Here is a 57,671-nt window from a genome sequence, read left to right as displayed (position 1 = left end):
TTCGGCTCGATGCTGTTCTTCGTGGTCATCGGCCTGGTCCTGGCCCTGCAATCGCTGTGGCTGGGCACCGACAAAGCGGTACTCAGCGGTTTCGTGCTGGTGTTGTTGTACATGAAGGGGCCGCTGGAATACCTGGTCATGACGTTGCCGGTGATCAGCCGCGCCAACATCGCCTTCAAGCGCATTGCCGAACTGGCCGAGCAGTTTTCCTCGCCGGAGCCGCACCTGCTGCTCAACGACAAGAGCGTGCCCAAGCCGACGATCCAGCAGCTTGAATTGCGTGACGTGCATTATGCCTTCCCGGCGGTCGCCGGCAGCCAGGCCTTTGCCCTCGGACCGGTCAACCTGTCCATCGCCCAAGGCGACATCGTGTTCATCGTTGGCGAGAACGGCGGCGGCAAGACCACGCTGATCAAATTGCTGCTGGGCCTCTATGCGCCCCAGGGAGGCGAAATCCTCCTGGACGGCAAGCCGGTATCGGCGGCGGGACGTGACGATTATCGCCAGCTGTTCACCACGATCTTTGCCGACTACTACCTGTTCGATGAACTGGTGCAGGGCGACCAGCAGGTACCCGGGGACGCCAACCGCTACCTCGATCGCCTGGAGATCGGCCATAAGGTCTGCATTCGCGACGGTGCGTTCAGCACCACCGATCTCTCCACCGGCCAGCGCAAACGCTTGGCGCTGCTTAACGCCTGGCTGGAAGAACGCCCGGTGCTGGTCTTCGACGAATGGGCCGCCGACCAGGACCCGGTGTTCCGGCGGGTGTTCTACACCGAGCTGCTGCCGGAGCTGAAGGCCCTGGGCAAAACCATCATCGTGATTTCCCACGACGACCGTTACTTCGACATCGCCGATCAACTGGTGCGGATGCAGGCCGGCCGGGTGGTCAGTGAAAAGGCCCCGGCAGCCTTCGCCTGAACCTGCCCGACGCCAATGCCGTTTACCGCGAGAACACCATGAACGAACTGCTAGATGATGATCTGCTGGCGCTGCTGCTCGATGAGGTCGCCGACGACAGGCACGCCCTGGCCAGCCGCGGCAGGCTGGACCGCGCGCCCCTGTCTTTCGCCCAGCAACGCCTGTGGCTGGAACAACAGCGAGATGCGACCCGCTCGGCCTACAACCTGCCCCGGGCCTTGCGCCTGACCGGCGAACTGAATGCCGATGCCTTGGAAGACGCGCTGAATCGGGTGATCGACCGACACGACATCCTGCGCACCGCGTTCATCGAAATCGACGGTGCCGCCACCCAGGTGGTCGAGCGCAGCGCCTGCCTGACCCTGCATCGCGAAGACCTCACCGAGCTCGATCAGCCGGCGCTCTCGCAGCACATCGAGCAACACGCCCGGCAACCGTTCGATCTCACCCAGGCGCCACTGATGCGGGCGACCTTGCTCCGATTGAGCCATACCGAACATGTGCTGCTGCTGAACATGCATCACATCGTTTCCGATGCCTGGTCCAACACGATCCTGATGCACGACATGACCCAGGCGTATGGCCGGGCACTGCTGGGTGATCGGTCTGCGTTGCCACCGTTGCCGATGCAATACGCCGACTACGCGACCCACCAACGCGGCGACTATCTGCACAGCGCTGCCTGCCGACGCAGTGGCGAATACTGGAGCCAGTACCTGGGCCGTGACTTGCCCGCGCTGGAATTGCCCCAGGATTTCCCGCGCAGCGCGACCCAGCAACACCGGGCCGGTCGCGTACACGTATCGCTGGGTCCGTCGTTGGCGCAATCGCTGGAGGTTTTTTGCCAACGCCAGGGGCTGACGCCCTTCGTGGTGGCGCTGGGCGCCTGGCAATTGCTGCTGTCCCGCTACAGCCGCCAGGACGATTTCACCGTCGGCGTCCCCAACGCCAACCGCAACAGCCATGAAAGCCAGGATCTGGTGGGTTTTTTCGTCAGCAGCCAGGTGTATCGGGCGCGGATCGACTCGACCCGCAGCGCGTTGGATTTCTTACGGGCACTTCGCGGGCAATCCCTCGCTGCGCTGGAGCATGCCGATTACCCGCTGGAATTGATCCTCGATCAATTGGGCGCCAACCCGCTGTTCCAGGTCTTGTTCAACTGGCGCACCGGGTCACAGGCGGCGTCGCTGCCAAGCCCGGATCTGTTGACGTTGGAATTCCTCGACACCGGTGAAGGCCAGGCCAAATTCGATGTGTCGCTGGACGTCGACTATTCACAGCAGCAGATAGTCGCGACGTTCGAGTACAGCCGTGACCTGTACTGCACGACCACCGTCGAGCGCATGGCCGAGCATTGGCAGAACCTGTTGCGAGGCCTGATCGAGGCGCCCGACTGCCCTGTGGGCGAACTGCAATTGTTGAGCGCCGATGAACGCCGGCTGGTCCTGAACGACTGGAACCGCCAACCCACCCGACTGCACAGCGAAAACTGCCTGCACCGGATAATCGAAACCCATGCCGCCCACACAGGTGAGGCGATCGCCCTGACGTTCGACGGGCAGCACATGAGCTATGCCGACCTCAACCGCCACGCCAACCGACTGGCCCATCGGCTGATCGAGCAAGGCGTTGGCCCCGACGTGCTGGTGGGCATCGCCGTCGAGCGCACGCCGCAGATGATCATCGGCCTGCTGGCGATTCTCAAGGCCGGTGGTGCCTACGTACCGCTGGACCCGACCTATCCGGCCGACCGCCTGGCCTACATGATCCAGGACAGCGGCGTCCGGCAGATCCTGACCCAGGCCCACCTGCTTGAGTCATTGGCGTTGCCGGCTGGCATCGACTGCCTGCTGCTGGATTCGAACGAGGCCGATAGCGCCTGGCCTGAGCACAATCCCAACGTGTCCATGGATCCGGACAACTTGGCTTACGTGATCTACACCTCTGGTTCAACCGGCAAACCCAAGGGCGCCCTGCTCGCGCACCACAACGTCAGCCGGCTGTTCCGAGCCACCGAACAGTGGTTCGGTTTCGACCGGCAGGACGTGTGGTGCCTGTTTCACTCCTACGCCTTCGACTTTTCCGTGTGGGAGATCTTCGGCGCGCTGCTGCACGGTGCTCGGTTGGTCATCGTGCCCCACGCCGTGAGCCGTTCGCCCGACGATTTCTACGCCCTGCTGTGCCAGGAGAAGGTCACGGTGCTCAACCAGACGCCGTCGGCGTTCAAGTCATTGCTACGTGTTGCCTGCGAGCCTCGGCAGCCCCTCGTCCATCAATTGCGCCAGATCATTTTTGGCGGCGAAGCGATCGATGTGCAAAGCCTGCGCCCTTGGTTCGAACGTTTCGGGGACCAGGCGCCGCAGTTGGTCAACATGTATGGCATCACCGAAACCACCGTTCATGTCACCTGGCGGCCACTGTCGATGGCGGACTTGCACGGCGAGGCCGCCAGCCCCATCGGCGAGCCCATCGTCGACCTGTCCTGGTATCTGCTCGATGCGCACCTGAACCCGGTGCCCAAGGGTTGCGTCGGTGAGCTGTATATCGGCCGAGCCGGCCTGGCCCGTGGTTATTACCAGCGCGCCGATCTCACCGCCAGCCGTTTCATTCCCGACCCGTTCGACCCGCTGCCGGGTGGACGCCTGTACCGCACCGGGGACCTGGCGCGCTACCTCAGCGACGGCAGCATCGAGTATATCGGGCGCCTGGATCATCAGGTCAAGATTCGCGGCTTCCGCATTGAACTGGGCGAGATCCAGGCGCGCCTGCAAATGCTGCCGGGCGTGGGTGATGGTGTGGTGCTGACCCACGACGGGCCAGGTGGCCTGCAATTGATCGCCTACGTCATCCCGACGCAACCCGCCGTTGCCGAACTGCGCGAAAACCTGCTGGCCGCGCTCAAGGCGCAATTGCCGGACTACATGGTGCCCAGCCATCTGCTGTTCATCGATCACCTGCCGCTCAATGCCAACGGCAAGCTCGACCGCAAGGCCTTGCCCGAACCCGATGCCGCGCTCCGGCATACGAATTACGTGCCCCCCCGCACGCCGTTGGAGGAGGCCTTGGCGCAACTCTGGCAGCAGTCCCTCAAGGTCGAACGCGTGGGTATCAGCGACAGCTTCTTTGAACTGGGCGGGCATTCGATCCTGGCGATCGAGCTGATCGCCAGGCTCAAGGCAAACCTGAATATCACCGTGCGTCTGCAAGAACTGCTGGCCAACCCGAGCATCGCCGAGCTGGCGCTGTTCATCTCGCAGAAACACCGTGAGCAGACGCAGTGCCTCGTCGCCCTGAACAACGCCCCCGCGAGCGCACCGCAGCTGTTTTGCCTGCACCCCAGCGGTGGCATCGTGTTTTGCTATCAACCGCTGGCGCGCAAACTGCAAAACCGGGCACGCACTGTCGGCGTCATGCACCGCGGCTTCAGCGAACCCCATGCAGGCCCCGAGGCCTGGCGCGAGATGATCGCCGACTACAGCAAGGAAATCGTCGCCGCCCAACCGCAAGGTCCCTATTACTTGATGGGCTGGTCCTTGGGCGGGACGATCGCGCTCGACATCGCGGCGGTGCTGGAAAGCCAGGGGCACACCGTTGGTTTTCTGGGGTTGGTGGACAGCACCATTCCGGAACACTTGTATCCCTCAGGCTTGCCGCGTCATCGGCATTTGGCGGGTGACGGAAAAGACGATGCCGCCTCCCAGGATCTGCTTGAAGCGATTGAATACTTCGACCTGCTGTTCCCTTCGCTGACGGAGCGCACGGCGGCTTATCGACAGGAGCGACCGGACAGTCCGGTCAAGGCCTTCCATGAGTGGGCGGCCGGCCAGATCGAGCCTGGGCGAGGCGACCTGTTGTCGATCGTGCAGAGCGTCAAGGAAGAGGTCATGAACGCCCAGGCGTTCTCGGTGCATGATCGGTTGCTGGAGGCGTTTGAGGGGTTCAGCTTCAAGCCGATTCGGGTACGGCCCAGTTGCTGGTGGACACGGGCGGAGAAAACCGCCGAGGAATTGGCATTCTGCGAAGCCCTGCTGATGGAACACAGCCTGAGGGGTGAGCTGCAATGCTCGGTGCATTCGCCGTTGCGCCATAGAAGCATGATCTTTGATGAGGCGTTGCTCGACTCGCTGGTCGAGGCTTTTCTGGCCAATACGGTAGAAGGGAAATAGCCCCTCTGGTCCTATAGAACCTGTGGGAGCGACCCTGCTCGCGAAGAAGCTAGCACACTCAATATCTTCATTGACTGTGACACTGCCTTTCGCGAGCAGGCTCCCTCAGGAGATCCGGATGTCTACAGGCTTCGCGCCTTACAACTGCGCCGCGAGCCGCGAACCCTGGTCGATGGCACGCTTGGCGTCCAGTTCCGCCGCCACATCGGCACCGCCGATGAGATGGACAGTCTGCCCAGCCGCTTCCAGGCCTTCCTGCAATTCGCGCAGCGGATCCTGCCCGGCGCAGATGACGATGTTGTCCACCGGTAGCACTTGCGGCTCGCCCGTCTCGCCAATGCGAATGTGCAGGCCCTCATCGTCGATCTTCAGGTATTCGACGCTGTTGAGCATCTGCACCTGCTTGTTCTTCAAGCCGGTGCGATGAATCCAGCCGGTGGTCTTGCCCAGGCCATCGCCGACCTTGGACTTCTTGCGCTGCAACAGGAACACTTGGCGCGCCGGAGCATGGGGCTCTGCCTTGATCCCGGCGACACCGCCACGCGCCTGGAGGTGGGTGTCGATCCCCCATTCCTTCCAGAACGCCTCGCGGTCCTGACTGGTCGCAACGCCTTGATGGACCAGGAATTCCGACACGTCAAAGCCAATCCCGCCGGCACCAATCACCGCGACACTGCGGCCAACCGGCTTGCGTTCGAGGATCACGTCCAGGTAGCTCAGCACCTTGGGATGTTCCACACCCGGGATCGCCGGTACACGCGGCGCGATGCCGGTGGCCAGGATGATTTCGTCGTAACCGCCCGCCACCAACTGCGCCACATCGACGCGGGAATCGAGGCACAGCTCGACGTGGGTGGTCTGCAACTTGCGCTTGAAGTAGCGCAGGGTTTCAAAGAACTCTTCCTTGCCCGGCACACGCTTGGCGACATTGAACTGACCGCCTATTTCGCTGGCGGCATCGAACAATGTCACCTGATGCCCCCGCTCGGCCGCCACGGTAGCCGCGGACAACCCGGCAGGACCGGCGCCGACCACGGCGATTTTCTTCACCTGGGTGACCGGCAGGTAATTGAGCTCAGTCTCATGGCACGCCCGCGGATTCACCAGGCAACTGGTGAGCTTGCCGCCAAACGTATGGTCCAGGCAGGCCTGGTTGCAGCCGATGCAGGTATTGATCTCGTCCGCCCGGCCTTCGGCGGCCTTGTTGACGAATTCCGGGTCCGCGAGGAAGGGCCGCGCCATGGACACCATGTCGGCATCGCCTTCCGCCAGGATCCGCTCAGCCACGTCAGGCGTGTTGATACGGTTGGTGGTAATCAGCGGAATGCCCACCGAGCCACGCAGCTTGGCGGTGACTTTACTGAACGCTGCCCGCGGCACCTTGGTGGCGATGGTGGGAATCCGCGCCTCGTGCCAACCGATACCGGTGTTGATGATCGTCGCACCGGCCTGTTCGATGGCCTGGGCCAATTGAACGATCTCATCCCAAGTGCTGCCGCCTTCCACGAGGTCGAGCATCGACAGGCGGAAGATGATGATGAAATTGGGGCCGACCGCCTCGCGTACGCGGCGCACGATTTCCACCGGCAGGCGCATGCGGTTTTCATAGCTGCCGCCCCAGCGGTCGGTCCGGTGGTTGGTGTGGGCCGCCAGGAACTGGTTAATGAAATAGCCTTCCGAGCCCATGATCTCGACACCGTCGTACTCGGCCTTCTGGGCCAGCACCGAACAGGTGACGAAATCGCTGATCTGTTTCTCGATCCCCTCTTCGTCCAGTTCCTTGGGCTTGAACGGGTTGATCGGCGCCTGGATCGCGCTCGGTGCCACCTGCTTGGGGCTATAGGCATAGCGGCCGGCGTGAAGAATCTGCATGCAGATCTTGCCACCGGCTTCATGCACCGCCCGGGTGACGATCTGGTGCTTGAGGGCTTCTTCCTCGGTGGTCAGCTTGGCCGCGCCGGAATAAACGCCACCTTCATCGTTAGGCCCGATCCCGCCGGTCACCATCAGGCCCACGCCGCCCCGGGCGCGCTCGGCGAAATATGCCGCCATGCGCTCGAAGCCACCCGGCTTCTCCTCGAGACCGGTGTGCATCGACCCCATCAGGGTTCGGTTGCGCAACGTGGTAAAGCCGAGGTCCAGCGGGGCCAGCAAATGCGGGTAATGAGGGGCGGTCATCGGTAACTCCACTTCGGGCGATCACGGGAAATGCGGAAGCTCTTCGGCCTCCATCGTCTTGCTCGACAGCGTAAGAGCCGGGGTGCAGGCGCTCAATGACCGTAACTGACAAGTTAATGATCCAAATGCGCAGCGACGTCCGGCGACGGTCGTGACTTGCGGCAAAGAGCGCGAGTCCTATGGAAGCTGGCAGGTGCTCTACCCAACAATAACGCCAACCACACGGTCGCCTCGCATGCATCCCCAACGAAAAGAGCTGCACAACGAATTGCACGCCCGCCCGTCACTGTATTTCGACGAACCGGCCCACGTCTTTCACTTGGCCTTGCTGGGTGACAACGTCCGATGCGAAAAGCTGCTCGGGCAGTTGTGCCCCGACACGGTGGCGAGCGAGGCCGCACAGGGCATCACCCGGCTGGACGGGCATCCTCTGAAGTGGGAGCGCCACACCGAATTCTTCACCCTGACCCTGGTCGTTGCGGCGGGCAGCCATGCGCTGCAGTGGGCCGCCTTGCCCGAGTGCCTGGCGCGGGGCATCGAAGAACACCGCGAGCACATCATCAACGCCGTTCAGGTGCTGGTGCGCGGCGAAGCAGGACTCGATCTGGCCAGCTACGGCTTCAAGGACCCGTGCGGCTCCAGCGTCGGCGGCGGCGATGCCGTGGTCTGGAGCGACTTTCGACTGACCGAGGACGGTACCAATCGCTTGCTGTTCATCAATCGAAAACTCAACGCCTACCGCCAGGGACGGATGATCCGGCGGCTGTTGGAAATCGAAACCTATCGCATGATGGCGTCGTTGTCGCTGAGCACCGCCAAGGCACTGGACCCGCAACTGAATGAGTTCGATCGCACCCTCGTGGCGCTTTCCGAGCGCAATGCAAACGCCAGCGGGGTGCATGCCAAGGCCTTGCTGGAAGATATCACCCAACTGTCCCGCCAGGTCGTCAGCAGTACGGTCAAGAATCGCCACCGATTCAGCGCTACCCGAGCCTATGCGCAACTGGTCTTCGAACGCCTGGGCGAGTTGCGGGAAAGCCACCTGGGTGACTGTCAGCGATTGGGCGTGTTCATCGAGCGGCGCTTCAAACCGACGGTGCGGTATTGCGCCGCCACCGAACAGCGTCTTGAACAGCTGGCCATGAGCGTTGCCAACCTGGGCGACCTGCTGCAAGCCCGTGTACAGGTCGAGATGGAGGACCAGAACGCGGAAATCCTGCGCAGCCTCAACGCCCGCGCTGACGCACAAATCAAGATTCAACGTGCCGTGGAAGGTTTATCCATCATCGCCATCACCTACTACCTGATCAACTTGTTCAAACTGGTCTATAGCGGGCTGCATACGCTGGGGGCGAATCTGTCTGCCCGTGACGCGCTACTGGGCATGGCGCCGCCGGTATTGTTGATCATGCTGCTGATCATGCTTCGCATCAGGAAGGCCAAGAGTCACTAGGGCGATGTCCGGTGGACACCCTTTCGCTAATCCATTGTTTTCCGTACCCTGCCAAGTGACTCTTGATGAAAAATCACGATCCTGTACGCGGCGACCGACTGTTCTCATGCGCAAATTTCTGTACCTGCTGTTCTCCCTGGCGTTGTTGGCCGTCCTGATCACCTACGCCTCGTGGACAGCAGACCGCCCGATGGGCCACTACCTGTCGGATCTGCGGATCAACCTGGCGGTCGACCAAGGCACCCCCGCCGATCGAGGCAACCTGCTGGGTATCCAGCCTGAATTATTCCCCACCGACTACCAGAGCCCCGAACGCCTGCATCGAAAGCTCGCGGCCTACCTGCAAACCGCTCGCGACCAAGGCTTTCTCAACGACAAGACCATCGTGGTCCTGCCCGAGCACATCGGCACCTGGTTGATGGTCAGCGGTGAAAAAGACGAGGTGTACCAGGCACCGACCCTCAAACAAGCCATGCATTGGCTGGCGCTCAGCAACCCGTTGGCGTTCCTTCGCGCGTTGGCCGCCGCCCAGGGCGACAACCGCCTGGACGATGCGTACCTGCGCATGAAGGCAGGCGCCATGGCCCGCGACTATCAAATCCTGTTCGGCGGGCTCGCCAGGGAATTCAACGTAACGCTGGTGGCCGGTTCCATCGTCCTGCCCGAGCCCAGCGTCAATGAAGGCGAACTGACCGTCGGGCGCGGCGCCCTGTACAACAGCAGCCTGGTGTTCGGCCGCGACGGCCGCCCCATCGGCCAGCCCCAGCGTCAACGCTATCCGGCCTTTGACCAGCAGGACGTGCTGCAGGCCGAACAGCCAGACGCCACGCATGTCATAGAAACCCCCGCTGGACGCCTGGGCGTGCTGATCGGTACCGACAGTTGGTACCCGCTGCACTATCGGCAACTCAACGAACAAGGCGCGCAATTGATCGCCGTACCGGCCTTCGTCATCGGTCGCGATGCCTGGAACAAACCCTGGAACGGCTATAAAGGCCTGACCACCCCGAGCGAAGTGAGCCTCAAGCCCGGTGAAGTGAACGAAGGCCAGGCCTGGCGACGCCTGACATTGACCAGCCGATTGCCGGTCAGCCAGGCGCGTGGCGGCGTCAGCGTGTTCTTGCGCGGGCAATTCTGGGACAGCGGCAGCGCCGGCCAGAGTTTCATCAGCCACGACGGCCAGCAATTCGCCGACGGCGAAGCCCGTGGCGCACGCCTGCTCAACCTGTGGCTGTGAACATGAAGCCGCAACCGATGCGCCTGGGCGACCTGTCCGTAGGTTTCGTCCACAGCCTCGCTGATGCAGTGGCCAGCCATGGGCAGGATCCTCTGCCACTGCTTGAACAGTATGGCCTCGATGCGGCGCGCCTGGCCGAACCCGGGGCTCGCCTGTCGATTCCGCGCTACATGCGCCTGGGTCATGCCGCGATCCAACTGACCCGGGATCCGGCCCTGGGCCTGCGCATGGGCCAGCTCAGCCGCTTGAGCCAGGCAGGGCTGGCCGGCGTCACCGCGGCGCAAGCGCCTACCGTGCGCGAAGCCGCACGCTGCATGATCCGCTTCGAACCCCTGTACGGTTCCAACTACCGTGGGCAATCGAGTTTCCACGAGGACGCCAGAGGTGCGTGGCTGCGGTTCTATTCCATCAGTCCGTATAACGCCTATAACCGCTTTGTCGTGGATTCGATCATCGCCGGCTGGCTCCAACAGCTGTCCAGCATAAGCGACGTCCCGCTGCGGGCTGAACGTATCGAAATCGAATTCCAGGAGCCGCAGTACCTGGAGGCCTATCGTGTTTTAGGCGAGTGCCCGATCCAGTTCGGCGCCGAACAGAACCAGCTGCGCCTGGGCCTGGACAGTCTTGCCCAGCGCAACCGCCAGCATTGCCCAAGCACCTGGCACCATCTGGTCCAATTATGTGAGCGGGAATTGGAGCAACTGACACGAACCCGCAGCTTGCGTGAGCGCATCATCCAATTGCTGGGACCTTTGCTCAATGGCGGACGGGAGCCGGATCTCGAAGAAGTGGCCATGCGCCTGAAGTTGCCGACCTGGACGTTGCGTCGCAAGCTGGCTGAAGAAGGTACGCAATACAGGGCCATTCTCAACGACACCCGCCGAGACCTGGCCATGACGTACATTCGCGACACGGAACTGGCCTTCGGCGAAATCGCCTACCTGCTCGGGTTTGCCTCAGCCGAGGCGTTCCAGCGTGCTTTCAAGCGCTGGAACAACCAGACGCCGGGAGAGTTTCGTCGCAGTCGCAAGGGCGCTTGAGCGTCGCTCTTTGACGCATACCGCGGCAGCTACCTGGCCTACCTACAGCTCCGTCGCGTCTTCGGCGGGCTCCAACGGATCCAGCTCATACGCCTGATATTCCAGCAGCTCTTCCTGATAGTCATCCATTGCGTGTCCTTCCCAATTCGTTGAACCAGTGCCTGAAGGCCTGGAGTCAGCATAAGGCTGCTTTATGAACAAAACATGAAGCCGAGGCCTCATGAATTAAACGTAGCACAGCATCGGGAATTTAAAGCCGGCAGATGTAGCAAGGGATTACCTCCCTCCCTACATCGACTCAGGACGCAGGAAGCGGCTGGATGGGCTCGGTCGGCGCCGGCAGGGAACTGGCCGGTGGCGGCGTAATGGTTTCCGTCGACGAAGGTGCAGAGGACTCGGGCTCGCTGGGGGCAATCGGCGCGGGTTCGACCGGTGGTGCGACCGGCTCCGACACAGCGGGGGCGGGTTCGACCGGCGTCGCAGGTGCAGGGGCTGGCGTCGGTTCGGGTGCCTGCAGCGCCGCCGGCTGAGGGGCTGAAGGGGGAGCCAATGCAGCCGGTTCGGCCTTGGGCTCGGGAACGCCTAGCTCGGTTTTCGGTTTGTCGCCGGTCTCGACGGCTTTTTTTGCTTCCGGAGGCAGAAAGAGTTCCACCAACGTAAAGAAACGCTCGTAGAACTTGGCTGCCGACACGGTTTCGCTGGCCACCTTGACCATCGAATCATCCGAAGAGCCAATCGGCATCGACACAGACCCCAATACCCCCACGCCCAGGCTGGCGGAGTTATTGATTTTCTTCAGGGCATAACGGTCCTGCAGGGCATTGGCGAATATGGTCGCGCGATGTCCGGGGCCGCCGTCCTCGGCGCAGACCAGATTGAAACTGATCTCCATGTGGGTGTCACCGGTCTGCTGGAAACTCTTGTGACCGCTGACCAGCTTCGGATCGCTGCTGGTGATGATGTATCCCTGGCTGAGCAATGCCCGACGGCCCGCCTCACAGGTCGCCACATCAGTCACCGGATAAGTGCGCGAGAACGTGCCCGAATCATCAAAATTCTCGTGCTCGTAGATGGCCGTCTTCTTGGAGGAACAACCGGTTGCGACGGCCAGCAGCAATGCCAGCCCAACGGTGCGCATGTGAAGTGATCTGAACATTGAACATCCTGGGGAAAACATTCCGGCGCGTATTGTGCAACAGAACGCTGCCGGGCAGCTTGGCTAATCATGTCTCAAAGGGCTTACAAGTCTACGGGTGCTTCTCGACAGGAAAAAGACAAAACTCGACGAATCGACGAAACATCCCTATCCGTAGCAATACACAGATACAAAAAGACCCCGACCTTTCGGCCGGGGTCCTGACAAGCAAAACCTTCAGACCATCAGAAACGCTTGATGTCTGCCTGGCTTTCCAACTGCTTGCGATAAGCCGCGAAGTCCTGCTGGCCGACACGGGACGCCAGGTAGCGGCGATACTCGGTTTTTTCTGCCTCGGTCGGTGCCGCCGCTTCGTTTACGCCATTCAAGCGCAACACCGTCACGCTGCCGTCAGCCAAGGTCACGCTGGCAAACGTCGGCTTGTCCTTCGACTCAGGCTTGGGCATGCGGAACAACGCCTGCAACACGGCAGGGTCAACACCCTCCTGGCCACGGGTAGCCGCTTCGACGGCTTTCCAGCCTTGGCCATTGACGGGCTTGTCCAACGCAGCCTTGCCATCACGCAGGCTGGCGATCAGCTCGTCTGCACGAGTCTTGGCTGCCGCGCTGGCGTGCTCCTTGGCCAACTGGGCGCGGATAGGACCGGCCACGCTTTCCAGCGGCATTTGCTCAGGCTTGCGGTGCTCCTTGGCACGCAGCACCACGACCGTTTCCGGGTCCAGTTCGATGGCGGTGCTGTTGGCGCCCTCCTCCAGGACTTCCGGGCTGAACGCAGCAGTGACTACGGCGCGGTTGGCCGCAATCCCTTCACCGCCTTCACGACCGAACGGCGCCGACGTATGCACGGTCAGCTTCAGGTCCTGGGCCGGTTGGGCGAGGTCCGAAGCTTCAAACGACGCATCTTCCAATTGCTTGGTCGCTTCAACGAAGCGTTGCTCCACCTGCTGGGCCTTCAGTTCGCGGGTGAGCTTGTCCTTCAGGCTCGCGAAGGTCGGAACCTCAGGTGCTTCCACGCCCAGCAGCTTGATCAGGTGCAAGCCGAAATCGGTTCGCACCGGCGCCGATACCTGATCCTTGTTCAAGGCGTACAGTGCCTTTTCAAACTCGGGATCATAGACACCTGGCCCGGCATAACCCAGGTCACCGCCATTGTTTGCCGAACCCGGGTCCTGGGAGTATTCCTTCGCCAACGCCTCGAACGATTCGCCTTTGGCCAGGCGAGCCTGGATTTCCTCGATCTTCGCCTTGGCCTGGGCTTCGGTGACCTTGTCGTTCACTTCGATCAGGATATGCGCAGCCCGCCGTTGTTCAGACAGATTGGCGATCTCTTTCTGATACGCCGCTTGCAAATCTTCGTCGTTGACGCTGACTTGGTCGAAGAAAGACGCTTTCTTCAATTCAAGGTAATCGATGACAACCTGATCAGGCGTCATGAATTCCTTGGCATGCTGGTCGTAGTAAGCCTTGACCTCGTCGTCGGTCAACTTCACCGCCGATGGATCTGCCTTGACGGTCAGGGTGGCGAAGTCACGCGTCTGCTTTTCCAGTCGGGCGAACGCCAACACCTGGGCATCGGTGACGAAGCCGCTGCCGGCCAGGCCGGCGCGCAATTGGCCGATCAGCATTTCCTGGGCCAACATCTGGCGGAATTGCAAGCGACCATAACCCAACTGGCGAATCACTTGATCGAAACGCTCGGGGCTGAACTTGCCGTCGACCTGAAACTCAGGCGTTTGCAGGATCACTTGGTCCAGCGCGGCTTCGGAGAACGCGAATTTCGCGTCATGGGCACCTTGCAACAGCAATTTGCGCTCGATCAGGCCCTTGAGCGCCGAGTCGCGCAGCATTTTTTCGTCCAACAACGAAGCGTCGAAATCCTTGCCCAACTGTTGCATGAGCTGGCGGCGTTGCATGTCGACCGCCTGGCTCAGCTCGTTCTGGCTGATGTTTTCGCCGTTGACCTTGGCCGCTTCGTTACTGTTGGTGGTGGCTTTGAAAATGGCATCGAAACCGGTCAACGCCATCAATGCGACGATGACCCCGATGATGGTCTTGGCAATCCAGCCTTGTGAATTGTCCCTGATATTCTGCAGCATGCGTCCCCCAGAAACGGTTGAACTTCAAATTTAGGCAACCGTGGAGCGTGGGTAGAATCCGGATAGAAGAAAGGCGCATCCGAGGATGCGCCTTCTCGTAACTGGCGGAGCGGACCGGGCTCGAACCCGCGAGCCCTGGCGTGACAGCCCGGATGTTACCGGACGCATTACCGCTCCGCTGCCAAGCCAGGCATGACCCCGACCCGGATAAACTCAATGAAACCTTAGTTAACGGCTTCTTTCAGCGCTTTACCAGCTTTGAAGCCTGGCTTTTTGGCAGCAGCGATCTGCAGCGTCTTGCCGGTCTGCGGGTTGCGACCAACACGAGCTGGACGATCGGTAACGGAGAACGTACCGAAACCAACCAGAACAACAGAGTCGCCAGCCTTGAGAGCGCCAGTGACGGATTCGATTACAGCGTCCAGCGCACGGCCAGCAGCAGCTTTCGGGATATCAGCGGATGCAGCGATAGCATCAATCAGTTCCGACTTGTTCACTCTAAGTCCCCTTATATCTATTTTGAGATGATTCTAAGTTTTTTTGGTGAAAGCAAAAACGAGTGCTGAATGGCCTGCAGACACTTAAGAGCCGCTTTATAACAAGGGCTCTAAAAAACTGTCAAGGAAGCCCCCCAGGCAAATGCGTATTAATGCGTGCTAATTCTTTCCTTAGAGTCAGACTCTCGCTTTTCTTCCTTCGCGACAATCTCCGGAGCCACATCCGGCAAGGGCTCCGGCGCGTATTGCAGCGCAATTTGCAGGACCTCGTCAATCCATTTAACCGGTTTGATCTGAAGATCCTGCTTGATGTTGTCAGGAATTTCCTTCAGATCACGAACATTCTCTTCAGGAATGATCACGATCTTGATGCCACCACGGTGAGCCGCCAGCAGTTTTTCCTTCAGGCCGCCAATCGCCAGCACCTGGCCACGCAGGGTGATTTCCCCGGTCATGGCCACATCGGCCCGCACCGGAATGCCGGTCAGCGCCGATACCAATGCCGTGCACATGCCTACGCCAGCACTCGGACCGTCCTTGGGCGTCGCACCTTCAGGCATGTGGATATGGGTGTCGCGCTTTTCATGGAAATCCAGCGGAATGCCCAGGCTACGAGCACGGCTGCGAACAACCGTCAGCGCCGCAGTGATCGATTCGACCATGACATCCCCCAGGGAGCCGGTCTTGATCAACTGGCCCTTGCCCGGTACGACGGCGGCTTCGATGGTCAACAGCTCGCCACCGACTTGCGTCCACGCCAGGCCGGTCACCTGCCCGATCTGGTCCTGCTGCTCCGCCAGGCCGTAGCGGAATTTGCGCACGCCCAGGAAATGCTCCAGCGAGTCCGAAGTCACCTTGACCGCAAAGCGTTTCTCCAGAGCATGTTCCTTCACCGCCTTGCGGCAGACCTTGGCGATCTGACGCTCCAGGCCACGTACACCGGCCTCGCGAGTGTAGTAACGAATGATGTCGCGGATCGCTTCCTCGTCGAATTCCAGCTCGCCCTTTTTCAGGCCATTGGCCTGGATCTGCTTCGGCGAAAGGTATTTGACGGCGATGTTGATCTTCTCGTCTTCGGTGTAGCCCGGCAGACGAATCACCTCCATCCGGTCCAGCAACGCTGGCGGAATATTCATCGAGTTGGAGGTGCAAAGGAACATCACGTCCGACAGGTCGTAATCAACTTCCAGATAGTGGTCGTTGAAGTTGTGATTCTGCTCGGGATCGAGCACTTCGAGCAACGCAGATGCCGGATCACCGCGCATATCGCTGCCCATCTTGTCGATTTCATCCAAGAGGAACAGAGGGTTGCGCACGCCCACCTTTGTCATCTTTTGAATCAATCTTCCTGGCATGGAGCCGATGTACGTCCGACGATGGCCGCGAATTTCAGCCTCGTCACGCACGCCACCCAGTGCCATCCGAACGAACTTGCGGTTGGTGGCGTGGGCAATCGATTCCGCCAGGGAGGTTTTACCGACCCCCGGAGGCCCAACCAGGCACAGCACCGGGCCACGAATCTTTTTCACGCGTTTTTGCACGGCGAGGTATTCAAGGATGCGCTCCTTGACCTCTTCCAGACCGTAGTGGTCCGCATCCAGGATGTCTTCGGCACGCGCCAGGTCCAGGCGAACCTTGCTCTGGGCCTTCCACGGTACCTGGACCAGCCAGTCGATGTAGGAACGCACCACGGTGGCTTCGGCCGACATCGGCGACATCTGCTTGAGTTTGTTCAGCTCGGCCTGGGCCTTGGCAAGGGCATCCTTTGGCAGGCCGGCGGCATCGATGCGCTTCTTCAGCTCTTCGATTTCGTTATGACCTTCATCGCCGTCGCCGAGCTCTTTCTGAATGGCCTTCATCTGCTCGTTCAGGTAGTACTCGCGCTGGCTGCGCTCCATCTGTTTCTTCACGCGCCCGCGAATGCGCTTCTCGACCTGCAGCAAGTCGATCTCGCCATCGAGCAAGGCCAGTACGTGTTCGACACGGGCCGACAAATCGATGATTTCAAGAATTTCCTGCTTCTGCTCGATCTTGAGGGCCATGTGGGCCGCCATCGTGTCGACCAGGCGTCCGGGCTCGTCGATGCTGTTGAGCGACGACAGGACCTCGGCTGGCACCTTCTTGCCCAATTGCACGTACTGTTCGAACTGCGACAGCAGGCTGCGGACAAACACCTCGGATTCACGCTCCGGCGCATCGACTTCGTCGATCAGCGAGACCTCGGCACGGCAATACCCGTCCACTTCGCTGAAACGCTCGACTGCCCCACGCTGCTCGCCTTCAACCAGGACCTTGACGGTGCCGTCGGGCAGCTTGAGCAATTGCAGGACCGTTGCAATCGTACCTACGCGATAAAGTGCGTCTTCGCCGGGATCGTCGTCGGCAGGATTTCTCTGAGCGATCAGAAGAATCTGCTTATCACCCGTCATCGCGGCCTCAAGGGCTTCGATGGACTTCTCGCGCCCCACGAACAGCGGGATAACCATGTGCGGATACACCACGACATCGCGCAATGGCAGGAGAGGCAATTCGATGGTTGTCTTCATGATTTCGCCTCTACGGCGGCCATAAGGCCGTAAACAGATGGAAGTAAGCTTGAAACCAAGATGGGGGCAGCCTTCAAAAAAAACAAGCGCTAAGACACGTCTAAAACGCGCTAATAGCAAAGGGGCCCGAAGGCCCCTTCTTTTATTTCAACTGCGGGACACTCACGCGTCCGGTGCAGCCTTGGCAGCCGGCTCACTGTTTTCGTAGATATACAGTGGCTTGGACTTGCCTTCTATGACGCTTTCGTCGATGACGACCTTGCTGACGTCGGACTGCGACGGGATCTCGTACATCGTGTCCAGCAATACGCCTTCGAGAATCGAACGCAACCCACGGGCACCGGTTTTACGCTCCAGGGCACGCTTGGCGACGGATTTCAGCGCGTCGGAACGGAATTCCAGGTCTACACCTTCCATTTCGAACAGCTTGGCATATTGCTTGGTCAGGGCGTTCTTCGGCTCGGTAAGAATCTGCATCAACGCCGCTTCATCCAACTCATCCAATGTCGCCAGGACCGGCAGACGGCCGACGAACTCAGGGATCAGACCGAACTTGACCAAATCGTCAGGCTCGACTTCACGCAGGGATTCACCAACCTTCTTGCCTTCTTCCTTGCTGCGCACTTCGGCGTTGAAGCCGATGCCGCCGCGAGTGGAACGATTCTGGATGACCTTTTCGAGGCCAGAGAACGCACCACCACAGATGAACAGGATGTTACGGGTGTCGACCTGCAGGAACTCCTGCTGCGGATGCTTGCGACCGCCCTGGGGCGGAACGGAGGCAACCGTGCCTTCGATCAACTTCAGCAAGGCCTGCTGCACGCCTTCACCGGAAACGTCCCGGGTGATCGACGGGTTGTCGGACTTGCGGGAAATCTTGTCGATTTCGTCGATGTAGACAATACCCATCTGGGCTTTTTCCACATCGTAATCGCACTTCTGCAGCAGCTTCTGAATGATGTTCTCGACGTCCTCACCCACATAACCCGCCTCGGTGAGGGTGGTTGCGTCGGCGATGGTGAACGGAACGTTCAGCAAGCGGGCCAGGGTCTCGGCCAGCAGGGTCTTACCCGAGCCTGTCGGGCCGATCAGCAGGATGTTGCTCTTGCCGAGCTCGACCTCGTCATTCTTCTTGTCACGCTGGTTCAGGCGCTTGTAGTGGTTGTATACCGCTACGGCCAGTACCTTTTTTGCGCGCTCCTGACCGATTACATACTGGTCAAGGATGCCGCTGATTTCTTTGGGCGAAGGCAACTTATGCGCGCTGCTCTCGGCCTGGGCTTCCTGCACCTCCTCACGGATGATGTCATTGCACAGGTCGACGCACTCGTCGCAAATGAAGACCGAGGGGCCGGCAATCAATTTGCGTACTTCATGCTGGCTTTTGCCACAGAAGGAGCAATAAAGCAGTTTGCCGTTGTCCTCGCCGTTGCGGGTGTCAGTCATTCGATCGATCCAAATCCGATAGGCTTGCAACACAAGATGAAGGCAATTGCGGGCTTTTTCAAGCCCGCAGGTGATCGGACATGCCGACCACCCTCATTTTGAGCGGCTTATATTAAGCGGGGCGCTGGCTGATCACTTCGTCGATCAGGCCATATTCACGTGCGGCTTCGGCGCTCATGAAGTTGTCGCGGTTCGTATCGCGCTCGATTTCTTCAAGGGTGCGCCCGCTGTGCTTGGCCATCAAGGTGTTGAGGCGCTCGCGAATGAAGAGGATTTCCTTGGCATGGATCTCGATATCCGATGCCTGGCCCTGGAAACCGCCCAGTGGCTGGTGAATCATCACACGCGAGTTAGGCAGGCAGTAACGCTTGCCCTGAGCACCGGCGGTCAGCAAGAACGCACCCATGCTGCACGCCTGGCCGATACAAGTGGTCGAGACGTTCGGCTTGATGAACTGCATGGTGTCGTAGATCGACATGCCGGCAGTCACCGAACCGCCCGGCGAGTTGATATAGAGATGGATGTCCTTGTCCGGGTTTTCCGCTTCAAGGAACAGCAGTTGTGCACAGATCAGGTTGGCCATGTAGTCCTCAACCGGGCCCACCAGAAAAATCACTCGCTCCTTGAGCAGACGCGAGTAGATGTCATAGGCACGTTCGCCACGGGCGGACTGCTCGATAACCATCGGGACCAGACCGCCTGCGGCCTGGATGTCAGAGCTCTGCTGATAAAAAGAATTGCGGGACATGTCTCGCAGTCACTCCCAAATAGTTATGTCTTGAATACGCATAAGCCAGCGCGAAGGCTGGCTTATGGGTGTGTGTTTCTTACCGCGAAACCATCAATCGGCTTGTGGAGCTTCCACCGGCTTGACCGCTTCTTCGTAAGAGACCGCTTTGTCGGTCACGCTAGCTTTCTGCAGAACAGTATCCACAACTTGTTCTTCCAGCACAACCGAACGGACTTCGTTCAGTTGCTGGTCGTTCTTGTAGTACCAGGACACGACCTGCTCAGGCTCCTGGTAGGCCGAGGCCATTTCCTGGATCAGTTCGCGGACACGGGCTTCGTCAGGCTTGAGTTCGAACTGCTTGACCACTTCGGCAACGATCAGACCCAGCACGACGCGGCGCTTGGCTTGCTCTTCGAACAGCTCGGCAGGCAGTTGGTCTGGCTTGATGTTGCCACCGAACTGCTGGACGGCCTGCACGCGCAGACGGTTCACTTCGTTGTCCAGCAGGGCCTTTGGCACTTCGATCGGGTTGGAGGCCAGCAGACCGTCCATGACCTGGTTCTTCACCTTGGACTTGATGGCCTGGCGCAGCTCACGCTCCATGTTCTTGCGAACTTCGGCGCGGAAACCTTCCAGCCCGGTTTCCTTGATACCGAACTGGGCGAAGAACTCTTCGTTCAGCTCAGGCAGCTTCGGCTCGGAAACGCTGTTGACGGTCACGGTGAACTCAGCGGCTTTGCCAGCCAGGTCCAGGTTCTGGTAGTCCTCTGGGAAGGTCACGTTCAGGACGCGCTCTTCGCCAGCCTTGGCGCCGACCAGGCCATCTTCGAAACCTGGGATCATGCGACCGGAGCCCAGCACCAGCTGGGTGCCCTTGGCGGAGCCGCCAGCGAACACTTCACCGTCAACCTTGCCGACGAAGTCAATGTTCAGTTGATCTTCGGTCTGGGCAGCACGATCAGCCACTTCGAAACGGGTGTTCTGCTTGCGCAGGATGTCCAGCATCTTGTCCAGGTCGGCGTCCGACACGTCAGCGCTCAGGCGCTCGACGGCAATGGACTCGAAACCGGCGACAGTGAACTCAGGGAACACTTCGAACGTGGCAACGAACTCGAGGTCCTTGCCTTTTTCCAGCACTTTAGGCTCGACGGAAGGAGCGCCAGCCGGGTTCAGCTTCTGCTCGACCACAGCTTCGTAGAACGAAGACTGGATCACGTCGCCCACGGCTTCCTGGCGCGCATCAGCTTCATAACGCTGACGAATCACGCTCATTGGCACTTTGCCTGGGCGGAAACCTGGAATCTTGGCCTTTTGGGCAGTCTGCTGCAGACGCTTGTTGACCTGAGTCTCGATACGCTCAGCTGGCACGGTGATGCTCATGCGGCGCTCAAGAGCAGAAGTATTTTCAACAGAAACTTGCATGGATATTCCTCGTTGCACAGACGTTGGCCGGGCGTTTCCGACCCCAGAATCAAGGGCATGCATTCTAGTAGGTCAAACTCAAGAAGTCACCCTACTGAAAACGCGCAGGAAACAGGCGCCGAATTAAGGAGCGGGACAATCGGTCATGCCCCGCCCGGTTTGCAAATACAGTCACTCATCGCCAAGGCTCTGCAAAGCGCTTCTATATATAGAAGCGTCATTTCCAACAACCTGGCATGCCGCCTCCAGAGGAAGGCCGACGAACCTGTCGAGCATCATCGCGAAACACTTTTGCGACGAATCGACTACGACGCGTCCGCGTGAAAACCAGCGCAGACGCGAACACACAACCCATGAAAAAAAAACGGCGCAGCCCTTTTCAGGTTCTGCGCCGTTCTCTGCTAATTAAATAGCCACTTGTATGGTGCGGACGGAGAGACTCGAACTCTCACACCTTGCGGCGCTGGAACCTAAATCCAGTGTGTCTACCAATTCCACCACATCCGCGTTTCAAGCTGTTTAAAGCAAAGGCGCCAGACCGTTAAATCTGGCGCCTTTCTAGAATATGGGGTGGACGATGGGGATCGAACCCACGACAACGGGAGTCACAATCCCGTGCTCTACCAACTGAGCTACGCCCACCATATTGCCTTGTTGCGTTACTTGTGCCAAAGCTGCCTAATGGCGCACCCGGCAGGACTCGAACCTGCGACCATCCGCTTAGAAGGCGGATGCTCTATCCAGCTGAGCTACGGGCGCCTTTTTAATCTGTATTCTTGGACGATTACAAACTAAGTGCTTTCAGTTTTGCCGAGTTGAAACAACCAACTCCGCTCCACCTTCTTAACCAGTGCTAGGCTGTGCCCGACAAGTGCGACGAATGTTATAGACGGCCTGATAGGTCGTCAACTCTTTTCTGAAAAAAATTCATTTAATTAAAGGGCTTAGGGGAATTTGCAGACCAAGCGCCTTTGCCCTCACGCCTCGGCATGCGAGAATGCGTTCTCTTTTTTTCCCCTCTCGATGGTTAACCACGCGCAATGACTGCACAACTTATCGACGGCAAATCGATCGCCGCCAGCCTGCGCCAGCAGATCGCCCAACGAGTCACCGAGCGCCGCGAGCAAGGTCTGCGCACGCCCGGCCTGGCGGTGATCCTGGTCGGCAGCGATCCTGCCTCTCAGGTTTATGTCTCGCACAAGCGTAAAGACTGTGAAGAGGTCGGCTTCCTTTCCCAGGCCTACGACCTGCCTTCCGAAACCACTCAGCAGGCGCTGGCCGACCTGATCGACCGTCTCAATGACGATCCGAACATCGACGGCGTTCTGCTCCAGCTCCCGCTGCCAGAACACCTCGACGCCTCGAAACTGCTGGAGCGTATCCGCCCGGACAAAGACGTCGACGGCTTCCACCCTTATAACGTAGGCCGCCTCGCCCAACGCATCCCCCTGCTGCGCCCCTGCACCCCCAAGGGCATCATGACCTTGTTGGAAAGCACCGGCGTGGATCTTTATGGGCTCGACGCCGTCGTCGTGGGCGCATCCAATATCGTCGGCCGTCCGATGGCTATGGAATTGCTGCTGGCCGGTTGCACCGTCACCGTGACCCACCGTTTCACCAAGGACCTGGCGGGCCACGTCGGCCGTGCCGACCTGGTGGTCGTGGCGGCGGGCAAGCCAGGCCTGGTCAAGGGTGAGTGGATCAAGGAAGGCGCGATCGTCATCGACGTGGGCATCAATCGCCAGGACGACGGCAAGCTGGTGGGTGACGTGGTCTACGAGACTGCCCTGCCCCGCGCCGGCTGGATCACCCCGGTACCGGGCGGCGTCGGCCCGATGACCCGGGCCTGCCTGCTGGAGAACACGCTGTACGCGGCCGAAACGCTGCATAGCTGACAAAAGCCCCAACCAAACCGGTGGGAGCGAGCTTGCTCGCGATAGCGGTGCACCAGGCAACACACTTGTTGACTGGACACGACCCTATCGTGAGCAAGCTCGCTCCCACAGCTTTTTTCAGGGGCTGGAGCTTTGATCAGGCTCGTGGCGCTCGGATTACAAATTTTTCAGATCCGACTCGCCAGAATCCCCGTCCATTAAACTTTATTTATTCTTCAGCCCCGCTGGCATGAGCATATAGCGCTGTCCTCGCCCATACTCATAAAATGCGGCGTTTTTTCAACAAGCCGCTGTTTAATGGCCTTTTTAACTCCATCGAGTCTACTCGCGTGAAAATTCGTCTTTCGATCCTCAGCCTGTTTTTCGCTTTCTCAGGCACCTTCATCACGCAAAACGTCAATGCGCAGGAAACCATCGCGGCCCCCAGGGACACATCGAAACTTCAAGTCGCCTCCGGCAGCGCCATCCTGTTGGATTTACAGACAGACAAGGTGGTTTATTCGAGCAATCCGGACGTCGTGGTGCCGATTGCATCGGTGACCAAGTTGATGACGGGGCTGATCGTGCTGGACGCCAAGCAGGACCTCGACGAATACATCTCCATGACCATCACCAACACGCCGGAAATGAAAGGCGTGTTCTCCCGGGTCAAGCTCAACAGCGAACTGTCCCGCCGGGATACGTTGTTGATCGCACTGATGTCGTCGGAAAACCGCGCTGCGGCCAGCCTCGCCCACCACTATCCGGGCGGCTACGCGGCGTTTATCGCGGCGATGAATGCCAAGGCCAAGGCCCTCGGCATGACCAGCACCCATTACGTCGAGCCGACCGGCCTGTCTATCCACAACGTGTCGACCGCCCGCGACCTGACAAAACTCCTGATGGCCGCTCGCAAATACCCGCTGTTGAGTGAACTGAGCACCACCAAGGAAAAGACGGTGACGTTCCGTAAACCGGTCTACAGTCTCGGTTTCCGCAACACCGATCATCTGGTGCACAAGGCCAACTGGGACATCCAACTGACCAAGACCGGCTTCACCAACGAGGCAGGCCATTGCCTTGTCCTGTTGACCAAGATGGGGAATCGGCCGATGGCCTTGGTCATTCTCGATGCGTTCGGCAAATACACTCACTTCGCCGACGCCAGCCGTATCCGCAGCTGGGTGGAGACGGGGAAAAGCGCCAGCGTTCCGGCAGTCGCCTTGCAATACAAAGCCGCCAAGAACCTCAAGAGTCGCCAGAGCGGCGTGGTGGAAGCGTCCAAGTAAGGCGGATACGCCCACAATGAATAGCCCCGACTCGTCGGGGCTATTCACATTCAGGGCTTCAGATCGCCCAATGGATCATAAGGCCTGGAAGAAGGCGGATCCTGATCCTTCTCATCCCGGGGCGCCTTCGCGGGACCTATCGGGTCGACTTGAGGATCGTCGAGATCCGGTGAATCCGGATCGAACCCCAGATCGTCATCGCCGGATGAATGCTCGGAAGAATGCGGCCCCGAAGGTGTTTTCGACTGTGCCATTGCTGCCTCCTTGAATCATCGCCCGGAAACTCCAGGCCCTGACGATAAGAACCCGAGGCAAGCATGGTCGTGCCCGGCAGGTGACGAACGGGGATGTCACTTCAGTGTGCGTTCCCCAATGCCTTGGTGGCGCGCGCTGCCGCCTGCTCCTGCCCTGACCCGGCCAATTCACCGGCGGCCTTCAGCCAACGCTGCGAGTCGACATTGGCCGGAAGCTGCGTAGGTTGCTGGACCAGCACCGCCCAACCCCCTGCGCCCTTGAATGCTGATTCGAACGCACTAAAACTCATCAACGATCGCCGGTTCATCCCGGAGCGCAGCAGCACGGTGCGTTTCTGTCGGTTATACCCCGCAAGAATGGCGTATCGCGGGCCGGACCAGAACGCCGAACCCTCGGTGTAGCGCAACAGCACGGGATAACCCGCCGCCACCTGTTCAAGCAACGCGCCAAGCTCGCTGTCGAGCGGATAGACCACGAGCCCATACTCTCGCGCCAGGGTTTGCAGGTTCTGCTGCAACCGAGGCTCGCCACCCGGCAAGTGCAGAGGTTTTTCCAACAGTCCCGGGGTGATGACGGTGCCCTGCAAAGTCAGCAGCGCCGCCAGCGACTGCGGGGCGCCCTGATACATTTCGCCCCTATAGAACGGCACGCTGTTGAGTTCCACCCGTTCGGGCAGGCGCTGGATCTGCGGCGACACGCTCCCCGCGCACCCCACCAGGGCGACGAGGCAGGACGCCGCCAGTACCAGTGATCGAAAAGATGAAATGACCGGCGACATGACGACTCTCTCGTTAAAGCAGACCCGGCATCCGGGCCGGGCTTGGGCGGACGATCATAAGGCGCCCGCAAGCCTGGGTATAGCCATTAACGACAGTTTCACCCTCGCAATAGAACGAACCGATCCGTTGGTCGATTCTACGGATCGACTGCTCGTAACACTTCAGCGACTAGACTGTCCATTGTAATGAGTGCATTGCCCGGCCTTGGGCAGAAGGAGGCACAGATGAGCCTGACGACGACTATTCTGATGCTGATATTCGGCTGGTTGAGCGTAGCCACCGCCATGTTATGGGGCGTGTTGCGGATCGCCCGGCGTCACCATCACAGCCCTGCGCGGCAAAACTCGAAACCCGCCAGGGGCCACGCCGCGGCACATTGATATTTATCGGCCTCTCATGAAAAAGCCGCCCCGGCGTTGGACCGGGGCGGCTTTTTTCACGTTGATCAGTTGTTCTCGACCATCGCCTTTTCCCTGGCGCGCCGGGACAACATGTTCAACACCTCGATCGCCGCCGAGAAGGCCATCGCCGCATAGATATAACCCTTAGGCACATGGGCACCGAAACCTTCGGCGATCAGCGTCATGCCGATCATGATCAGGAAGCCCAGGGCCAACATGACCACGGTGGGGTTGTCATTGATGAACTTCGCCAACGGCTCGGCCGCCAGCAGCATCACCAGGACCGAAACCACCACGGCAATGATCATGATCGGCAGGTGCTCGGTCATGCCCACCGCTGTAATGATGCTGTCGATGGAAAACACCAGGTCAAGCATCAGGATCTGACCGATCGCGGCGGCAAAACCCAGGGTAACGCCAGACGAGGCCGACTTGGGGTCGTTGGGCGCCGGGTCCATGCTGTGGTGAATCTCGGTGGTGGCTTTCCATAGCAGGAACAGGCCGCCAGCAATCAGGATCATGTCCTTCCATGAAAACGCCTGGCCGAGAATTTCGATGACCGGCTCCGTCAACTGCACGATGAAGGCGATGGTGCTCAACAGGCCCAGGCGCAGGATCAGCGCCATGCCGATGCCTACCCGTCGTGCCTTGACACGGTGTTGCTCGGGCAGCTTGTTGGTCAGAATCGAAATGAAGATCAGGTTATCGATGCCGAGCACGATTTCCATGACAACCAGGGTTGCAAGGGCAATCCAGGCGGTGGGGCTGGCGGCGAGTTGTAACAGATAATCCATGGGTCAGTCCTGACTCGATTAGACGGGGTTAGAGGGTCTTGGTGGAGGTTTCAGATTCTTCAGCGTCTTCTTCAGGCGCTTTCTTGGGACTGATCAGCCCACCCGTGGCGTCGCTGAGGGCTTGTTCGGCCGCCTTGTGCGTATCGTCAATGGCCTGCTTGGCCGTTTCGACCGCTTGTTCCTTCAATTGCTGGGCAAGTTGCTGAGCGCTTTTTTCCGCTTGTTCACAGCCCACCAGGGCCACCGACGACAACGACAGCAAGGCTGCGAGCCCCAGGTTTCTATGCATCATGGACAGTGCCTCTCAGAGAATAGACCGAGCACAAAAGATGGCTCACCGATGGCCCGGAATTCTAGAGACGGAAATACTTCAGGAAAATTCGTATTTTTGGCGGTTATACTTCGGTTTTTACGAAGCAGCCAATGTCATGCTCAATTATCGGCAGTTGCATTATTTCTGGGTGGTGGCGAAAACCGGGAGCATTGTGCGTGCCTGCGAGCAACTGAACCTGACCCCACAGACCATCAGCGGACAGATTTCGCTGTTCGAACAGACCTATGACATCAAGCTGTTCCGCCGTGTCGGACGCCAACTGGAACTGACCGAGGCCGGCCGCCAGACATTGCCGTATGCCGAGCATATGTTCCAACTGGGCGGCGAACTGGAACTGATGCTGCGGGCGCAGCCCAACGAGCAGCAAACATTGTTTCGGGTCGGGGTGGCGGATGTCGTGCCCAAATCGATTGTCTATCGGCTGCTGGCGCCGACCATGGAACTGACTGAACCGCTGCGCATCACCTGTCGCGAAGACAAGCTCGAACGGCTGTTGGCAGACCTGGCAATCCAGCGCCTGGACCTGGTGATTTCCGACAGCCCGATGCCGAGCCACCTGGATATCAAGGGCTTCAGCCAGAAGCTGGGAGAATGCGGAATCAGTTTTTTCGCCACCGCCGCGCTGGCCGATCGTCATGGACGGGATTTCCCCCACGGCCTGCATGACGCCCCGCTGCTGATCCCTGGGCCGGAAACCGTGATCCGCAGCCGCCTGCAACGCTGGTTCGCCGAGCAGCAGATCCAACCGCGCATCGTCGGTGAATTCGACGACAGCGCGCTGATGCAGGCGTTTGGTCAATCCGGCAGCGGGATTTTCATCGGCCCCAGCGTGATCGCTGAAGAGGTCAAGCGGCAATACGGCGTGCAGGTCATCGGCCAGACTGATGCAGTGAGCGAGTCCTTCTACGCCATCTCGGTGGAGCGCAAGGTCAGCCATCCGGGCATCGTCGCCATCGCCGAAGGTGCGCGCCGCGAGCTGTTCAGCGTCTAAGCGCAGGCCGCACGAGGCTTGAAGGTCATCAAAAGCAACGCCAACAATATCGACACCAGGATGAATCCGGCCGCCGCGAAACCGACATTGCCCAACCCCAGGGTATCAATGACCCGCCCGCCCACCATCGCGCCCAGGCCAATGCCCAGGTTGGCGCCAGCGATGTTCAGCGACGCCGCGAACGCCGGTGCCTCGGGTGCGGCTTTCATCAGCCGTACATGGCTGACCAGAAATAAAGCCGCTTGGGTCACCCCCCAAATCCCCATCGCAGCCGCCAGACCCAGAGTCGAATGAATGCTTGGCACCAGTGCCACCATGCCGCCGATCATGAACAGGCAGAACACCATCGACGCGATCAACGGGTGCCGGTCCACCGCGCGACCGCCCAGGGAATTGCCCAGCAAGCCCACGGCGCCGAAGCCCATCAGGCACCAGCCCACGAGCGTGCCGTCGAAGCCGGCCAGGCGTTCAAGAATATCCGCCAGGTAGGTATAGGCAGTGAACATGCCGCTGAAGACCAGGATCGAAAGCAGCACATGCCCTTGCATCAAAGGGCTGCGCAAGATTTTGAATTGCGAGCGAAAGCTCACCTGATGCTGATGCAGGTTGGTCTTCGGCAGGTAAATGAACAGCAGCAGCGCCTTGGCAAACGCGATGACCGCCAGGATCGCAAAGGCACTGCGCCAGCCAAACGCATCGGAGATCAGCGTGCCCACCGGGATGCCGAACACGGTGGCGCAGACGATGCCGAAACCGATCCTGGCGATGGCACGTCCAGCGAACTGCGGCCCGACGATGTCCACCGCCGTTTCACTGGCCAACGCCCAGAACACTGGCAGGCCCAGCGCCGGGATCAACCGGGCAACGGCCATCACCCAGATATTCGGAGCCAGCGCTGCCAACGTGTTGGCCAGGCCGAACATCACCAGCACGCTGATGAACAATTTGCGCCGCTCGACACGGGCGAACCAGGCGGTCAGGAACGGCCCGAACGCCGCCACCGTAAACGCAAACAAGGTCACCAGCAGCCCGGCCTGGGGAATGCTGACCTGAAGATCGCGGGCAATGGCGGGGAGCAGGCCGACGATGATGAATTCCGTGGTCAGCACCGTAAATCCGGCGGCAGACAACAGGAAGATGGGCAACAGCATGCAAGACTCCAGCAAAACGACGACACCAGCGTTAGCCAAGGGCCCGCTGGAGATATTGAAAGGTGAGGAAAACAAAGCCTAACAGAATGTTCCTTCCGGCAAAATGCGCTTAAACATGCGGGTGACGGATCGTCACAGGTCCGTCAGATTTTTCGTCGGGCTGTGATAAAGTCCGCGGCCTGCAAATTGCTCCACCTTCTTTTCGGTCCAGCTCATGTGGCCTGCCCGCTTGTTGCCCTGATTGGCTGACCGTTGCACATAAAAAAATCAGAGATGCCGTTATGACTGCTGTGTCCCCTTCACTTTTGCAACGCCTCAAACAGACTGGCCTGGTCACGCGAATCATCATCGGCCTGATCGCCGGTATTGTCCTGGCATGGCTGGCGCCAGATCTGGCGAAATCCACCGAGTTCATCGGCAAGGTGTTTGTATCCGCGCTCAAGGCCGTGGCGCCGATCCTGGTGTTCGTACTCGTCATGGCCTCCATCGCCAACCACAAGCACGGCCAGGAAACCCACATCCGGCCCATCCTGTTCCTGTATCTGCTGGGTACTTTTGCCGCGGCAGTGGTCGCGGTCATTGCCAGCACGTTGTTCCCCTCCAGCCTGGTGCTGGCCACCCAGGACGTTGCCGTCACGGCGCCAGGCGGCATCAGCGAAGTATTGCAAAGCCTGGCGCTCAGCGTGGTCGATAACCCGGTCCGTGCGTTAATGACCGGCAACTTCATCGGCATCCTGGCCTGGGCCATCGGCATGGGCATCGCCATTCGCCACGCGGGCCAAACCACGCGCACCGTGCTGGAAGACCTGTCCAACGGCGTGACGGTGATCGTACGGCTGGTCATCAGCTTCGCCCCGCTGGGGATTTTCGGACTGGTGGCCTCGACCCTCGCCACCTCCGGTTTCAGCGCCCTGCTCGGCTACCTGCACCTGTTGACCGTGCTGATCGGCTGCATGCTGTTCGTGGCGCTGGTGGTCAATCCGCTCATCGTGTTCTGGAAACTGCGTCGCAACCCGTACCCACTGGTGTTCACCTGCCTGCGCGAGAGCGGCATCACCGCGTTCTTCACCCGCAGCTCGGCGGCGAACATTCCGGTGAACCTGGAACTGAGCAAACGTCTTGGCCTGCATGAAGATACTTACTCGGTTTCCATCCCGTTGGGCGCTACCATCAACATGGCCGGCGCGGCCATCACCATCACGGTCCTGACATTGGCGGCCGTGCATACGCTCGGCATCGTGGTGGATGTGCCAACGGCCGTGCTGTTGAGCGTCGTCGCAGCGATCTGCGCCTGCGGTGCTTCCGGCGTTGCCGGTGGTTCGCTGTTGCTGATCCCGCTGGCGTGCAGCCTGTTCGGTATCCCCAGTGAAATCGCCATGCAGGTGGTTGCGGTGGGCTTCATCATCGGTGTGCTGCAGGATTCGGCTGAAACGGCTTTGAACTCGTCCACCGATGTCTTGTTCACGGCGGCGGCTTGCCTGGGCGAGGAAGAGCGAGCGCAGCGTACTGCGTAAACCGTACAGCCCCGCAAAAAAGAAAAGCCCGGAACGGCTCGCACCGTTCCGGGCTTTTTCATGGCGCTGGCTTTAGAAAGCGCCCATGTAATCACGCTTGCCCACTTCCACGCCGTTATGACGCAACAATGCGTACGCGGTCGTCACATGGAAGAAAAACTGCGGCAGGCCATAGGTCAGCAAATAATTCTGGCCAGTGAAGCGCTTCTCCTTCGGCGTGCCCGGACGCGTCACGATCTCGATGCCTTCCTTGCCATCGATCTGCTCAGGCTTGATCCCTTCGATGAAGGCCAGCACCTTGGTGATCAACGCTTGCAGCTCGGCGAAGGTGGTCTCGCTGTCGTCATATTTCGGCACCTCAACCTCGGCCAGGCGCGCGGAAACACCCTTGGCGAAGTCCACGGCGATCTGCACCTGGCGCACCAGCGGGAACATGTCAGGGAACAGGCGGGCCTGCAGGAAAGCGTTCGGGTCGATGTTCTTCGAAGTGGCGTGGGCCTCGGCCTTGTTCAGGACGTCGCTCAGGGCATTGAGCATCTGCTTGAAGACCGGGACGGAAGCGGCATACAGGGAAAGTGTCATGGCAATCTCATGCGAGTGATAGAAGGGAATACATCGAACGTGGGCGATTATAGCCACGGCTTGTTACGCACCTTGTCTTTTATTGCGCAAGGATTACGCTAGGCGGCTTCCACAGCATAGGGAACGCGCGATGAGCATCGAAGAACAAAGCCCGGCCGACGAACCACGGCTCACCAGCATAGAAATCCGCATTCTCGGTGCACTGATCGAAAAACAGGCCACCAATCCCGAGACCTATCCTCTCACCCTTAACGCCCTGGTGCTGGCCTGCAACCAGAAAACCAGCCGCGAACCGGTGACCAATCTCAATCCAGGCCAGGTCGGCCAGAGCCTGCGCGCCTTGGAAGGCCGCGGCTTTACCCGATTGGTCATGGGCAGCCGCGCCGACCGCTGGGAGCACCGGGTCGACAAGGCGCTGGAATTGGTGCCAGCCCAAGTGATCCTGATGGGCCTGCTGTTCCTGCGCGGCCCACAAACGGTCAATGAACTGCTGACCCGCAGCGGCCGCATGCACGATTTCGAAGACACCGAGCAGGTCGTGCATCAGCTTGAGCGCCTGATTGCCCGCGGCCTGGCGCTATTGGTTCCGCGCCAGGCCGGCCAACGTGAAGACCGTTATGTGCATGCCATGGGCGATCCGGCGGACATCGAGGCCATCCTCGCCGCCCGCCACCAGCCCGCCGAGCGCAACACCGCTGGCGGCGTGTCGCTGGAGCGCATCGAAGAGCTCGAAGCGCGCATCGCGGCGCTGGAGGAACGGCTGGCGCGGTTGGAATAACAGCGCTACGCGGCCCGGGCGAAAGCCACGGCTTTTTCGAACTGCTCCAGGTTGGGCCGCACGCCGGTGTACAGGACAAACTGCTCCAGGGCCTGGATCGCGATGACTTCCAGCCCTGTGATGACCCGCTTGCCTTCCGCCCTGGCGCGCACGATCAGCGGCGTTTCCGAGGGAATCGCCACGACATCGAACACGGTCTCGGCAGCGGTAATGGCGGACGGCTCGAATGCCAGCTGATCCGCCTCCACGCCCCCGGTCATTCCGATCGGCGTCACGTTGATCAGCATCTGTGGCCGACGCTCTCCCAGTTCGGCTTGCCAGTCGTAACCCAGGGAATCGGCCAGGGCGCGTCCGGTGGTTTCGTTGCGAGCGACGATCAGCCCGTTTTTGTAGCCCCCGTCGCGCAAGGCGCTGGCGACCGCCTTGGCCATGCCACCACTGCCCCGTAGCGCGAAGGTCGACTCCGTGGGCACGGCATGGCTTTTCAATAGTTGGGCGACGGCGATGTAATCGGTGTTATACGCCTTCAAATGGCCGTTGGTATTGACAATGGTGTTGATCGACTGGATCGCCGCAGCGGAAGAATCCAGCTCATCGACCAAGGCTATGCAAGCCTCCTTGAACGGCATCGATACACCGCATCCACGAATCCCCAGGGCGCGGATACCGCCCACGGCCCCGGGCAGGTCCTGGCTGCTGAACGCCTTGTAATAGAAGTTCAGCCCTAATTGTTCATACAAATGATTGTGGAAACGCAGGCCGAAATTGCCTGGGCGCCCCGACAGGGACATGCACAACTGGGTGTCTTTATTGGGATTCATTTGCATACGGGTCTCCTCGAGCACTTTTCGGACAAACGGAATCGCCGTCCTGACCGGTTTATTCGATGATCAGACACCGGGCGTAGCGCAGCGACTCGCCCGTTTGTGTAAAAAAATCAGCGACAGACCTTACACAATATTTACCCAACGGCGTCGCAAATCCTGGGAAAATCGCTGTCATAGCAAGTATCCCCGCGCCCCTACTTGGGTCTGTTGCAGACCACAGGCGCCGGGGCCGGAACGAGGAATCGCCATGAAACGCACACTCCCCATCATCGCCCTGCTCGTGGGGGCACTCGCGGTCACCGGCCAGGCATCCGCCCATGGTCGCGGTGGTTGGGAGGGGCCCGCAGTGTTCGGCGCCATCGTCGGCTCTGCCATCGTCGGCTCCGCGCTCATCAGCCGTGACCGGCCGGTGTACGTCCAACAGCCGGTGTATGTGCAACCGCAACCGGTCTATGTGCAGCAACCCCCACCGGTCTACTACCAGCCGCAGCCGGTGTACGTGGAACAACCGATCTACTACCGCCCGGCTCCGGTTTATTACGGGCCACCACGGGGCTATTACTACGGCCCGCCACGCGGTCATTACGGCCGCTGGTAATCAGTTATCAGGCAATAAAAAAGCAGCCTGCGGTCGATGACCCCAGGCTGCTTTTTTCATGAAGGAGTCCTGTTATCAGGATTCAGACATGCTCGCTGCTTTTCAGACGCGCCGGGCCATGCTCTGGCGCCAGATGGTCAGGCACCGCCACCACCGGTATCTCATTGCCATCGCAGTCGTGCAGTTTGCCGTCGCTGAAATAGTCGCCTTCGCGCAACGCGGCCAGATCCTGATACCGCAAGACCCGCTCGGTGCCGGCGGCGAACACCGATTGTTGATCGGAATTACCAGCGGTGAGGTGGTTGAAGGCGAGGTTCAGGACAATCGCCATGATGGCCGACGAGCTGATGCCGGAATGGAAAATAGTCGCGAACCAGCTTGGGAAATGATCGTAGAAGTTAGGCGCGGCGATGGGGATCATGCCGAAGCCGATGGACGTGGCGACGATGATCAGGTTGACGTTGTTGCGGTAATCGACCTTCGACAAGGTCCGGATACCGCTGGCCGCAACGGTACCGAACAGCACGATACCCGCACCGCCGAGTACCGACGTCGGCACGGCGGCAATCACCCGGCCCATGAACGGCAACAGCCCGAGCACCACCAGGAAAATCCCGCCAGTGGCCACCACGAAACGACTCTTGATACCGGTCACCGCCACCAGGCCGACGTTCTGGGCGAAGGCACTCTGGGTGAACGAGCCGAAGATCGGCGCGATCATGCTCGACAGCATGTCAGCGCGCAAGCCGTTGCCCAGCCGCCGGGAGTCGACCTTGGTGTCGATGATCTCGCCCACCGCCAGGATGTCGGCTGAGGTCTCCACCAGCGTCACCATGATCACAATGCACATCGACAGAATCGCAGCGATATGAAAGGTCGGCATGCCAAAGTGGAACGGCGTTGGGAAACCGAACATCGGGCCTTCGCTGACCGATGAAAAGTCGGCCATGCCCAGGAACACCGCAATGACCGTACCGATGACCATCGCCAGCAGGATCGACAGCCGGGAAATAGTCGCGCTGCCCATTTTGCTCAACAACAACACCAGTACCAGCGTCACAGCAGCCAAGCCGATGTTGGCCATGCTGCCGAAGTCAGGGGCGTGGCTATTGCCGCCCATCGCCCAGCGCGCCGCCACTGGCATCAGTGTCAGGCCGATAGTGGTAATGACGATGCCGGTCACCAGTGGCGGGAAGAACCGGGTGATCCGCGAAAACACCGGGGTGATCAACAGACCAATCAAGGAGGCGGCGATGACCGCGCCAAGGATCGCCTGGAAGCCCCCTTCACCACCGGTGCCAACAATCGCAACCATGGTCGCGACGCCTGAAAACGAAACACCTTGGACCAGTGGTAATTGGCAGCCAAAGAACGGCAGGCCAAGGGTTTGCAGCAGGGTCGCCAGCCCCCCCGCGAACAATGAGGCTGCGATGAGCAGACCGATGTCTGCCGGCGACAGTCCGGCCGCCTGGCCGATGATCAAGGGCACCGCGACGATGCCGCCATACATGGTCAACACATGTTGCAGGCCGTAAGCCATATTCGCGCCGACGCCGAGGTTTTCGTCCTCGGGCCGTGGGAGTGAAACATGGGGCGTTTTCATGGTTCGGGGGTTCCCTGTTTTTTGTTATGCGCACACTGTATTCAAAACTCAGGACAAATGTCCATAGAGTTGTATACAACTTGTTGCCAGTGGCGGCATCAACAGGACTGCAATTTCCAAACCATAATGATCAAAACGTCACACCAATAGCTGCTCGATGGCCGGACGCAGCGAGGCCAGTGGCGGCACTCGCAGGCTGAACTCATTCTCCAACAGCTCGATCAACTCATCGGCGTCGTTGATGGTGCGACGCTCGCTTTCATGCCCGATTCGGTGCAACGCATAACTGTTGCCGTTCAGGGTCTTGCGCACCCCATCGCCGGTGCGAGCGACCATCAGGCGGCCCATGAACGGTGATTCCGGGTGGGAGCAGACGTACCAATTGCCGACGGTGAAGTCGATTTCCTCTTGGCGTTGCAGATCGAACAGGTACATCGGACGCCATTCATCGGCGACTTTTGCACGCAACAGATAGCCGTCCTCGTTGACGTCGATTCGATACGGCTCATGCGGGGTCAGTTGCATCTCGCGGCTATCCAGCAGCAGCGGCGCAGTCGGCACCATGCCGCCGAAGCCGACGTCGGTGATATAGCGAACATCATCGATTGTCACCAGGCTCAAGCGATGGGTCCGTGCAGTCCAGGCACCTTCGGGGGCATTCATGACCACCCGGCCGGTGATCGCGCGGGCATTGAAGCCAAGCGCCTGCAACAGCGCGAAGAACAGTTGATTGAGTTCGTAGCAATAGCCGCCGCGCCCCTGTTCGAAAACCTTCCGCTCCACCGACTCCAGGTCGATCGGCACGGGTTCGCGCAGCAGTGTCGAGAGCGTTTCAAAGGGGAACTCGGCAGTGTGGCGCCATTGAAGCTGGCGCAGCGTTTCAAGGGTGGGTGGCGGTGCCGAGTCGAAGCCCAGGCGTCGCAGATAACGACCGGTATCGCTCAGTCGAGGTTGGCTCATGGGGGACTTCCTTTCCTGTGGAGTGCAGCGCTTTCAATAAGCGCGCTGCGATTGGGCAGGTATAAGGCATTTCCCGTCCACGGACAATCTGCCCGGTGCCAGGCCCCGGTTCAACGCCGCTTGCGCGAAGACAACCGGATCCAGGTCGGGGCATGGTCGCTGGGATGTGGCTGGTTCCTCACCCAAGCGTCCACGCCCGCCTCGCTCAGGTAGGCACTGGCCAGCGGATTGAGCAACAAGTGGTCGATGCGCAGCCCGGAATTCTTCTGCCAGTGCTGACGGAAATAATCCCAGAAGGTGTAGATCCGCTCCTCGGGGTAGAGGTGGCGCAGTGCGTCTGTCCAGCCTTGGTCCAGCAATCGCTGATAGCATTCGCGGCTTTCTGGCTGCAACAGCGCATCCTTGAGCCAGGAGCGCGGGTTGTAGATGTCCATGTCAGTGGGCACCACGTTGTAGTCGCCAGCCAGCACCACCGGATGGTCACTCGCCTGCAGCCCTTGGGCATAATCGATCAGCCGCTCGAACCAGGCCAGTTTGTATTCGAACTTCGGACCAGGCTGTGGGTTGCCGTTGGGCAGATAAAGGCACCCCACCAGGACGCCATGCACCGCCGCTTCAAGGTAACGACTGTGGCTGTCATCGTCGCAGCCCGGCAAACCGCGCCGGCTCTCCAGCGGCTGCGCATCGCGGGCCAGGATGGCGACGCCATTCCATGAGGCCTGGCCATGCCAGATTGATCCATACCCCACCGACTCCAGCTCCGCCGCGGGAAAGTCCTTGTCCGCCGCCTTGAGTTCCTGCAAACAGACGACGTCTGGTTTCTCCCGCTCCAGCCACTCCAGCAGATTAGGTAGCCGGGCCCGGATGCCGTTGATGTTGAAGGTCGCGATCCGCAGGTTTTTCATGGGCCATGAACTCGATTTACCAAGACACTAACTGTGACCGGCGACAAGCTGCACAGGTTGCAACAAATCTTAGGAGCCGGTTCGCGGCAACGATCGACCGCTTTCGAGCAGGTCTGCAAACGCCTGCTTGTTGATAGGCCGGCTGAGGAAATAGCCTTGCACTTCGTGACATTGATCGGTGCCCAACGAACCCAGTTGGGCCAGGGTTTCCACGCCTTCCGCGGTCACGGTCAGGCCCATCGCCTTGCCCAGGTTGATGATCGCCTGGACCACGGCGCGGTCATTGCTGCTGTTGCTCATCGAGGCGATGAAGCGCTTATCGATCTTGATGCCATCGAACGGATAGGTGCGCAAATAACCAAGGGACGAATACCCGGTACCGAAATCATCCATGTTCAAGCGCACGCCCAGTTCCTTGAGCGCGTTCATGACCTGCAGCGCGCCGTCCACATCGTTGAGCATGACGTTCTCGGTGATTTCCAACTCCAGGCGACTGGCCGGGAAATGGGTTTCGATCAATACCTGGCGCACATCCTCCACGACGTCGCTGCGTTCGAATTGGGCCGGCGACAGATTGACCGACACCATCAGCGCGCGCGGCCAGCTCAGCGCGGTTTCGCAGGCTTCGCGCAACACCCAGCGCGAAAGCGGAACGATCAGGTCGGTTTGCTCGGCCAATGGAATAAAGGCATCGGGGCCCAGCAAGCCTTGGGTTGGGTGCTGCCAGCGGACCAGCGCCTCGACAGCCACGATCTCCCGCCCATCGACCGTATAGCGCGGCTGGAAATGCAGGACGAATTCGTTTTTTTTCACCGCCTGGCGCAGGTCGTTTTCCAGCTGGCGACGATGCTGGATCTGATCGTTCATGTGCGAAGCAAAATAGCACCAGGTCTTCTTGCCCTCGGACTTGGCCTGGTAGAGGGCAATGTCGGCGCAGCGGATCAGCTCGCCCGGCACGTAGCCTTGGCGGCGGCTGACAGCGATGCCGATACTGGCGCCTATGTGCAGCGAGTGAGTCTCGTAGTGGATCGGCTGCTGCAGGCTTTCGATCAGCCGTTCGCAGAACCGGTCAATCTCAGTGGTGTTTTCCATCCCACTGAGCACGACGACAAATTCATCACCGCCCAGGCGCGCCACCATGTCGTGCTCACGGGTGCAGTCGCGAAGCCGCTGGGCCACGTCCAGCAGGACCGCATCACCGGCTGGATGGCCGAGCGAATCGTTGATCGGCTTGAAATTGTCCAGGTCCACCATCAGCAGCGCCAGCGGCGCGGAATGTTCCTTGGCCACCAAGGCATCATCCAGGTGACGCGCCAATTTGTTGCGGTTCGGCAGGCCGGTCAGGGCATCGTGCATCGACAGGTGCTGGACCTGGGCATGGGCCGCCACCTCGTCGGTGATATCACTGGCGGTGCCGCGATACCCGGTTACGACGGCCTTGTCATGGATGGGCCGCGCCGACACTCGACAGAATCGCAATTGGCCGGAATGGTCGCGGTACGAGCAACGCAAGTTGCTGGCGTGCTGTTCTTCGTCCAGTTTGCTTAGCCACAACGCAATCGGCGTGGTGTCGCAGTACAAGAGCTGTTCGATATCCTGCCCCAGCCATTGCTGGTCGGAAAAACCCGTGACCGTGTTGAAGCGCCCCGACAGGTAGGTGATGTGCCGATGGCTGTCGACTTCCCAGATCCAGTCGGACGCGGCCTCGGCCACGGCGCGGAAGCGTTCTTCGCTGGCCTCGAGGGCCTGTTTCGACTTTGCGAGGCTGTCATACCCGGCGTCCACCTGGCGAGCCGTACGCATGGCATATCGAAAAAAGTAGGCGGTGAGCAACGCCAGGATCAGCAACGCCCCGCCCAATGGTGGTAGCAGGGACCAGAGCAGTTGCTGGCCCGGCCGTTCCAGCCGCGACACCAGGCTGTAGCCGGTGCTGTCCAGTGGCACGGCGGGCTGGTCGGAAGCCAACGCCGTATCCTTCACCAGGTTCAAGTCGGTGAGGCCATAGCCCTTGCCCAACTTGCGCAGCTTGACCGGCGTTAACTGATCGACGAACAGCAACATCGACGTGCCACGGCGATCGACCTGGGGGCGTTCGTCGTTGGGCGTGATCACCGATGCAGTGACAATGGCCGGCCAGCCGTCGAACAACGTGTAGCGGATCAGCGGCATCGTCAGGTCGGCCTGTGCCTGGAGCTGATCCACCAGGTCCGCCAATGGCGTGTCGATATATTCTGTCGCCTCGGCCTGGACATGCTGCCCACGTACCACCGCATACTTGGTGCGCTCGCGATCAATCACAAACACACCCTCATACTCATCGTTGGTGAACAGGGTCTTGCCCATGTTCTGTTCGGCGTAGGCCCACTGCACATCGACTTCGCCATTGAGGTGCTCATACGCCGTGGTCCAGAAGGCGTAACTGGTGATGTAGTTTTTCGACGCCGTGATTCGATTATCGAGGGCGCGTTCGATATAGAAATGCGTCTTGCCCACGTCCTCCGCGTCCAGCTTCTGCGCGATGTTGAACAGCACGGCGATGGCCACCAGGACACCTGCGACAAACAACACGCCGAGACCTATGACCAGGCGCAGGGTAATCGGCGCATGTCGGGTGACGTCAGAAGGGGTATCGGCAGTGGTATCCATTGACCTGTTCCTGTCCTTTCGGCGCTGGCTTCGCCGTGCAAGCTTCACAACATGAACCGCAATTGACCCTTGGTTTTTTTAACCGTAGCAGCCAACCCGCGCCAATCGACGAACCCACAGGATTTGCCGAAAAGGCCTACGCACCATGTGTGGAAGTGTTGAGCAATGGACCGCTATCCGCGGCCGATGATTCCAACCGATCTCAACGATCAGAGCGCTCCAACGCGCAGAGTCCATCTTCCATCGACAGCGCCGCGACGCGGTTCCGCCCGCCGTGCTTGGCCTGGTACAGCGCCGCGTCAGCTCGTTGGATGAAGACTTCGATGCTATCCAGACTGCTGGGCACGAAGGCATGACAGCCCAGGCTCACCGTCAGATAGCCGGTGGGAGAACCCGAATGAATGATGTTTTTGTCGATGACGCTGCGACGGATCTGCTCGGCCAGCGCCATGGCCCCTGGCAGGCTGGTATCGGGCAGCAGGACCGCGAATTCTTCACCGCCAAAACGCACCGCCAGGTCGGCCTTGCGGTGGCAGCAACCCTTGAGCACCCTCGCCACCTCCGCCAGGCAGTGGTCGCCGGCAACGTGCCCGTAGGTGTCGTTGTAGCGCTTGAAAAAATCGATGTCGAGCATGATCAGGCTCAAGGGGCTGCGCTGACGGGCGCCTCGGCCAAATTCGATGTCCAGCGCCCGCTCGAACAACCGTCGGTTCGCCAGCCCGGTCAGGCTGTCGTGGGTGGCGATCAGTTCCAACGCCTCCTGGGCCTTGCGCAGGTCCGCCTCGATCCGCTCGCTGTTGCGCACCTGACGCACGAATACCCAGCCGAACAAACAGATACCCAACACCACCAAGGCAACGATGAGGCTGGATTGAAAAGCCGTGTCGTACCAACCCGCCAGGATCGCCTCCTCGGACATCGCCGCGGTCACCACCAGCGGATAAGCCTGCAAGTGCTGGTGCGCATAAAGCCTGACAACGCCGTCGGGTGCGCTGCGAATGATCGCATCGCCGGCGCCGGCGTTCGACGGCTCATGCTTATAGATGTGCTCCTCGGCCAGCGGTTGCCCAATCAGGCCTTCATCGAACGGCCGCCGCGCCAGCAGCGTACCGTCGGACAGCGCCAGGGCCATTTCGCCTTTGGCGTCGAGATTGAAACTCTTAAAGAACTGATCGAAATACGACATCTTGATGCCAGCCAGCAGCACGCCCTGGAAATTGCCTTTCGCGTCATTCAATCGGCGGGAAACCGGGATGATCCAATCACCGTTTTGTCGACTCCGGATCGCCGGGCCGACATGGGCGATCAGCGAGGCGTTCTGCTGGTGAAACTTGAAATAATCACGATCCGCGATCCCCGCGCCCCGGTGCAGGCTTGCAAAGGACGTAATGACCCACTGGCCGTTCTTGTCGAACAGGAACAGGCCATGCAACTGCTCCAGCGATTGCACCCGCCGGGCGAAGGTCTGCTGCAGGCGCGGTCGTGTCGACGGGCCGAACCCGTCGTTCTGGATCCAGTCCGCCAGGCTGGCCAGCACGAGGTCAGCCTGTACGAACGTGTCCTGGGCCTGTTGGGCCATGGCCCGGGTGAGGTTGGCCGAGGCAACACGCGCCGAGTCCAGGTCATGGCGACGGGACTGCTCCAATTGAAAATAGAGCAAAGCGCAAAGGCACAGGCACACGGCGGCGATGAACGTCACCGCAGCCTTGAGCAACGGCAGGCGTTTCAAGGCGCCGCCGGGCGCATGGTTCGGATCATGGATGGGGATAGGCAAGCGAAAATCCTGGGGAGGGCAAAACATGAGCGAATCGCTCAAAAGCCCCCAATAATCGGGAGCTTAGCGTACCGCTTGGGGGGCGGCAATTTGCCTTTAGGAGGAAGTCGATGGATGGCCGAGTGGATCCAAAAACCCCGGTATTTTCTGGCCGATATGCCCTTCAAAAGCTCATTGAACATGCCTTTGGCGGGACATACCGCCTCTGTGTCGGAAAATGCGCTCAGCGAACCGGGGGGACTCGGATTTCGCCCGCCCTGCATTGAGTCTTGACGCCTTTGCCACAGGCGGTAAATGCCAAGTCCTTGTCCATGCACACCCGTACTTCCGATAACTGCGGACCACGGCAAATCACGGCGACACCATCGGCCTCGATACCAGGATTGCTTTGGCGAAACAGCCGGATGATTTCATCGGCTTCAAAATAATGAGAGGAAGTGAAAGGTTGCAATGGCGTCGGAATCTTCACTGCTCCAAGCGCCCGGTCGGAAGCGTCTAGGTAACCCATGGCACCGAGGCCGCTGCAGGTGCCGTGCTTGGACCACTCATGTTCCAGCAGTTTGCGGGTAGGAAATAGCGTCAAGCCTTTCTCGCGCTCGGCAGCGGTCAAGGGCATCTCGGTCGAACACGATTGTGGCCAGCCACCCCTGGCATATTGCGGCCAGAGACCGTGCAGGACAAAACCGTAGCCTTTGCCGGAGCATTGCGAGTCGTTCTGATGGGTAAGGCAGAAGGTAGGTGACCAGGACAGCGACAGTACGTAATAGTCGAATACCCCTGCAACCGGCTCGACTCCGGCGTCGCGCGGCTCGCGGGCGTTGCCTGTGCTGATGAAGCCCAGCGACAGGATGAACAGCATGATGATAGGAAAACGTTGTTTCATGACCCCTCCTTGGGTAGATGTGCTACTGGCTGGAATCAGAGTCCGGCCCGTGATCATTTCAATTTGATCTCAGCATTCAACGGAGGATTTTTTACAAGCAAACCGTCTCGGGGGCCATCTGAAATATGTAACACCCCTAACGCAAGCGGCCTTCGAGTTCTGGACTCCCGCACGCAACCGAGGCCCGATACCTGGCGACCTGGCCGGGTTGGCGGTAAACCTGATGCATCAGGCAAGGCGCTTGCTCAGATAAGCCGCCGTGGCTGGACACAGGGTCCGGAATTGAGCCGTAGCACTGATTAAAGCAGGCGCCAGGGAGCGGTCCCGTACCCGATATCCCTGCCTCACAAAAAAGGCTGTGGCGGTGTCCGTCAGCAAGTGAAGCCGCACCACCCCCTCGCGTTTTGCAAACGCCTCAAGCGTCGCCAGCACTGTCGCGCCAATGCCTCGTCCGCGATGGCCATCCAGCACAACCAGAGAGCGCAGCAACCGATCGGCGCCCTCCCCCTCGATTCCACCGAATGCCATGTCGATGCCTTGCAGGCTAAACATGAAAAAACAGCGACCCGGATAGTCCAGGTCATTTACCGGAAGACGAGCCCGGACAAGAGCCTCCCGCAAAGGCTCCAGCTGTTCTTTTTTCAATGCTGTCATGAGCAAGACGAGGGCCCTCTTAGTGTTTGGGTAAAGCTACGCTGCTTACTCAAAGGCTCGCAATCGGTCCGGCAATAAATTTGAACGGCACCAACCCCACATGAACTAACAAAGTTCATGGCCCGGCCCGTGCCTTTGCACTGAATCGGCCAGGGCACAACCTGAACAGCAATGGCACAGGTGACCCGCCAATGGATTCAAGCTCCCTCGAAATTTTTACCGACACCCAACTGCTCGGCATTTCCATCGCCAATTGGTTACTGGCCCTCAGCGTGATGACGCTGAGTTTCATCGTCGCCAGGGCCGGTATCGGTTTCCTGTTGAAAAACGTGCGCGCCCGGGCGCAGAAGCCCGACGCCTACATCAGCCATATCGCCGTCGAGGTGCTGTCCAGCACCAGCAACACCTTGTTGCTGCTGGCCTCGATCCTCATAGGCATCGGTGTGCTGGATCTGCCGGAACGCTGGCTCGGACGGGTCAGCAGCCTCTGGTTCGTGGTCGCGGCCTTGCAGGTGGGATTGTGGGCAAACCGGGCGATCGCCCTGGCGCTGATGCATTATTTTGCCCGGCACAGCCACACCGATATCCATCAGAAAAGTGCCCTGGCAACGTTGAGCCTCTGGGGCGCGAAAGTGTTCCTCTGGGCGGTGGTGCTGCTGGCCATGCTTTCCAACCTCGGCGTGAACATCACCGCCTTCATCGCCAGCCTCGGTGTCGGCGGCATCGCCGTTGCGCTCGCCGTACAGAACATCCTTGGCGACCTGTTCGCCTCGCTGTCGATTGCCGTGGACAAACCGTTCGAAGTGGGTGACTTCATTGTCGTCGGCTCGTTGGCCGGTACCGTGGAGCATGTCGGCCTGAAGACCACACGCATCCGCAGCCTGGGCGGCGAGCAGATCGTCATGGCCAACGCCGGGATGATCAGCACCACCATCCAGAACTACAAACGACTGCAGGAACGCCGCATCGTCTTCGAATTCGCCCTGCCCCAGGAATGCTCGACCGAACAGCTTCGCCAAGTGCCTGCCATCGTCGAAAGGATCATCAAGGCCCAGGAAAAAACCCGTTTCGACCGCGCGCACTTTCGCAGTTTCGGCGAAAGCACGCTGGAATTCGAAACGGTCTACATCGTCCTGGACCCCAGCTACAACGTCTACATGGACATCCAGCAAGCCATCAACCTGGGGATGATGGACGAGTTCGCCAGGATCGGCGTGCGCTTCGCCATGCCGTCCCGGGCCGTGCATGTGGCTTCGTTGCCGGAGATGCCTGAACAACTGACCCAGGGCAACACCGTCAGAAAACCGCTGCGAGTTGATGCGTCATCCGGCGCCCAGCATTAACTTGCAAGTTCGCTTCCATGACCCAGCGCAACTGACCACCCCGCCCCTTCAGCTAAGCTCAACCCATCACCACGACAGGGAATCGACATGAGCAAGGCAGACGAACTCGCGGCGAAGCTGAGGCAGGCCCAACGCACGCCGGCCGACACCGACAATTGTGCGGACCTGGCGATCGAACATTGGCCTGGCCAGGTGTACGAGCTGTATCGCCAGCTTGAAACCTGGCTGGCGCCGGTCTGTGAGGCGGGCCTGGTTATCCGGCGTAACCCCACCCATGTATTCGAGCGTCATGCCAGCGGATCGACGTATAACTACGCCATTGATCAGTTGGTCATCGAAGGTAATCACCGTCGCATCTCGCTTGATCCGATCGCCCGTTTCTCCCCCGGCGCCGAAGGGTGCATCGAAATCCACATGAAAGGCATGGAGCGCTGCATCCTGCGGACGGTGGGCGAACATGGCGAGTCGCGCTGGCATCTGCAGCCAACCGGACAACCACGGCCCGAACCCGTCACGTTGGATGAAGATGATTTCCTCTCGATCATCGAGGAAGGCTTAGGTCTCTAATGCAAGAGGGCGACTCAACGAGTCGCCCGTCTTAGTTCGGGGCCGATTCGAATGTCGCGTCTGGCCCGCTTTTGGTCGGCGCCCCTGCTTGCCTGTCTATGAGGATCGCCAAGGCATTGTCGATCTCATCGGCGGCGCGCTCGGCATGTTGGGCGTCCGCCCAAGTCCAGTACTGCTCCGACACGAGCCCGCCGACCGCATGCGCGCATAACTCATCGCAACTGATGCCCATCTTTCCCGCAGCGGCGATGACTGCCAGGAGGGCTTGCTCCAAGGGCTGGACTCTTTCAGTAGACACAACTAACCAACTCGGTAGGTAACCAGCCTGGAGCTTACCAAGATATCAATGTGCCACCAACCGCAGGCGCCCAACGGTCCTTCTCAACCCACCGTGCTGTATGTCCTGGCGCGCGATGTCCGCGAGGATTGTCGAGCCGCCGCGCGAGCGGCCAGGATCGTCAACACAGCGGCAACAACCAGCACGGCCGCGCTGGTCTCGAAGGTCGCGCGATAACCGCTCAAGTCGAACAGAACGCCGCCCACCGTGGCCCCCGAGGCAATGGCGAGCTGGACGATTGCAACCATCAAACCGCCCCCGGCCTCGGCGTCGTCCGGCAACGTTCTGGCCAGCCAAGTCCACCAACCTACGGGGGCCGCCGTGGCCACCAGGCCCCAGAGGCCGAGCAGCACAGCCGTGACCGACGCGGAGCTGCCGAACCCCACCAGCGCGAGGGCGATCGCGGCCATCAACAGCGGGATAACAATGAGCGTGCGATACAGGCCGTTCTTCAAGAACGAGCCGATCAGAAAAGTGCCCAGCAAACCCGCCAGACCAATCGCCAGCAACATCAGCGATAGCAGCGAGACGCCCACCTGCGCCACGGTTTCCAGGAAGGGTCGCAGGTAAGTGAACAACATGAACTGGCCCATGAAGAACGTGCTGACCGCCAGCATGCCCAACGCCACCGGCGCCCGGGTCATGAGCTTGAAAGGATTCCCGCCGCCGCGCTTCGCCTGGTTCGGCATCGAGGGCAGGCTCAACAGCAGCCATGCCAGGGCAAGTGCGGCAACCGGCACGATGCAGAAAAACGCGCCACGCCAACCGATAATCGCCCCCAGAAAGCTGCCTAGCGGCGCAGCGACAACTGTCGCCAGGGCGTTGCCACCGTTGACGATGGCCAGGGCGCGTGGGACTTTATCTTCCGGCACCAGCCGCATGGCCGTGGCCGCCGACAGCGACCAGAAGCCGCCAATCGCAACGCCGATCAGCGCGCGACCGACCATGAAAATCAGGTAACTGGGCGCCACTGCCGCCACTGTGCCGGACAAGATCATCAACAGCGTCAGTGCCGAGAGCAGCCACTTGCGTTCGATCCGGGCCGCAATCGGTGCGATGAGCAGGCTGGTCACCAGGGCAAAGGCACCCGAGACGGCGATGCCCTGGCCGGCCTGCCCTTCAGTGATCTGGAGGTCCGCTGCCACCGGCGTCAGCAAGCTGACTGGCATGAATTCGGACGCAACAAGGGCGAAGGCAGCCAGCGACATGGCAAGCACCGCGCCCCACGCAGGCTTGCCCTGTGGTTCTAGCGATGAGATAGAGGTCATAACAATCCTGAAATTTCTGGAGCGCTCGGAAGCCCTCGTGGGAGCGAGCTTGCTCGCGACGGCGACGATGACGCCATGAACTGAATCCGACGGGTATTTTCACGAATGGGTATCGACGGTCGGTAGAACATTTCGCTGGAGTTCTTGCCCGATCCTGTGAACCCGCCGGTTACGCATAGGCAACGCTTCGCTTGGCGGGTTAATGTTCTGCCCATAGCTATCAACCCAGACAGAATCGACATGACCACCCAAGGCAGATCGCCACAAGACCGGCTCGCAAACCTCATCGCCACCCGGACGGCCGGCGCGGGTGACTTTGAAACGTCAATTGCGGGCCTGTGCTTTTTCCGTCGCGACGCCCCTGCCCCGCCTATGACCTGCATGATCGAGCCAAGCATCGTCCTCGTCGCCCAGGGGATGAAGCAGGTGTGGATTGGCGGCCAGGCATACGGGTACGACACCACACGTTTCCTGATGACGTCGCTGGATATGCCCGCGAACTCCGAAGTGCTGGCGGCCAGCCCGGAGCAGCCGTGCCTGGGCCTGGTCATGCGGCTTGACTTGCGCATGGTCGCCGATCTGGTCGCCCAGGGTGGCGTGGCGCCCAGTGTCGAGCGCCCCGCGGGGATTGGTGCGAGTATCGGCACGGCGTCAGCGGATTTCCTCGAGCCGTTCGTGCGTCTGCTGGCGCTGCTGGATGAACCCGAAGCGATCCCCGTGCTGGCCCCGCTGATCCAGCGGGAGATCCACTATCGACTGTTGATGAGCGACCAGGCCGCGCGGCTGAGGCAGATTGCCTCCGTCGACAGCCAGGGTTACCGGATCGCCAAGGCCATCGACTGGCTGAAACTCAACTACACCGGGCCCGTTCGCGTGGACGACCTCGCGGCGCGCGTGCAGATGAGCGCCCCGACCTTCCACCATCATTTCCGCCAGCTCACCGCGATGAGCCCGCTGCAATACCAGAAGTGGCTGCGGTTGAACGAAGCGAAGCGCCTGATGCTCAACGAGCACCTGGACGTGGCGAGCGCCGCCTACCAGGTGGGCTATGAAAGCCCTTCGCAATTCAGCCGTGAATACAGCCGTCTGTTCGGCGCTTCGCCGAAGCGGGACATCGCGGCGTTGCGCAGACCCGCGAATATCATGAACGCTGACTGATTCGCGGTGCCCGGTTCCATTGTGTCGAGGAACCCTCAACCTGGCCCGCCAGCGCAATACACTTGCGTGCCAGGATCAGAGTGGGGTCAACAAGCGCCACCTGATGCCCGTTGATATCGAACGCCTCGCAATGCCTCAACACCAACGGCAACTCCGTACAGCCAAGAATCAACACCTGTGCCCCCAGTTCGCACAAGTGCTCAGCCGCCAGCAATAGCTGTTCCCGGCAAAGCCCCTCGGTGAAACCGGCCTTGATGCCTCGCGGCCCGTAGATGGCGTCCATCACCATGGCCTGATAGTCGACACCGGGCGTAACGATTTCCAGCCCGGCGCGGCTGGCCGCCTGGTGATAGACCTGGCTCTGCAAGGTGCCGGACGTCGCCAACAGACCGACTGCCTTGCCGGAGCCGTACGCGTTCACGATCCACTCAACCGTCTCGGTCAGCATATTCACGATCGGCACCGTCAGATGCGCCTGGATGCGCTCGACAAATGCGTGGGCCGTGTTGCAGGGAATTGCGATGGCGTCGGCGCCCGCACTCTCGAGGCGTTTGCAGGTGGCGTACAGCGCCATCGTCGGGTCCGCCTCATCGTGCACCAGGTTCGCCGTGCGGTCGGGGATCTGCGGGTTCTGCTCGACCACCAGCTTGATGTGGTCCTGATCCTTGTCGGCGGGCGTATTGGCGACCACCTTGGCCATGAAATCCACCGTGGCGGCGGGCCCGACACCGCCGACGATACCGAGCTTGAAGGCTGGGCGATGGTGGGGTTGCGGGTCCTTCGTCGCGAAATCCGCATAGATCTGGTTGATGTCCAGGACATTCAGCCTTTGATCTTGCAAAGGCCCACAGATCAGCGAAAGCTCGGTCATGCCGGGGACGATTACCGTTGCGCCTTGGGCTCGCAGCGAAAGGCAGGCCTGGTGGACCGCCTCGAACGGCGCGCCATCGAAGTGGCCGTCCTTGATACCGTCGAGGCCGTACATCGCCTCCATCACCTTCGATTGCGCTTCGACGTCGGGGTAGATAACCGGGTAGTCCTTGCCAAAGTGCTCTTCGAACAGACCGCTATGGCGAACGAAGTCGGAAGCGATCACACCCAACGTCGCCCCGACAGGGACGCTACGGCGGACGTGCCCACTCAGGGCCGCCATCATGTCGAGCACGGCAATACCTAATTCAGCCTCGATTTCCGCGCGAAAGGTCTGGCTGGCGAAGCATGGCAGCATCACCGCATCCAGGCCGCTCGCCTCGAAGGCCTTGCACACCTGGAACACGTAGAACTTACGCGACGTCATGCTCGCGCCTGCGTCCAAGGGCAGCAGCACGTCCTTGAACGGATGCTGTTCGAACAGGAAATGATAGCGGCCCTGGTCTTCGATCACGGCCCTGGACTTGACCAGTTTGTAGAACAGGTCACCGCCGGCCAGCGACCCCAGGCCACCGACGATGCCCAGCTTGCGGACGACAGATACGTTGCGGATCGACTTGCCCTTGGCCTTCATATCGTTTCTCCTCAAACAACCGGGACCGTTCCGGGAGCCGCTTCGGCACGAGACCGGACGGCGGGCTGTTCGCAGGCTTCCTCGGCGTGCTCTTCGTATGGCTCGGCCTTGGCCACAACGGCCGTTGCGATGCTGTTACCCACCACATTGGTCGCCGTACGCGCCATGTCCAGGAATTGGTCGATGCCAATGATCAGCAACAGCCCCGCCTCGGGAAGGTTGAACATCGGCAACGTCGCCGCGACCACCACGACCGATGCCCGGGCCACGCCGGCCATGCCCTTGCTGGTGATCATCAGTGTCAGAAGAATCAGCATCTGCTGAGTGAAACTCAGGTCAATGTTGTAGGCCTGGGCAATGAACAGGATCGCGAACGCTTGATACATCATCGAGCCGTCGAGGTTGAACGAATACCCCAGGGGCAGCACGAAGCTGGAGACGCGTTTGGGCGCGCCAAATTTCTCCAGCGCCTCGATGGTTTTCGGATAGGCGGATTCGCTGCTCGCGGTGGAAAAGGCCAACAGGATCGGCTCCCGGATCAGCTTGCCCAAATGAAAAACCGAACGTCCAAGGAACACGTATCCAGCACCGAACAGCAACGCCCAGAGGATCAGGATGCCCAAGTAGAACTCGGCGATGAGCTTGCCGTAATCCACCAGCAAGCCCAGGCCCTGGGTGGTGATGGCCGAAGCGATGGCGGCGAACACACCAATCGGTGCAAAGGCCATCACGTAGTCGGTGATCTTGAACATCACCTTCGCCAATTCTTCGATGGAATCGGTGATGCGCGTGTGACCGGCGCGCTTGACGCCTGCCAGCGCGAAGCCGAAGAACAGCGAGAAAACCACGATTTGCAGGATCTCGTTATTGGCCATTGCCTCGGCAATACTTCGAGGAAAGACATGGCCGATAAACGCCTTGAGACTGAAATCCCCAGTGTTGACGGGCACGGCTGCGGACGCATGCTGGGCGACTTCCAGATTCAATCCGGCGCCAGGTTGGAACAGGTTGACCAACCCCATGCCAATCAACAGCGACACAATCGAAGCCGTCACGAACCACCCCATCGCCCGGGCGCCAATCCTTCCTACGGAGCGGGAGTTGCCCATGCTGGCGATACCACCGACCAAGGTCGCGAACACCAGTGGCGCAATGATCATTTTGATCATGCGCAGGAAAATGTCGGTGACCATCGAGAAATATGCAGCGATTTCCTTGGCGCTTTGCTCGCTCCCTGCGAAATGGTGACACGCCCAACCCACCAGCACGCCCAGGGCGATGCCCATGGCAATTCGACGCGGGAGCTTGTTCTTTTTCACGGTGCTGTCCTCAAGTAGTTCTTGGATTTTTATTACTTGGCAGGTCACGCTGATTCGCCTGAAGCCGCGAGACGTCAGCGCTACGAGAACAATTCTAGGGAGAGCATCGAACGGCATGATGAGTAATCCGGCCACGCTCATGCATTTTCGGAATAGTTATGTGTTTGGCGCTACGGGCCGGGGGATTGGACCCTAGAATGATCCCTTCATGACGAGGGATTTCTAGATGCAACTCAAATGGCTGGACGACCTCCTGGCGATCGCCGAATGGAAAAACTTCTCCCGGGCAGCCGAAGTCCGCTGCGTGACGCAATCGGCTCTATCGCGACGTATTCGCTCGCTTGAAGAATGGGTGGGCGTCAAGTTGGTGGACCGTGGCACTTATCCGGTCCAGTTGACGGCGGCGGGGATCACTTTTTGCGATGAGAGCAGAGAGGCACTCGCCGGGCTGTTGAGGTTGCGTTCGGCCCTGCGCGATGTGGAGCGGATGCCGGGGCGCTCGATCCAGATCACTGCGGGTCACAGCCTGTCGATGACTTTCTTGCCCAAGTGGCTCGCGCAATTCCAGCAACACAACGAACAATTCAATGCCCGGGTGGTTGCCGCCAATATCCATGACGCCGTGATTGCCCTGGAGGAAGGCAGCTGCGACTTGATGATGGTTTATCACCATCCATTGGCGCCCATCCTGTTGGACGCCGAGCGTTTCGGCAGCCTGACCCTCGGTCATGATTCATTCATTCCACTCTGTGCACCGAACCGCAAAGGCGAACCCCTGTTCCCATTGTCAGGCCGCTCCGGCAAGGCCGTGCCGTACCTCGCCTACACGGCCACTACGTTCCTGGGTCGCGTCGCCGACATCGTCATCAAGAACGGCCCGACACCGACTGCGCTGGAACGCTGCTATGAGGCCGACATGGCCATGCTGCTGATGCGCATGGCGGTTGAGGGCTACGGCGTGGCGTGGCTGCCACAAAGCGCAGTGGCCGATGAGCTGGCGCGAGGGCTGCTGGTCAGGGCCGGCGATGAGCAATGGAGCACGCGATTGGAGATTCGATCGTACTGCACGAATGCCAATCGCAATCCAACGATGCGCAAGCTCTGGAAAACGCTGGAGGGCGCGTCGCTGCGCTCACCCGCCTGACATCGCCTGGTAGTACTGCGCCATGTAATCGACGAACACTCGCACCTTGGCGGGCAGATGCCGGGCGTGAGGATAAAGCGCGTAGTAGTGCCGTTCCCCAAGGGTGTGCTCAGGCAGAATCCGCACCAACCTTCCCGCCAGCAGGTCATCCTGCACCGTCGCCAGGGTAAATGCGGCAATGCCACCACCCGCCAAGGCACAGGCGTGCAAGGCAGTGATGGTGTCTGTGTGAAACGTGCCGTGACAGTCCAGGGTAATCGATTCCCCCTTCGCATTGGCGAGCGTCCATTGGCCAGCCGGTCCATAGGTGAGTAGCCGATGGTCGTTGAGTTCGGCAACGCTGCGAGGCAAGCCACGCTTGAACACGTAGGCCGGCGCCGCGACCAACACCAACGGCGATACGCTGAGCAACCGCGCGACCAGGCTGCTGTCGGCCAGGGGCCCACAGATGCGTAGCGCCACATCGAATCCCTCGGCCACCAGATCGACCAACGGATCGGAGCAAGACAAATCAATCTGGATGTCTGGGTACTGCGCCTGGAAGGCTGGCAACCAATGCGCCAGCTCCAGCGTACCGACCACCAACGGCGCGCTGATCCGAAGCAGCCCGGACGGACGCTCGCGTTCCTGCGTGACAGCTTGGGACGCGGCATCGACTCGATCAAGAATATCCACGCAGGCTGCGTAGTACCTTTCCCCCGCCGCCGTAAGACTCATGCGGCGGGTATTGCGATTGATCAGACGCACGCCCAACGCGGATTCCAATTGCTGCAAATGTCGGGAGACCGACGAGTGCGTGGTGCCCAGCCGCTCGGCGGCGGCTGTAAAACCCTGGGCCTCGACGACGCAGCGGAACACGCGCATGGCGAGCATCTGATTCATGGGGTTAGCGCACCGGTAGCTTGATGATTTCGGCGGTGTTCATCACATCGCCGAACGTGTCCTCGATTTCGGCGAGCGCGGCCTGGTGCAAGGCGTCCTTGTCGGTCGACTCTCCGTTGACCCGGGTAATCGCGCGGGTGGCCGATGCATCGGCCGCGACCAACACGTTATAGCTCAGCGGCGCCGCATCCCGGGCTGCGCCCGCCACGCACGCATGTGTCATGAGACCGGAGACGATCACGTTCTCAATACCCGCGGCTTTAAGACGCTTGTCCAGATCGGTACTGCCAAACACGCTGACGGTGGTTTTCTGCAAAACCGGATCCTTGGCCCTGGGCTGCATGTCGGGGTGGAATTTCACGGTTTCACCGTCGATGGCGAACACTGGCGAACCAGCGGGTGCAATGTGCCGGACATGGTAGACGGGCATCTTGTGTTCATCGGCGAACTCGATCAGCTTTCGGGCGTTGGCCAGCGCTGCCGGGCCGTCGGGGATCGGCATCTTACCGGTGAAGTATTCGTTCTGGAAATCGATCACCAGTAACGCGGTTTTACCGGCAGGCAACTGGCTGACCGGCACTGCGCCGGACATGGCGCGGATAGTTGGATGAGTTTCGGCCGAGGCGCCGGCGCTGGCGAGAACGCCTGAGATTACACAGGCGGAGAGGAAACGACGGGTAAAACGCTGCATGGACAGTTCCTTCTTTCGTGGAGTGAATGAAGGGAATGCTAGGGCCATGACCGGCACCCGAACACAGCGTGGGCGGCACAGGACTTGTTTAGGATTTGCACAGGTGAGCCGTGATCGGGGCGTTGCCGCTCGCTAAAGGACGTCGACAAACCCGTGGCGAGGGAGCTTGCTCCCGCTCGGCTGCGAAGCAGTCGTGAATCGGCGGGTGCGGTGTGTCTGACATTTCGAATTCGCTGGTTTAGGGGCCGCTTCGCGCCCCAGCGGGAGCAAGCTCCCTCGCCACGGGTCCATCGTTTTATCCAGCATCAAGGGCGACCCTGGCAAGGTCACCGACTGCATCAAGACGCGAGAAGTTGTGCCTGTAAACGTCGTCCGATCACATCCAGCAAATCACAACCGTCGCGCAGAGGGATTGCCAATACCTGCGCGAAGTCGTGCAGGACGACGGCGTCGGTGCTGATTTCGGAACGCATCGCGAGGTTCTCCAATAACTGGGTGACAGCGGCGATTCGGTAGGCGGCTGTGTCGTGCAGCACGTCCAGAGGTGCTTCCGTGTCGATCAGAAGGGCGTGGAAATTGTTTTCGATACCGGTGATGGGCATGTAGCGGGACATGGGTGTTTCTCCTGCCGTGATGGGCTCAATGGCTAGGTTTCGTGAGGGCTTCCACACCCTGCCGCTGAATTTGCAGCGACGGAAGGAATTTAACGTGCGGGGCGATTGGCGGATAGTCGGCCGGAAGCGACGCAGTTTGAGGGAAATTTCCGATGAGGCTGTCCGGCGTTGGGTTCGCAGCTTGTTTAGCTATTCGTTAGCGACGGCACCAGCAACTATTCGCTTACCGATTTGCCTTCCCACCTCCAATGCCTGCCCATCCCTCTGCTTCCCCTGCCGCGCCTGCCCCACCAACTGCGGAATCAAATCCCCTTCCGGCAAGTGCTTCCAGAATCGCCCCGGCATGTGTTGGCGCAACGCGGTGGGGTTGAGCCTCGCCGGGTTGAAGATGTGTCGATAATAGGTGCGCCACAATTCCGCGCCGGGGTCTTCGGCGTGGCGGGCCCATTGTTGCCATTGCTCGGGGCAACGGCGCTGGTAGTCCAGCGAATGCCCATCGAAACGAATGCCGTCGCGGGGCGTTGCGATCAGCCAGCGTTGTCGACCCAATCGCTCGGCAAAATGCCCGCTCGCGCTTTCAAGGATGTCGTGGGCCGGCTGGTGGAAAGCCACAAGGTCCAGTTGCAGTTGTTCAGCGACCGCAGGCGGCAAGGGTATGAAACGCACGAATGCATGAAGGTGATGGGCTTCGCGGCTGACCTGCTTGATGCGCCGTTGCAGCTCGCTGCCCAATCGATCACCAGCGAGCATAGCGGTGCGATCACCATGGGCGACGCGCCAGAGCACTTCGTACAACAGGTTCCAGCGTTGTTCGCCCTGGTAGCGGCTGGCCTGTTCCAATTGTCCCAACAGACCCGCCGGGACGCGTGTCTGGAACGGTCCCGGGCCTTGCGGCAATGCCGCCGGCACGGCCAGCAGGTCAGCCATGGGGCCTTGGGCCCAGGTTACGTCGCTGGGGTCGATTCCGTGGCCCAACAGTGTTCTGGCCTGACTACGCCAGGTGCTGAAATCGTCGTCGCAATCCAATGCAATCACGCCCACAACCCCATTTGTACGGGCCGCTGCGGATCGCGCAAGCGCGCTCGGAGCAAGCCGCTGCGCACCTGGCCGTCAGCGGGTCGGTAATCGCTGGTCACAATGAACGGACGGGCCTTTTCCAACACGCAACGCAACTGCACCAGGTCGTCGTAGCGAATCCGCCGTTCCCTGCGCAGTGCCACCAGGCGTTGCACGCTACGAAGGCCGATGCCGGGAATACGCGCGAGCAAGGCCGGCTCGGCACGGTTAAGGTCGAGTGGAAACACATCGCGATTGGCCAACGCCCAGGCCAGCTTGGGGTCGATGTCCAGGTCCAGGTTGCTGGACGTAGTCAACAGCTCGCCCGCCTTGTAGCCGTAGCCACGCATCAGGAAGTCGGCTTGGTAGAGCCGGTGCTCGCGCAGCAAAGGTGGCGCGGCGAGTGGCACGCTGGCGGGGCTTTCGGGGATCGGGCTGAAGGCAGAATAATAGACCCGCCGCAATCCGTAGCCTTGATAGAGCGACTCGGCATTGCTGAGGATGGCGTGGTCATCGGTGGCATCCGCCCCGACGATCACCTGGGTGCTCTGCCCGGCCGGGGCAAAGCGAGGCGCCCGCGGTTCGCCGGCCACTGCCTGTTGACCGTCGTGGATGGTGCCCATGGCCTGGCGAATCGTCTTCAATTGCTTTTCCGGCGCCAGGCGCTTGAGGCTCACCTCGGAGGACAATTCGATATTCACGCTCAGGCGATCCGCCAGCCGCCCTGCCTCTTCGATCAATAGCGGATCCGCGTCGGGAATGGCCTTGAGATGGATGTAGCCTCGAAAGTGATGCTCCTCGCGCAGCAACCGCGCCACCCGGACCAGTTGCTCCATGGTGTAGTCGGCCGAGCGAATGATGCCGGAGCTCAGGAACAGACCGCTGATGCAATTGCGACGGTAGAAATCCAGGGTCAGCCGGACCACTTCTTCGGGTGTGAAACGCGCCCTCGGCACGTTGCTGGAGCGACGGTTGACGCAGTACTGGCAGTCGTACAAGCAGAAATTGGTCAACAACACCTTGAGCAGCGATACACAGCGCCCATCCGGCGTGTAGCTATGGCAGATCCCCATGCCGTCAGTGGCCCCAAGCCCGTCCCGACCACGCGAACTGCGCTTGGGAGCACCACTGCTGGCACAGGACGCGTCATATTTGGCGGCGTCGGCAAGAATGCCGAGCTTGGCGATAAGCTCCATGGAAGATTCTCAAATACTGTATGCATACACAGTATTTGGAGATTGACCGCGATGCAAGCTCCGCTGGTCAATCCAACCAACGAGCAGAGTGTGACTGGTGGATTCATCGGCACCATGATGGGCTATAATCCGGTCATTCACGCGATTCGAGGTCCAACCCCATGGGCACTGTCAGCCTTGAAACAAAAAAGGCCTACGCGGCCAGGACGCGCAGGTCCAACTACGCGGCCAGCCTGCGCCTGGAAGGTTTCAAAGTGTCTTTCGAGGACGGCGAACGCAAGCTGCCTTCCCGTGAAGATGTCTTGAAAACCTTCACCAAGACCCGAGCCTGATGCCGGACAAATATGGCGTCGGCGAGGACGCCTACTGTTATCCCGGCTCCACGGTCCTGCGCAACAAACTCGATATCCGCGACGAACCCACCCTGGGCGAAGCCGAACAACAACTCTCGGCCATCGCGGCAAGCGACGTCGAATTCACCCCTCCTCCTTACAGCCTGGCTTACCTCCAGAATATCCATCGCGCCTTGTTCGCCGACTTGTTCGAATGGGCTGGACAGTTGCGAACCGTCGGCATGGCCAAGCAGGACACGCGTTTCTGCCAACCCGAATACATGGAAAAGGAAGCCAATAAAATCTTTGCCAGGATGGCAGCGGCGAACTGGTTCGAAGGGATGGGCCGAGCAGAACTGATCGTGGCCGTGGCGGATGCGTATTCCGATATCAACGTCGTTCACCCCTTCCGCGAAGGCAATGGCCGCGCCCAGCGCATCCTGTTCGAGCACCTCATCATGAACGGGTTTCGAAATCAGTTGGTGGGGCATCGAAAAAGACGAATGGATCAGCGCCAACATCGCGGCCTACAACTGCGTACTCGAGCCTATGGAAACGGTTTTCAAGAAGTGCATTGGACAGCCGATACAATCCCGACCATAAGTTATCTGCACTTCCTCGCTTAAGTGATACATTCCGTGCCAGCCAACCCTGCCGAAACCCTCTGTATGTACCGGATTGCCTCCTTTCCCCCAAACGAGCAAGGCCGAGACTTTGTCGTGGGCGACGTACATGGGCATTTCAAGCTTTTGGCGAAGGCCTTGGACAACCTCGAGTTCGATACCGAAATAGACCGGATTTTTTCCGTAGGCGACCTCATCGATCGCGGCCCCGACTCCGAAGATGTATTGAATTGGCTTGGAAAATCCTGGTTTCACGCGGTACGCGGCAACCATGAACAAATGGTGATCGACGGCATCCGCGGCCACGGAGACAAACCCAGGCACATCCGCAACGGCGGAGCCTGGCTCTACGCGTTGAACCCGGCCATCCAAGACCAACTTCTAAAAGCCCTTCAAGCACTTCCACTCATTATCGAAATCGACTTATCGGCTAATAAAACGATTGGAATCGTACATGCCCAAGCGCCGTTTTTCGGGCTGGATAATGATTGGCAAGGTGCGAAAGACGCCATTACCGGGGCACTCGGAAAGCAGGTTCAACAACAAGCCTTGGCGGAAGCCTTGTATGCCCGGGACAGGATCGAACAGCAGGACCCTACTCCCATAAAGGGCATCCACGAACTCTATGTCGGACATTCATCAGTCCCCACCGTCACGCGCCTCGGCAACATTGTCTATGTGGACACTGGCTGCTCCTTTTCCGACGGAGCACTGAGCCTGGTGGAAATCAGCAGCCAATCTGTTTTCAGCATAGGCATGACGCAGTGAGGTAAGGGACTGCCTCGCTCATCGGTCCAGGGCCGACGGCATTCGCTGCCGTCCCATACCTGATAAACTGTGCGCCCTTCGCATCCGCCTCCAGATTCCCATGCCTCTTCAAGAAACTTCGCAACAGTCCGTGTCCCGCCGCTTCAGCGTGGCGCCGATGATGGACTGGACTGACGCCCACTGCCGCTACTTCCTGCGCATCCTCTCCAAACACGCCCTGCTCTACACCGAAATGGTCACCACCGGCGCCCTGCTCAATGGCGATCACGAGCGCTTCCTGCGCCATCACGAAACCGAGCATCCGCTGGCCCTGCAGCTGGGCGGCAGCGTTCCCGGCGACTTGGCCGCTTGCGCCCGAATGGCCCAGGAGCACGGTTACGATGAGG

General features: G+C 60.0%; 50 protein-coding genes, 3 tRNA genes and 1 pseudogene (2 of these 54 cut by a window edge). 20 read left to right on the top strand and 34 right to left on the bottom strand.

Annotated features, from left to right (window positions below; all coding sequences use genetic code 11):
* Window positions 1-924, top strand: partial view of a cyclic peptide export ABC transporter gene (locus Q7C33_RS22475; RefSeq protein WP_407684178.1) — the 3' portion only. 735 nt of this gene lie to the left of the window's left edge; 924 of the gene's 1,659 nt are visible here — the last part of the coding sequence; its start codon lies off the left edge, out of view; its stop codon occupies window positions 922-924.
* Window positions 925-962: 38 nt separating this feature from the next.
* The gene (locus tag Q7C33_RS22470) at window positions 963-5,090 is read left to right on the top strand and encodes an amino acid adenylation domain-containing protein (protein ID WP_407684177.1); all 4,128 of its coding nucleotides are present in this window, start codon (window positions 963-965) and stop codon (window positions 5,088-5,090) included.
* 138 nt (window positions 5,091-5,228) lie between these two features.
* Here the strand turns inward: Q7C33_RS22470 and Q7C33_RS22465 are convergent, their stop codons facing one another.
* A complete protein-coding gene (locus Q7C33_RS22465; RefSeq protein ID WP_198797790.1) occupies window positions 5,229-7,268 on the bottom strand; it encodes an oxidoreductase in 2,040 nt (679 codons plus the stop codon).
* Window positions 7,269-7,503: 235 nt separating this feature from the next.
* On the opposite strand from Q7C33_RS22465, the gene Q7C33_RS22460 reads away from it, so the two are divergent.
* From Q7C33_RS22460 to Q7C33_RS22450, 3 genes are all read left to right on the top strand, one after another.
* The gene (locus tag Q7C33_RS22460) at window positions 7,504-8,721 is read left to right on the top strand and encodes a DUF3422 domain-containing protein (protein WP_030140028.1); all 1,218 of its coding nucleotides are present in this window, start codon (window positions 7,504-7,506) and stop codon (window positions 8,719-8,721) included.
* Between the two features lie 106 nt (window positions 8,722-8,827).
* Window positions 8,828-9,958 (top strand): carbon-nitrogen hydrolase family protein, encoded by a 1,131-nt coding sequence (locus Q7C33_RS22455; protein ID WP_198797791.1) that lies wholly within the window; start codon window positions 8,828-8,830, stop codon window positions 9,956-9,958.
* 2 nt (window positions 9,959-9,960) lie between these two features.
* Window positions 9,961-10,998 (top strand): AraC family transcriptional regulator, encoded by a 1,038-nt coding sequence (locus Q7C33_RS22450; RefSeq protein ID WP_198797792.1) that lies wholly within the window; start codon window positions 9,961-9,963, stop codon window positions 10,996-10,998.
* Between the two features lie 298 nt (window positions 10,999-11,296).
* Here Q7C33_RS22450 and Q7C33_RS22445 read toward each other — a convergent pair whose 3' ends face one another.
* From Q7C33_RS22445 to Q7C33_RS22400, 10 genes are all read right to left on the bottom strand, one after another.
* Window positions 11,297-12,154 (bottom strand): DUF2242 domain-containing protein, encoded by an 858-nt coding sequence (locus tag Q7C33_RS22445; protein WP_030140025.1) that lies wholly within the window; start codon window positions 12,152-12,154, stop codon window positions 11,297-11,299.
* 224 nt (window positions 12,155-12,378) lie between these two features.
* Window positions 12,379-14,250: a SurA N-terminal domain-containing protein gene (locus Q7C33_RS22440; RefSeq protein ID WP_258650313.1), complete on the bottom strand. Its 1,872-nt coding sequence runs from the start codon at window positions 14,248-14,250 to the stop codon at window positions 12,379-12,381.
* A 224-nt stretch (window positions 14,251-14,474) separates the two neighbouring features.
* The gene (locus Q7C33_RS22435) at window positions 14,475-14,747 is read right to left on the bottom strand and encodes an HU family DNA-binding protein (RefSeq protein ID WP_008077714.1); all 273 of its coding nucleotides are present in this window, start codon (window positions 14,745-14,747) and stop codon (window positions 14,475-14,477) included.
* A 149-nt stretch (window positions 14,748-14,896) separates the two neighbouring features.
* Window positions 14,897-17,293: an endopeptidase La gene (gene lon / locus Q7C33_RS22430; protein ID WP_030140023.1), complete on the bottom strand. Its 2,397-nt coding sequence runs from the start codon at window positions 17,291-17,293 to the stop codon at window positions 14,897-14,899.
* A 162-nt stretch (window positions 17,294-17,455) separates the two neighbouring features.
* On the bottom strand, window positions 17,456-18,739 hold the full coding sequence (gene clpX, locus Q7C33_RS22425; RefSeq protein WP_030140022.1) for an ATP-dependent Clp protease ATP-binding subunit ClpX: 1,284 nt from the start codon (window positions 18,737-18,739) through the stop codon (window positions 17,456-17,458).
* A 112-nt stretch (window positions 18,740-18,851) separates the two neighbouring features.
* Entirely contained in the window at window positions 18,852-19,487 is a 636-nt protein-coding gene (gene clpP, locus Q7C33_RS22420) for an ATP-dependent Clp endopeptidase proteolytic subunit ClpP (RefSeq protein WP_030140021.1), read from the bottom strand.
* Window positions 19,488-19,580: 93 nt separating this feature from the next.
* The gene (gene tig / locus Q7C33_RS22415; RefSeq protein WP_030140020.1) at window positions 19,581-20,891 is read right to left on the bottom strand and encodes a trigger factor; all 1,311 of its coding nucleotides are present in this window, start codon (window positions 20,889-20,891) and stop codon (window positions 19,581-19,583) included.
* Between the two features lie 422 nt (window positions 20,892-21,313).
* Window positions 21,314-21,398, bottom strand: a tRNA-Leu gene (locus Q7C33_RS22410).
* A 59-nt stretch (window positions 21,399-21,457) separates the two neighbouring features.
* A tRNA-His gene (locus tag Q7C33_RS22405) sits at window positions 21,458-21,533 on the bottom strand.
* Between the two features lie 40 nt (window positions 21,534-21,573).
* Window positions 21,574-21,650 (bottom strand) — tRNA-Arg (locus tag Q7C33_RS22400).
* A gap of 281 nt (window positions 21,651-21,931) precedes the next feature.
* On the opposite strand from Q7C33_RS22400, the gene folD reads away from it, so the two are divergent.
* Window positions 21,932-22,786: a bifunctional methylenetetrahydrofolate dehydrogenase/methenyltetrahydrofolate cyclohydrolase FolD gene (gene folD, locus Q7C33_RS22395; protein WP_030140019.1), complete on the top strand. Its 855-nt coding sequence runs from the start codon at window positions 21,932-21,934 to the stop codon at window positions 22,784-22,786.
* A gap of 329 nt (window positions 22,787-23,115) precedes the next feature.
* Window positions 23,116-24,054: a D-alanyl-D-alanine endopeptidase gene (gene pbpG / locus Q7C33_RS22390; RefSeq protein WP_030140018.1), complete on the top strand. Its 939-nt coding sequence runs from the start codon at window positions 23,116-23,118 to the stop codon at window positions 24,052-24,054.
* A gap of 50 nt (window positions 24,055-24,104) precedes the next feature.
* Here the strand turns inward: pbpG and Q7C33_RS22385 are convergent, their stop codons facing one another.
* Complete coding sequence (locus tag Q7C33_RS22385) at window positions 24,105-24,308, bottom strand: DUF6021 family protein (protein ID WP_039589130.1); 204 nt, start codon at window positions 24,306-24,308, stop codon at window positions 24,105-24,107.
* A 101-nt stretch (window positions 24,309-24,409) separates the two neighbouring features.
* Window positions 24,410-25,087: a peptidase C39 family protein gene (locus Q7C33_RS22380; protein ID WP_258650309.1), complete on the bottom strand. Its 678-nt coding sequence runs from the start codon at window positions 25,085-25,087 to the stop codon at window positions 24,410-24,412.
* A gap of 225 nt (window positions 25,088-25,312) precedes the next feature.
* On the opposite strand from Q7C33_RS22380, the gene Q7C33_RS22375 reads away from it, so the two are divergent.
* Complete coding sequence (locus Q7C33_RS22375; protein WP_187293323.1) at window positions 25,313-25,468, top strand: hypothetical protein; 156 nt, start codon at window positions 25,313-25,315, stop codon at window positions 25,466-25,468.
* Window positions 25,469-25,533: 65 nt separating this feature from the next.
* Here Q7C33_RS22375 and Q7C33_RS22370 read toward each other — a convergent pair whose 3' ends face one another.
* Window positions 25,534-26,283, bottom strand: coding sequence for a TerC family protein (locus tag Q7C33_RS22370; RefSeq protein ID WP_030140015.1), 750 nt, complete (start codon window positions 26,281-26,283; stop codon window positions 25,534-25,536).
* A 28-nt stretch (window positions 26,284-26,311) separates the two neighbouring features.
* Complete coding sequence (locus tag Q7C33_RS22365; RefSeq protein ID WP_030140014.1) at window positions 26,312-26,575, bottom strand: hypothetical protein; 264 nt, start codon at window positions 26,573-26,575, stop codon at window positions 26,312-26,314.
* A 136-nt stretch (window positions 26,576-26,711) separates the two neighbouring features.
* Here Q7C33_RS22365 and nhaR point away from each other — a divergent pair, with 136 nt between their 5' ends.
* Window positions 26,712-27,608, top strand: a complete 897-nt coding sequence (nhaR, locus tag Q7C33_RS22360; protein WP_323154159.1) for a transcriptional activator NhaR — start codon at window positions 26,712-26,714, stop codon at window positions 27,606-27,608.
* Here nhaR and Q7C33_RS22355 read toward each other — a convergent pair.
* Window positions 27,605-28,759 (bottom strand): MFS transporter, encoded by a 1,155-nt coding sequence (locus Q7C33_RS22355; protein WP_030140012.1) that lies wholly within the window; start codon window positions 28,757-28,759, stop codon window positions 27,605-27,607. The genes nhaR and Q7C33_RS22355 overlap by 4 nt on opposite strands.
* Window positions 28,760-29,040: 281 nt before the next feature.
* On the opposite strand from Q7C33_RS22355, the gene sstT reads away from it, so the two are divergent.
* Entirely contained in the window at window positions 29,041-30,273 is a 1,233-nt protein-coding gene (gene sstT, locus Q7C33_RS22350) for a serine/threonine transporter SstT (protein ID WP_030140011.1), read from the top strand.
* 72 nt (window positions 30,274-30,345) lie between these two features.
* Here the strand turns inward: sstT and Q7C33_RS22345 are convergent, their stop codons facing one another.
* Window positions 30,346-30,855 carry a DUF1993 domain-containing protein gene (locus Q7C33_RS22345; RefSeq protein ID WP_030140010.1) on the bottom strand — a complete coding sequence of 170 codons (510 nt, stop codon included), beginning with the start codon at window positions 30,853-30,855 and terminating at the stop codon, window positions 30,346-30,348.
* Window positions 30,856-30,985: 130 nt separating this feature from the next.
* On the opposite strand from Q7C33_RS22345, the gene Q7C33_RS22340 reads away from it, so the two are divergent.
* Window positions 30,986-31,633 (top strand): YceH family protein, encoded by a 648-nt coding sequence (locus tag Q7C33_RS22340; protein WP_030140009.1) that lies wholly within the window; start codon window positions 30,986-30,988, stop codon window positions 31,631-31,633.
* Window positions 31,634-31,638: 5 nt separating this feature from the next.
* On the opposite strand, the gene Q7C33_RS22335 is transcribed toward Q7C33_RS22340, so the two are convergent.
* Window positions 31,639-32,460, bottom strand: coding sequence for a shikimate 5-dehydrogenase (locus Q7C33_RS22335; protein ID WP_030140008.1), 822 nt, complete (start codon window positions 32,458-32,460; stop codon window positions 31,639-31,641).
* A gap of 247 nt (window positions 32,461-32,707) precedes the next feature.
* Here Q7C33_RS22335 and Q7C33_RS22330 point away from each other — a divergent pair, with 247 nt between their 5' ends.
* A complete protein-coding gene (locus Q7C33_RS22330; RefSeq protein WP_198797801.1) occupies window positions 32,708-33,058 on the top strand; it encodes a hypothetical protein in 351 nt (116 codons plus the stop codon).
* A gap of 82 nt (window positions 33,059-33,140) precedes the next feature.
* Here Q7C33_RS22330 and Q7C33_RS22325 read toward each other — a convergent pair whose 3' ends face one another.
* From Q7C33_RS22325 to arsN2, 7 genes are all read right to left on the bottom strand, one after another.
* Window positions 33,141-34,661 (bottom strand): nucleobase:cation symporter-2 family protein, encoded by a 1,521-nt coding sequence (locus Q7C33_RS22325; protein ID WP_198797802.1) that lies wholly within the window; start codon window positions 34,659-34,661, stop codon window positions 33,141-33,143.
* Between the two features lie 138 nt (window positions 34,662-34,799).
* Window positions 34,800-35,621 (bottom strand): arylamine N-acetyltransferase family protein, encoded by an 822-nt coding sequence (locus Q7C33_RS22320; RefSeq protein WP_407684176.1) that lies wholly within the window; start codon window positions 35,619-35,621, stop codon window positions 34,800-34,802.
* A 110-nt stretch (window positions 35,622-35,731) separates the two neighbouring features.
* Window positions 35,732-36,526: an exodeoxyribonuclease III gene (gene xth, locus Q7C33_RS22315; RefSeq protein WP_407684175.1), complete on the bottom strand. Its 795-nt coding sequence runs from the start codon at window positions 36,524-36,526 to the stop codon at window positions 35,732-35,734.
* A 69-nt stretch (window positions 36,527-36,595) separates the two neighbouring features.
* Window positions 36,596-39,172, bottom strand: coding sequence for a bifunctional diguanylate cyclase/phosphodiesterase (locus Q7C33_RS22310; RefSeq protein WP_407684174.1), 2,577 nt, complete (start codon window positions 39,170-39,172; stop codon window positions 36,596-36,598).
* Window positions 39,173-39,374: 202 nt separating this feature from the next.
* Entirely contained in the window at window positions 39,375-40,946 is a 1,572-nt protein-coding gene (locus Q7C33_RS22305) for a sensor domain-containing diguanylate cyclase (RefSeq protein WP_198797804.1), read from the bottom strand.
* A gap of 223 nt (window positions 40,947-41,169) precedes the next feature.
* Entirely contained in the window at window positions 41,170-41,829 is a 660-nt protein-coding gene (locus Q7C33_RS22300) for a ribonuclease T2 family protein (protein ID WP_181286868.1), read from the bottom strand.
* A gap of 228 nt (window positions 41,830-42,057) precedes the next feature.
* On the bottom strand, window positions 42,058-42,483 hold the full coding sequence (arsN2, locus tag Q7C33_RS22295) for an arsenic resistance N-acetyltransferase ArsN2 (protein WP_407684173.1): 426 nt from the start codon (window positions 42,481-42,483) through the stop codon (window positions 42,058-42,060).
* A gap of 191 nt (window positions 42,484-42,674) precedes the next feature.
* Between arsN2 and Q7C33_RS22290 the strand changes: the two genes are divergently transcribed.
* Entirely contained in the window at window positions 42,675-43,826 is a 1,152-nt protein-coding gene (locus tag Q7C33_RS22290) for a mechanosensitive ion channel family protein (RefSeq protein ID WP_030140000.1), read from the top strand.
* Window positions 43,827-43,913: 87 nt separating this feature from the next.
* Window positions 43,914-44,393, top strand: a complete 480-nt coding sequence (locus tag Q7C33_RS22285) for a hypothetical protein (RefSeq protein ID WP_030139999.1) — start codon at window positions 43,914-43,916, stop codon at window positions 44,391-44,393.
* Window positions 44,394-44,424: 31 nt separating this feature from the next.
* On the opposite strand, the gene Q7C33_RS22280 is transcribed toward Q7C33_RS22285, so the two are convergent.
* Complete coding sequence (locus Q7C33_RS22280) at window positions 44,425-44,667, bottom strand: hypothetical protein (protein WP_051065964.1); 243 nt, start codon at window positions 44,665-44,667, stop codon at window positions 44,425-44,427.
* Window positions 44,668-44,774: 107 nt separating this feature from the next.
* Window positions 44,775-45,998 carry an MFS transporter gene (locus Q7C33_RS22275; RefSeq protein WP_407684172.1) on the bottom strand — a complete coding sequence of 408 codons (1,224 nt, stop codon included), beginning with the start codon at window positions 45,996-45,998 and terminating at the stop codon, window positions 44,775-44,777.
* Window positions 45,999-46,238: 240 nt separating this feature from the next.
* On the opposite strand from Q7C33_RS22275, the gene Q7C33_RS22270 reads away from it, so the two are divergent.
* Window positions 46,239-47,156: an AraC family transcriptional regulator gene (locus Q7C33_RS22270; RefSeq protein ID WP_217861570.1), complete on the top strand. Its 918-nt coding sequence runs from the start codon at window positions 46,239-46,241 to the stop codon at window positions 47,154-47,156.
* On the opposite strand, the gene Q7C33_RS22265 is transcribed toward Q7C33_RS22270, so the two are convergent.
* Window positions 47,140-48,660: an amino acid racemase gene (locus Q7C33_RS22265; RefSeq protein ID WP_258650293.1), complete on the bottom strand. Its 1,521-nt coding sequence runs from the start codon at window positions 48,658-48,660 to the stop codon at window positions 47,140-47,142. The genes Q7C33_RS22270 and Q7C33_RS22265 overlap by 17 nt on opposite strands.
* An 11-nt stretch (window positions 48,661-48,671) precedes the next feature.
* A complete protein-coding gene (locus Q7C33_RS22260) occupies window positions 48,672-49,979 on the bottom strand; it encodes a dicarboxylate/amino acid:cation symporter (protein ID WP_030139994.1) in 1,308 nt (435 codons plus the stop codon).
* Window positions 49,980-50,205: 226 nt separating this feature from the next.
* Between Q7C33_RS22260 and Q7C33_RS22255 the strand changes: the two genes are divergently transcribed.
* The gene (locus Q7C33_RS22255) at window positions 50,206-51,123 is read left to right on the top strand and encodes a LysR substrate-binding domain-containing protein (protein WP_198797810.1); all 918 of its coding nucleotides are present in this window, start codon (window positions 50,206-50,208) and stop codon (window positions 51,121-51,123) included.
* Here Q7C33_RS22255 and Q7C33_RS22250 read toward each other — a convergent pair.
* The 5 genes from Q7C33_RS22250 to Q7C33_RS22230 form a co-directional block, all read right to left on the bottom strand.
* Window positions 51,112-52,005 (bottom strand): LysR family transcriptional regulator, encoded by an 894-nt coding sequence (locus Q7C33_RS22250; protein ID WP_198797811.1) that lies wholly within the window; start codon window positions 52,003-52,005, stop codon window positions 51,112-51,114. The two genes, Q7C33_RS22255 and Q7C33_RS22250, sit on opposite strands and share 12 nt — an antisense overlap.
* 4 nt (window positions 52,006-52,009) lie before the next feature.
* A complete protein-coding gene (locus tag Q7C33_RS22245) occupies window positions 52,010-52,696 on the bottom strand; it encodes a cysteine hydrolase family protein (RefSeq protein WP_033864494.1) in 687 nt (228 codons plus the stop codon).
* 338 nt (window positions 52,697-53,034) lie between these two features.
* Complete coding sequence (locus Q7C33_RS22240) at window positions 53,035-53,310, bottom strand: hypothetical protein (RefSeq protein WP_030139990.1); 276 nt, start codon at window positions 53,308-53,310, stop codon at window positions 53,035-53,037.
* Between the two features lie 189 nt (window positions 53,311-53,499).
* On the bottom strand, window positions 53,500-54,351 hold the full coding sequence (locus Q7C33_RS22235) for a TIGR03915 family putative DNA repair protein (RefSeq protein WP_033864492.1): 852 nt from the start codon (window positions 54,349-54,351) through the stop codon (window positions 53,500-53,502).
* Window positions 54,342-55,562, bottom strand: a complete 1,221-nt coding sequence (locus Q7C33_RS22230) for a putative DNA modification/repair radical SAM protein (protein WP_407684171.1) — start codon at window positions 55,560-55,562, stop codon at window positions 54,342-54,344. Before Q7C33_RS22230 ends, Q7C33_RS22235 begins: the two co-directional genes overlap by 10 nt.
* Before the next feature lie 161 nt (window positions 55,563-55,723).
* On the opposite strand from Q7C33_RS22230, the gene Q7C33_RS22225 reads away from it, so the two are divergent.
* From Q7C33_RS22225 to dusA, 4 genes and pseudogenes are all read left to right on the top strand, one after another.
* Window positions 55,724-55,894, top strand: coding sequence for a YhfG family protein (locus Q7C33_RS22225; RefSeq protein WP_085987050.1), 171 nt, complete (start codon window positions 55,724-55,726; stop codon window positions 55,892-55,894).
* Window positions 55,894-56,497: pseudogene (locus Q7C33_RS22220) on the top strand (putative adenosine monophosphate-protein transferase Fic). The gene Q7C33_RS22225 and the pseudogene Q7C33_RS22220 overlap by 1 nt, the downstream one beginning before the upstream one ends.
* Before the next feature lie 116 nt (window positions 56,498-56,613).
* Window positions 56,614-57,285 (top strand): metallophosphoesterase, encoded by a 672-nt coding sequence (locus tag Q7C33_RS22215; RefSeq protein ID WP_407684170.1) that lies wholly within the window; start codon window positions 56,614-56,616, stop codon window positions 57,283-57,285.
* A gap of 100 nt (window positions 57,286-57,385) precedes the next feature.
* Window positions 57,386-57,671, top strand: the start of a protein-coding gene (dusA, locus tag Q7C33_RS22210) for a tRNA dihydrouridine(20/20a) synthase DusA (RefSeq protein WP_198797818.1). The gene runs 710 nt beyond the window's last position; only the first 286 of its 996 coding nucleotides appear in the window; the start codon lies at window positions 57,386-57,388; the stop codon falls past the right edge of the window.

It is taken from the genome of Pseudomonas sp. BP11-1-1 (assembly GCF_052112105.1).
Taxonomy (GTDB): domain Bacteria; phylum Pseudomonadota; class Gammaproteobacteria; order Pseudomonadales; family Pseudomonadaceae; genus Aquipseudomonas; species Aquipseudomonas alvandae.
This window is presented reverse-complemented; position numbering and strand designations above follow the sequence as displayed.

Excerpts from the sequence above, each read along its gene's own strand:
- arsN2 (WP_407684173.1), bottom strand. The coding sequence starts at position 42,483 with ATGACAGCATTGAAAAAAGAACAGCTGGAGCCTTTGCGGGAGGCTCTT.
- Q7C33_RS22245 (WP_033864494.1), bottom strand. The coding sequence starts at position 52,696 with ATGCAGCGTTTTACCCGTCGTTTCCTCTCCGCCTGTGTAATCTCAGGC.
- Q7C33_RS22440 (WP_258650313.1), bottom strand. The coding sequence starts at position 14,250 with ATGCTGCAGAATATCAGGGACAATTCACAAGGCTGGATTGCCAAGACC.
- clpP (WP_030140021.1), bottom strand. The coding sequence starts at position 19,487 with ATGTCCCGCAATTCTTTTTATCAGCAGAGCTCTGACATCCAGGCCGCA.
- Q7C33_RS22240 (WP_030139990.1), bottom strand. The coding sequence starts at position 53,310 with ATGTCCCGCTACATGCCCATCACCGGTATCGAAAACAATTTCCACGCC.
- Q7C33_RS22325 (WP_198797802.1), bottom strand. The coding sequence starts at position 34,661 with ATGAAAACGCCCCATGTTTCACTCCCACGGCCCGAGGACGAAAACCTC.
- lon (WP_030140023.1), bottom strand. The coding sequence starts at position 17,293 with ATGAAGACAACCATCGAATTGCCTCTCCTGCCATTGCGCGATGTCGTG.
- tig (WP_030140020.1), bottom strand. The coding sequence starts at position 20,891 with ATGCAAGTTTCTGTTGAAAATACTTCTGCTCTTGAGCGCCGCATGAGC.
- Q7C33_RS22290 (WP_030140000.1), top strand. The coding sequence starts at position 42,675 with ATGGATTCAAGCTCCCTCGAAATTTTTACCGACACCCAACTGCTCGGC.
- Q7C33_RS22345 (WP_030140010.1), bottom strand. The coding sequence starts at position 30,855 with ATGACACTTTCCCTGTATGCCGCTTCCGTCCCGGTCTTCAAGCAGATG.
- Q7C33_RS22300 (WP_181286868.1), bottom strand. The coding sequence starts at position 41,829 with ATGAAACAACGTTTTCCTATCATCATGCTGTTCATCCTGTCGCTGGGC.
- Q7C33_RS22465 (WP_198797790.1), bottom strand. The coding sequence starts at position 7,268 with ATGACCGCCCCTCATTACCCGCATTTGCTGGCCCCGCTGGACCTCGGC.
- Q7C33_RS22355 (WP_030140012.1), bottom strand. The coding sequence starts at position 28,759 with ATGCTGTTGCCCATCTTCCTGTTGTCTGCCGCCGGATTTACGGTGCTG.
- Q7C33_RS22335 (WP_030140008.1), bottom strand. The coding sequence starts at position 32,460 with ATGCAAATGAATCCCAATAAAGACACCCAGTTGTGCATGTCCCTGTCG.
- Q7C33_RS22250 (WP_198797811.1), bottom strand. The coding sequence starts at position 52,005 with ATGAATCAGATGCTCGCCATGCGCGTGTTCCGCTGCGTCGTCGAGGCC.
- Q7C33_RS22270 (WP_217861570.1), top strand. The coding sequence starts at position 46,239 with ATGACCACCCAAGGCAGATCGCCACAAGACCGGCTCGCAAACCTCATC.
- Q7C33_RS22370 (WP_030140015.1), bottom strand. The coding sequence starts at position 26,283 with ATGGATTATCTGTTACAACTCGCCGCCAGCCCCACCGCCTGGATTGCC.
- folD (WP_030140019.1), top strand. The coding sequence starts at position 21,932 with ATGACTGCACAACTTATCGACGGCAAATCGATCGCCGCCAGCCTGCGC.
- clpX (WP_030140022.1), bottom strand. The coding sequence starts at position 18,739 with ATGACTGACACCCGCAACGGCGAGGACAACGGCAAACTGCTTTATTGC.
- Q7C33_RS22275 (WP_407684172.1), bottom strand. The coding sequence starts at position 45,998 with ATGACCTCTATCTCATCGCTAGAACCACAGGGCAAGCCTGCGTGGGGC.
- Q7C33_RS22225 (WP_085987050.1), top strand. The coding sequence starts at position 55,724 with ATGGGCACTGTCAGCCTTGAAACAAAAAAGGCCTACGCGGCCAGGACG.
- Q7C33_RS22380 (WP_258650309.1), bottom strand. The coding sequence starts at position 25,087 with ATGTCGCCGGTCATTTCATCTTTTCGATCACTGGTACTGGCGGCGTCC.
- Q7C33_RS22255 (WP_198797810.1), top strand. The coding sequence starts at position 50,206 with ATGCAACTCAAATGGCTGGACGACCTCCTGGCGATCGCCGAATGGAAA.
- Q7C33_RS22375 (WP_187293323.1), top strand. The coding sequence starts at position 25,313 with ATGAGCCTGACGACGACTATTCTGATGCTGATATTCGGCTGGTTGAGC.
- sstT (WP_030140011.1), top strand. The coding sequence starts at position 29,041 with ATGACTGCTGTGTCCCCTTCACTTTTGCAACGCCTCAAACAGACTGGC.
- Q7C33_RS22450 (WP_198797792.1), top strand. The coding sequence starts at position 9,961 with ATGAAGCCGCAACCGATGCGCCTGGGCGACCTGTCCGTAGGTTTCGTC.
- Q7C33_RS22385 (WP_039589130.1), bottom strand. The coding sequence starts at position 24,308 with ATGGCACAGTCGAAAACACCTTCGGGGCCGCATTCTTCCGAGCATTCA.
- Q7C33_RS22340 (WP_030140009.1), top strand. The coding sequence starts at position 30,986 with ATGAGCATCGAAGAACAAAGCCCGGCCGACGAACCACGGCTCACCAGC.
- Q7C33_RS22460 (WP_030140028.1), top strand. The coding sequence starts at position 7,504 with ATGCATCCCCAACGAAAAGAGCTGCACAACGAATTGCACGCCCGCCCG.
- Q7C33_RS22330 (WP_198797801.1), top strand. The coding sequence starts at position 32,708 with ATGAAACGCACACTCCCCATCATCGCCCTGCTCGTGGGGGCACTCGCG.
- xth (WP_407684175.1), bottom strand. The coding sequence starts at position 36,526 with ATGAAAAACCTGCGGATCGCGACCTTCAACATCAACGGCATCCGGGCC.
- Q7C33_RS22470 (WP_407684177.1), top strand. The coding sequence starts at position 963 with ATGAACGAACTGCTAGATGATGATCTGCTGGCGCTGCTGCTCGATGAG.
- Q7C33_RS22455 (WP_198797791.1), top strand. The coding sequence starts at position 8,828 with ATGCGCAAATTTCTGTACCTGCTGTTCTCCCTGGCGTTGTTGGCCGTC.
- Q7C33_RS22320 (WP_407684176.1), bottom strand. The coding sequence starts at position 35,621 with ATGAGCCAACCTCGACTGAGCGATACCGGTCGTTATCTGCGACGCCTG.
- Q7C33_RS22265 (WP_258650293.1), bottom strand. The coding sequence starts at position 48,660 with ATGAAGGCCAAGGGCAAGTCGATCCGCAACGTATCTGTCGTCCGCAAG.
- nhaR (WP_323154159.1), top strand. The coding sequence starts at position 26,712 with ATGCTCAATTATCGGCAGTTGCATTATTTCTGGGTGGTGGCGAAAACC.
- Q7C33_RS22285 (WP_030139999.1), top strand. The coding sequence starts at position 43,914 with ATGAGCAAGGCAGACGAACTCGCGGCGAAGCTGAGGCAGGCCCAACGC.
- Q7C33_RS22310 (WP_407684174.1), bottom strand. The coding sequence starts at position 39,172 with ATGGATACCACTGCCGATACCCCTTCTGACGTCACCCGACATGCGCCG.
- Q7C33_RS22365 (WP_030140014.1), bottom strand. The coding sequence starts at position 26,575 with ATGATGCATAGAAACCTGGGGCTCGCAGCCTTGCTGTCGTTGTCGTCG.
- Q7C33_RS22445 (WP_030140025.1), bottom strand. The coding sequence starts at position 12,154 with ATGTTCAGATCACTTCACATGCGCACCGTTGGGCTGGCATTGCTGCTG.
- Q7C33_RS22230 (WP_407684171.1), bottom strand. The coding sequence starts at position 55,562 with ATGGAGCTTATCGCCAAGCTCGGCATTCTTGCCGACGCCGCCAAATAT.